This is a genomic window from Pseudomonas sp. MEJ108 (genome assembly GCF_030208985.1).
Lineage (GTDB): Bacteria > Pseudomonadota > Gammaproteobacteria > Pseudomonadales > Pseudomonadaceae > Aquipseudomonas > Aquipseudomonas fragariae.
Genome location: NZ_JARVSW010000050.1, coordinates 1 through 57,671, shown reverse-complemented (window position 1 = coordinate 57,671; position 57,671 = coordinate 1). Strand labels below are relative to the sequence as shown.

Sequence of the window (57,671 nt, the reverse complement as noted above, 5' to 3'; positions counted from 1 at the left end):
GTTCGACTTCAATCCCGAGAAGGTGCTGGATGGCTTGCTGCCCGCGATGGGGCATGCGTTCTTTTCCCTGAGCGTCGGTGTGGGCTCGATCATGGTCTACGGCGCGTACATGACCAAAGGCGCGTCGATCAGCAGCACGGTCGTCGGCATCGCGTTGCTCGATACCTTCGTTTCGCTGTTGGCCGGCCTTGCGCTGTTCCCCATCGTGTTCGCAGCAGGCCTGAACCCCAGCGAGGGGCCGGGCCTGATGTTCGTCACGTTGCCGTATGCATTCGGCAACGTCGCGTTCGGCCAGTTGATGGGCATCGTGTTCTTCGTATTGGTGGCCGTTGCAGCCTGGAGTTCGGCAATTTCGTTACTTGAGCCGATGGTCGCCTATCTGGTCGAGCGCACCCGTATTCGTCGCGCCTGGGTGACGTTCTGGCTGGCCTTTACCTGCTGGTTTGTCGGGCTGGGCACGGTGTTCTCGTTCAATATCTGGCAAAAAGCCAAGTTTTTCGTGAACGATGGAGGCGCATTCCACCTCTATCAATGGGGCGCATCGACTGGCCTGGACTTCTTCGGAGTCATTGATTTCTTCACTTCGCGGATCATGTTGCCGCTGGGTGGGTTGTGTTTTGTAGTATTCGCTGGTTGGGTGATGAGCCGTGAGACGGTGCGCGACGAATTGTCGATTCGCAGTCCGCTGCTCTTCAACCTGACGTACTTTTTGATGCGCTACGTGGCGCCGCTCGGCATTCTTGTGGTGTTTGCCGCTCAGCTCTGGAAATGACGCTCACATGACTACGCATATACAACGCTCTGCTTTACTGCCGTACCCGGCCGGGTTCCTTTATGACCTGGTCAATGATGTGGCTCGTTATCCCGAGTTTCTGCCGTGGTGTTCGTCCGCTACCGTGGTTGAAGCCAGTGAGGCGCAGATGCGCGCCAGCCTGGAGATCGCCAAGGGGGGGCTGAGCCAGAAGTTCATGACGCGCAACACGCTGGTTCCCGGCGAGTCGATCGTGATGGACCTGGTCGAAGGTCCGTTCGAACAGTTCCACGGTGTCTGGACATTCAAGCCGCTGGGCGAGAAAGCCTGCAAGATCAGTCTGGATCTGTCCTTCGATTATGCCGGCACCATCGTTCGCGCCACGCTGGGGCCGCTGTTCAATCAGGCAGCCAACACGCTGGTGGATGCGTTCTGCCAGCGAGCGAAAGAGCTGCATGGCTGACGCATCGATTCAGATAGAGGTGGTCTACGCCTCTGTACAGCGCCAGGTATTGAAGACAGTCGATGTACCGACCGGTTCTTCGGTGCGTCAGGCGCTGGCACTCAGCGGCATCGACAAGGAGTTTCCCGAACTGGATCTGAGCCAGTGCGCCGTGGGTATTTTCGGCAAGGTGGTGACTGATCCTGCTGCGCGGGTGCTGGAGGCGGGGGAGCGGATAGAGATTTATCGTCTGCTGGTGGCCGACCCCATGGAGATCAGGCGTCTGCGTGCCGCCAGGGCGCGTGAGAAAAGAGGGCTTCCCGGCTGAACGCAGGCTGAATGGAAAGCACAAAAAGCCCGGCATGCCGGGCTTTTTGTTGGACGCTTTGGACTACCGGGAGTTGGTGTCCAGCGGTTCCTGAGTCGGGACCGGTACGGTCTCGACGCTGTCCACGTCTTTCTGGATTTTATCCAGCAACGAACCTGGCTTGGCCGGCTCTTCAGGCTGCTGCACTGGCTGGTTCTCTGCCGGGACAGTGGTGTTGCTGTCCTTGCCGAGAATGGCTTCATCGCGGCTGACGCCGGGCATGAAGTCACCAGACAGGCTCACGAGCTGGTCATTACCGTTGAATATGAGGCTGACACGCTCCTGCTGGCGTTCACCGCCACCTGGCTGCAGGCTGTACAGGTAATCCCACCGATCGGAGTGGAAAGTGTCGGTCAGCAGGGGGTTGCCCATGATAAACCGTACTTGCCGCCGGGTCATTCCGGGGCGTAACTGGTCTATCATGTCCTGCGTGACGACATTACCCTGCTGGATGTCGATTTTGTAAACCCCGGGGAATGAACAACCGGCGAGTGCGAGCAGTCCCACGAAGGTGAAACTGGTTAGCAAGAGCTTGGTGTTTTGCATCGGTGGGCGACTTCCACTATCTTGGCTGGGACAACGTAAACTCCGATCATACCTGCATTAAGAGAAGCTGCGAAGCAGCGTCTGCGAGAAAGCTGACCATGGTTGAAAATAGCGAACTACGTAAAGTAGGACTCAAGGTAACCCTACCGCGGGTCAAAATACTGCAAATGCTCGATTCTGCAGAGCAACGCCACATGAGTGCCGAGGATGTCTACAAGGCTCTCATGGAGGCTAGCGAGGACGTCGGTCTGGCCACGGTTTACCGTGTTCTGACTCAGTTCGAGTCCGCTGGGCTGGTGGTGCGCCACAATTTCGACGGCGGTCATGCTGTGTTCGAGCTGGCTGATGGCGGCCACCACGACCACATGGTCAATGTGGAATCGGGTGAGGTGATCGAATTCTTCGACGAAGAAATCGAGAAGCTTCAAAAAGCCATTGTCGAGAGACACGGCTTTGACCTGGTGGACCACAATCTGGTGCTTTACGTCCGCAACAAGAAGGCGTAATCAGCAACAGGGGCGACCGCGGTCGCCTTTGTGCGTTCTATAGCTCAGCTTTTCGCCGTAACGACCATCTTTTTGGCGTGCGCCAGAGATTCCTTGGTCAGATCGATGCCGCCCAGCATTCGGGCGACTTCCTCTATACGTTCAATCTTGCTGAGCTTGGACACCGCTGTGCGCGTTGCGTCGTTGTCGCGCACCTTGTGCACGAACAGGTGCTGATGGCCCTGCGCCGCGACCTGCGGCAGGTGAGTGACGGTCATGACCTGGCCGCGCTCGCCCAGGCGACGCAGCAGTTGCCCTACGATCTCGGCGGTCGGTCCGCCAATCCCCACATCCACTTCATCGAATACCAGCGTCGGCACCCGCGAAGTTTGTGCGGTGATGACCTGGATCGCCAGGCTGATGCGCGACAGCTCACCCCCCGACGCGACTTTTGCCAGCGCTTTCAGTGGTTGGCCGGGGTTGGCGCTGACCAGTAGCTCCACCTGCTCCAGGCCGTGAGGCGAGGGTTCAACGCTGGCATTGGCTTTGAGGTCGATCTGGAAACGGCCGCCGGGCATGCCAAGGCGATGAATTTCCTGTTCCACAGCGCTGGCCAGTTTCGTCGCCGAATTGTGGCGCAGGTCGCTCAGCTCACGGGCTTTATCCTGATAGTGCCGGGCGAATGCCTGCACTTCATGCTCCAGGCGTTCGATGGATTCGTCGTTGGCATTCAGCGTTTCTATTTCATCCAGCAGCTTTTGTTGCAGTGTCGCCACTTCGCCTGGCTGGATGCGGTGCTTGCGCGCCAGTGTGTAAATGGCATCGAGACGTTCTTCAAGCTGTTGCAGGCGGGCAGGGTCGGCATCGAAGTGATCCAAAAAGCGATTCAGCTCGCCTACCGCTTCTTCTACCTGTATCTGCGCGCTGGACAGCAGCCCTGTGGCCTCGCTCAGGGCGGACGGGGAATGGTCGACGCTGCCAAGACGATGCAGGCTGGCGGTCAGGGCATTGAGCACGTTGCCGGAATCGCTTTCGCTGCACTGCTCGACCACTTGTCGGCAAATGCTCAGCAGGCTTTCGGCGTTGGTCAGGTCCTTGTGTTCCTGTTCGAGCTGTTCAAGCTCGTTTTCGCCCAGGCTCAGGCTTTCCAGCTCTTCGAGCTGATAGCTCAGTAACTGATGCCGTGCGCGTTGCTCGTCACCCGAATTGGAAAGACGCTCGAGCTCCTGCCGCGTCTGCCGCCAGCGCTGCGCGGCGAGATGGACCTGACGGGCCAGATCGGTTGCACCCGCGTATTCGTCGAGCAGGCGCCGATGGGTATCGGTCTTGAGCAGCGACTGGTGCTCATGCTGGCTGTGAATATCGATGAGCAGTTCGCCCAGCGCCTTCAGGTCGCCCTGAGGGCAGGGTGAGCCATTGATATAGGAGCGTGACCGACCTTCGGCAGTGATGACCCGGCGCAGGATGCAGGGGCCGTCGTTGTCCAGGTCGCGCTCTTTGAGCCAGGTCTGTGCCTCGGGAATGTCGCCCAGGTCGAACGTGGCCAGGATGTCGGCCTTGTCGGCGCCGGGCCTGACCACGCCGCTGTCGGCACGGTCGCCCAGGGTCAGGCCCAGGGCGTCGAGCATGATCGACTTGCCAGCGCCGGTTTCGCCGGTGATGACGCTCATGCCTCGATCCAGTTCAAGATCAAGGTGTTCGACAATGGCGTAGTTGTGTACGGAAAGGTGCACCAGCATTGAGCGGCTCCCGGGCTGTTTGTCTGGTTATTTATACAGTGTTTTATTTGTGGCTGACAATGCCCTTGCTTAGCTCGATTTCATCGGTCTGCAGTGGTTTTTAGTCTCTCTTGAGTCGTTTCGCCATTTTTTGTCGGGCTGGAATCCGGATTATTTGTCAGGGAATGCGTATCTCGATCGCACGAAACCCTTGAAGCCGGAAAATCCGATCCCATATAGGTGGGCAGAAGCGCGAATCGGGATCGCGGACGTTTTTAGAGGAGAACATGTATGGCTGACGAACAGAATCTGGATGCGCAGGCTCAGGATCAGGCTGCCGAGGCGGGCGCGGGTGACGAACTGACAACCCGCGTGCAGGTGCTCGAAGAGCAACTGGCTGCTGCGCAGGACCAATCCCTTCGCGTGGCTGCGGATCTGCAGAATGTCCGCCGCCGTGCCGAACAGGATGTTGAAAAGGCGCACAAGTTTGCGCTGGAGAAATTTGCCGGTGATCTGTTGCCGATCATCGACAGTCTGGAGCGAGGCCTTGATCTGTCCAGTCCGGACGATGAAAGCATTCGCCCGATGCGTGAAGGCATCGAGCTGACCTTGAAGATGTTCCAGGACACCCTCAAGCGTTATCAGCTGGAAGCCATCGATCCGCACGGTCAACCGTTCAGTGCCGACCAGCACCAGGCGATGGCCATGCAGGAAAGTGCCGACGTTGAGCCCAACACGGTGCTCAAGGTATTTCAGAAGGGTTATCAGCTTAATGGTCGCCTGTTGCGCCCGGCCATGGTCGTGGTCAGCAAGGCACCATCGCCTGCAACGCCGTCAATCAACGAGCAGGCTTGAAATCAGCTGTAAGGCCCCCATTTAAAGGTCAAGCGTTTAAGAGCTACCGCACGGTGTAAACGCACTGGCGGCAACCAAATCCAAGTTTTGCAAGTTTCGGGAGAGTCAAAGATGGGCAGAATTATCGGTATCGACCTGGGGACTACCAACTCCTGCGTCTCCATTCTGGAAAACGGTAACGTCAAGGTTATCGAGAACGCCGAAGGTACACGTACTACACCTTCGATCATTGCTTACGCAAATGATGGCGAGATTCTGGTCGGCCAGTCCGCGAAGCGTCAGGCGGTCACCAACCCGCACAACACGCTGTACGCGGTTAAGCGTCTGATCGGTCGCAAGTTCGAAGAGGATGTCGTTCAGAAAGACATCCAGATGGTCCCTTACAAGATCGTCAAGGCTGACAACGGTGATGCCTGGGTTGAAGTGAATGGCCAGAAAATGGCGCCTCCTCAGATTTCCGCTGAAATCCTGAAGAAAATGAAAAAGACTGCCGAAGACTATCTCGGTGAAGCGGTTACCGAAGCGGTCATCACCGTTCCGGCCTACTTCAACGACAGTCAGCGTCAGGCTACCAAGGACGCTGGCCGTATTGCCGGTCTGGACGTCAAGCGCATCATCAACGAACCTACCGCAGCCGCGCTGGCTTACGGGATGGACAAGGCCAAGGGCGACCACACTGTCATCGTGTATGACCTGGGTGGCGGTACCTTCGACGTCTCGGTCATCGAGATCGCTGAAGTCGATGGCGAGCACCAGTTCGAAGTGTTGGCCACCAACGGCGACACGTTCCTGGGCGGTGAAGACTTCGACATTCGTCTGATCGACTACTTCGTCGACGAATTCAAGAAAGAAAGCGGCATGAACCTCAAGGGTGATCCGCTGGCCATGCAGCGTCTGAAAGAAGCTGCCGAAAAAGCCAAGATCGAGCTGTCTTCCAGCACCCAGACCGAAGTCAACCTGCCGTACATCACTGCAGACGCAACCGGTCCGAAGCACCTGGTAGTGAAGATTTCCCGCTCCAAACTGGAATCGCTGGTTGAAGACCTGGTTCAGCGCACCATCGCTCCTTGCGAAATGGCGCTGAAAGATGCTGGCATCGACAGGAGCAAGATCAACGACGTGATTCTGGTCGGTGGTCAGACACGTATGCCGCTGGTTCAGAAGCTGGTGACCGAGTTCTTCGGCAAAGAAGCACGCAAAGACGTCAACCCTGACGAAGCCGTTGCCATGGGTGCTGCCATTCAGGGCGCAGTCTTGGCGGGTGATGTCAAAGACGTTCTGCTGCTGGACGTCAGCCCGCTGACTCTGGGTATCGAAACCATGGGCGGCGTGATGACTGCGCTGATCGAGAAAAACACCACGATTCCTACCAAGAAATCCCAGGTGTTCTCGACTGCCGATGACAACCAGAACGCGGTAACCATTCACGTCCTGCAGGGTGAGCGTAAGCAAGCCGCTCAGAACAAGTCTCTGGGCAAGTTCGACCTGGCCGAGATTCCACCTGCTCCACGTGGCGTGCCACAGATCGAAGTGACCTTCGACATCGACGCAAACGGTATTCTGCACGTTGGCGCGAAAGACAAGGCCACCGGCAAGCAGCAGTCCATCGTGATCAAGGCCAACTCCGGTCTGTCCGAGGAAGAAATTCAGCAGATGGTTCGCGATGCTGAAGTCAACTCCGAAGAAGATCGCAAGTTCGAAGAGCTGGCCTCTGCCCGTAACCAGGGTGATGCGCTGGTCCACTCGACTCGCAAGATGATCGCTGACGCGGGTGACAAGGTCACTGCTGAAGAGAAGACTGCGGTAGAAGCTGCGCTGGTTGCTCTGGAAGCCGCTATCAAGGGCGACGACAAGGCTGCCATTGAAGCCAAGGTCGAAGAGCTGTCGAAGGTTTCCGCGCCAATCGCTCAGAAGATGTATGCCGAGCAGGCTGAAAACCCGGACGCTGCGGCCAAGCCAGCTGAAGAAACTGCCAAGGCTGACGATGTTGTCGACGCCGAGTTTGAAGAAGTAAAAGACCACAAGTAAGCGCAGGCTCACTTGAAAGCCGGTTGACCTCTTTCGAGCGCTGACTGGTAGGATGTCGCCGCGCGGGAGCTTGCTCCCGCGTTGGCGTGTCTGGAACAGGCAAAAATTTCGGCGTGTGGAGTTGCTCCGCACGCCACGTGGCAAGATCGCGACGCTCCTGCGTGGCGAATCATTCTGCCGCTTTCTCGGCCGGATGCATCTGGCTGCTGAACGAAGACCAGGATCGTTGAATCGACGTGAGTTGGGTCCGGGCCTGTATGGGGCTCAACGAGTTTGGTGCGGCTCAGGAGAGCCTTCGCCGAACGTCCTCAAGAGTGCGGAAGAATTATGGCAAAGCGTGATTATTACGAAGTGTTGGGAGTGGAGCGAGGCTCCAGCGAGGCGGACCTGAAGAAGGCTTATCGCCGTCTGGCGATGAAGCATCACCCTGACCGCAACCCTGATGACAAAGCATCGGAAGAGCTGTTCAAAGAGGCCAACGAAGCCTACGAAGTGCTTTCCGACGCCAGCAAACGCGCGGCCTACGATCAGTATGGCCATGCCGGTGTCGACCCGAGCATGGGTGGCGGCGGTGGTTTTGGTGGCGGTGCCGGTGGCGCCAACTTCTCCGATATCTTCGGCGATGTGTTCAGCGACTTCTTTGGCGGCGGCCGTGCCGGTGGCGGCGGTGGTCGTGGCGGCGCTCAGCGTGGCAGCGACCTGCGCTATACGCTGGAGCTGAATCTGGAAGAGGCGGTTCGCGGTACTAACGTGAATATCCGCGTTCCGACGCTGGTCAACTGCAAACCATGCGACGGCAGCGGCGCCAAGAAAGGTTCTTCGCCGGTCACATGCCCTACGTGCGGCGGCATTGGTCAGGTGCGCATGCAGCAGGGGTTCTTCTCTGTGCAGCAAACCTGTCCGCGCTGCCACGGCCACGGCAAGATCATCTCTGACCCGTGCGATTCCTGCCACGGCGAAGGCCGCGTCGAAGAGTCCAAGACGCTTTCCGTCAAAGTGCCGCCAGGTGTCGATACCGGTGACCGCATTCGTCTGTCTGGCGAAGGCGAGGCGGGTACCCAGGGTGGCCCGACCGGCGACCTGTATGTCGTGATCAATGTGCGCGAGCACGCGATCTTCCAGCGGGACGGCAAGCACCTGTTCTGCGAAGTGCCTATCAGCTTTACCGATGCAGCGCTGGGCGGCGAGCTTGAGGTGCCGACGCTCGACGGTCGCGTCAAACTGAAAATCCCCGAAGGTACCCAGACCGGCAAGCAGTTCCGCTTGCGTGGCAAGGGCGTCGCTCCAGTGCGTGGCGGTGGTGCCGGTGACTTGATGTGCCGTGTTGCCGTCGAAACCCCGGTCAACCTGAGCAAGCGTCAGCGCGAGCTGCTTGAAGAGTTCCGCACCTCGCTTGAAAACGACGAGTCCCACTCTCCGAAAGCCAGTGGCTGGTTTGAGGGTGTGAAGCGTTTCTTCGGCGATCTGTAAGGCTATCAACGGGAGCAGGGCATGCGACGTATTGCTGTAGTAGGCGCCGCCGGGCGTATGGGCAAGACCTTGATCGAGGCGGTTCAGCAGGCGCCAGGCGCCGGGTTGACCGCCGCTATCGATCGTCCTGACAGCACGCTGGTGGGGGCTGATGCGGGCGAACTGGCTGCGCTGGGCCGTATCGGTGTGCCGCTGTCGGGCGATCTGGCAAAGGTGGCGGACGAGTTCGACGTTCTGATCGACTTTACCCACCCGTCGGTGACGCTGAAAAATCTGGCGTTCTGTCGCAAGGCAGGCAAGGCGATGATTATTGGCACCACTGGTTTCAGCGCGGAAGAAAAGCAGCGCCTGGAAGAGGCGGGCAAAGACATTCCTATCGTCTTTGCTGCCAATTTCAGTGTCGGTGTGAATCTGTGTCTGAAGCTGCTCGACACCGCTGCGCGCGTTCTGGGTGATGAGGTCGATATCGAAATCACCGAGGCGCACCACCGGCACAAGGTTGATGCGCCGTCCGGCACCGCCTTGCGCATGGGTGAAGTGGTTGCCAATGCGCTGGGTCGCGATCTGGAAAAAGTCGCGGTCTACGGTCGTGAAGGTCAGACCGGTGCGCGTGATCGTCAGACCATCGGGTTTGCTACCCTTCGTGCCGGTGACATAGTGGGTGATCACACCGTGCTGTTCGCCGCGGACGGTGAGCGGGTCGAGATCACGCACAAGGCGTCCAGTCGCATGACCTTTGCCAAGGGTGCTGTGCGGGCTGCAATGTGGCTCGACGGCAAGGCACCAGGGCTTTACGACATGCAGGATGTGTTGGGTCTGCATTGATTTCATACAGGGCCATTCGTGGCCCTGTCGCATTTCCCCGCATTTCAGGCTCATTGGTGGTAGACCAAAATGGGCCTTTTCTGTAAGCTACAGCTTTAGTGTGTCCACTAAAAGCGCGCAGATGATTCCATAAGAAAGCGGGGTGACGTAACTACGTCATTCCGCTTTTTTGCAGCCTGCGATCGCCCTTTCAGGTTTTATTTACGGGAGGTCTTCTTGACTAAGCCAGCCATACTCGCCCTTGCTGATGGCAGCATTTTTCGCGGCGAAGCCATTGGAGCCGACGGTCAGACCGTTGGTGAGGTGGTGTTCAACACCGCAATGACAGGCTATCAGGAAATTCTTACCGATCCTTCCTACGCCCAGCAGATCGTTACCCTGACTTACCCGCATATCGGCAACACCGGCACCACCCCTGAAGACGCAGAGTCGGATCGCGTCTGGTCCGCCGGCCTGGTCATTCGCGACCTGCCTCTGGTAGCCAGCAACTGGCGTAACAAGCTGTCCCTCGGTGATTACCTGAAAGCCAACAACGTCGTTGCCATCGCTGGCATCGATACGCGTCGCCTGACCCGCATCCTGCGTGAGAAAGGCGCCCAGAACGGCTGCATCCTGGCCGGCGATAACATCACCGAAGAGGCAGCCATCGCCGCTGCCCGCGGCTTCCCGGGCCTCAAGGGCATGGACCTGGCCAAGGAAGTCTGCACCAAGGACACCTACGAGTGGCGTTCCAGCGTCTGGGATCTGAAAACCGACAGCCATCCTGAAATCGCCGCGTCCGGGCTGCCTTATCATGTGGTCGCCTACGATTATGGCGTCAAGGTCAACATTCTGCGCATGCTGGTCGAGCGCGGTTGCCGGGTAACCGTGGTGCCGGCGCAAACGCCTGCCAGTGAAGTGCTCGCCTACAAGCCGGACGGCGTTTTCCTGTCCAACGGCCCAGGTGACCCGGAGCCGTGCGATTACGCCATCAAGGCGATCAGGGAAGTGCTGGAAACCGACATTCCGGTGTTCGGCATCTGCCTTGGCCACCAGTTGCTGGCACTGGCCGCGGGTGCCAAGACCGTGAAGATGGGCCACGGCCACCACGGTGCCAACCACCCGGTCCAGGATCTGGACACCGGTGTGGTCATGATCACCAGCCAGAACCACGGTTTTGCGGTGGATGAGGCAACCCTGCCGAGCAACGTTCGCGCCATTCACAAGTCGCTGTTCGACGGCACCCTGCAGGGTATCGAACTGACCGACAAGAGCGCATTCAGCTTCCAGGGTCACCCTGAAGCGAGTCCGGGCCCGAACGACGTCGCGCCTTTGTTCGATCGCTTTATCGAAGCCATGGCCAAGCGCCGCTGACCGGTTGCCTTGAGACTGTAATACGCAGGTGCCCAGGGCGGCCCCGGACTCAGTGTCCGGTCGCTGCCGCCCAGGCCACCTCAGACAAATGTTCAAGACGGCTTGCCGACTGACCTGCGGATTTGAGTGACAACCCATGCCAAAACGTACAGATATTAAAAGCATCCTGATTCTCGGCGCCGGCCCCATCGTGATCGGCCAGGCCTGTGAATTCGACTACTCCGGCGCCCAGGCCTGCAAGGCTCTGCGTGAGGAGGGTTACCGCGTCATCCTGGTGAACTCCAACCCGGCCACCATCATGACCGACCCGGCCATGGCCGACGCCACCTACATCGAGCCGATCAAGTGGCAGACCGTTGCCAAGATCATCGAAAAAGAACGTCCGGACGCACTGCTGCCAACCATGGGCGGCCAGACCGCTCTGAACTGCGCACTGGATCTTGAGCGCGAAGGCGTTCTGGAGAAGTTCGGTGTCGAAATGATCGGCGCCAACGCTGACACCATTGACAAGGCAGAAGACCGTTCGCGCTTCGACAAGGCGATGAAGTCCATCGGCCTGGCGTGCCCGCGCTCCGGCATCGCGCACAGCATGGAAGAAGCCAACGCGGTTCTTGAAAAGCTCGGCTTCCCTTGCATCATCCGTCCGTCGTTCACCATGGGTGGCACCGGCGGCGGTATCGCTTACAACCGTGAAGAGTTCGAAGAAATCTGCGCCCGTGGTCTGGACCTGTCGCCGACCAAGGAACTGCTGATCGACGAATCGCTGATCGGCTGGAAAGAGTACGAAATGGAAGTTGTCCGCGACAAAAAGGACAACTGCATCATCGTCTGCTCGATCGAAAACTTCGACCCGATGGGCGTGCACACCGGTGACTCGATCACCGTTGCGCCGGCACAGACCCTGACCGACAAGGAATACCAGATCCTGCGTAATGCCTCGCTGGCAGTGCTGCGCGAGATCGGCGTTGAAACCGGTGGCTCCAACGTTCAGTTCGGCATCTGCCCGAACACCGGCCGCATGGTCGTGATCGAGATGAACCCGCGTGTATCGCGCTCCTCGGCGCTGGCCTCCAAGGCGACCGGCTTCCCGATCGCTCGCGTTGCCGCCAAGCTGGCAGTCGGCTACACCCTCGACGAGCTGTCGAACGAAATCACTGGCGGCAAGACCCCGGCATCGTTCGAACCGTCAATCGACTACGTCGTCACCAAGCTGCCGCGCTTTGCCTTCGAGAAATTCGCCAAGGCCGATGCGCGTCTGACCACTCAGATGAAGTCGGTCGGTGAAGTCATGGCCATCGGTCGTACCTTCCAGGAATCCCTGCAGAAAGCCCTGCGCGGCCTGGAAGTCGGTGTGTGCGGTCTTGATCCGAAGCTGGACCTGAGTCATCCGGAAAGCATGAGCACGCTCAAGCGCGAGCTGACCGTGCCGGGCGCCGAGCGTATCTGGTACGTCGCCGATGCCTTCCGCGCCGGCATGACGGTCGAAGAAATCTTCGCCATGAACATGATCGACCCATGGTTCCTGGTGCAGATCGAAGACCTGATCAAGGACGAAGAGAAGATCAAGACTCTGGGGCTGTCGGCGATCGACCGCGACGTCATGTTCCGTCTCAAGCGCAAGGGCTTCTCCGACGCGCGTCTGGCCAAGCTGCTGGGCGTTACCGAGAAGAACCTGCGCACGCACCGTCACAAGCTCGAAGTGTTCCCGGTCTACAAGCGCGTCGACACCTGCGCAGCCGAGTTCGCAACCGACACCGCGTACCTGTACTCGACCTACGAGGAAGAGTGCGAAGCCAACCCTTCGACGCGTGACAAGATCATGATCCTCGGTGGTGGGCCGAACCGCATCGGCCAGGGTATCGAGTTCGATTACTGCTGCGTACACGCTGCGCTGGCACTGCGTGAAGACGGTTACGAGACCATCATGGTCAACTGCAACCCGGAAACCGTGTCCACTGACTACGACACCTCGGACCGTCTGTACTTCGAGCCTGTCACTCTGGAAGACGTGCTGGAAATCGTCCGTGTCGAGAAGCCGAAAGGTGTGATCGTCCAGTACGGTGGCCAGACACCTCTGAAACTGGCGCGTGCTCTTGAAGCCGCCGGCGTACCGATCATCGGCACCAGCCCTGATGCCATCGACCGTGCCGAAGACCGCGAGCGCTTCCAGCACATGGTCGAGCGTCTGAACCTGCGTCAGCCGCCAAACGCCACTGTGCGCAGCGAAGACGAAGCGATTCGTGCCGCAGCGAAGATCGGTTATCCACTGGTGGTGCGTCCGTCCTATGTACTGGGTGGCCGTGCGATGGAAATCGTTTACCAGGAAGACGAGCTCAAGCGTTACCTGCGCGAAGCGGTTCAGGTGTCCAACGACAGCCCGGTGCTGCTCGACCACTTCCTGAACTGCGCAATCGAGATGGACGTCGATGCGGTCTGCGACGGTACTGACGTGGTGATCGGTGCGATCATGCAGCACATCGAGCAGGCGGGCGTTCACTCCGGTGACTCCGCGTGCTCGCTGCCGCCGTACTCGCTGCCGGCTCACATCCAGGACGAAATGCGCGAGCAGGTCAAGAAGATGGCACTGGAGCTGGGCGTTGTCGGCCTGATGAACGTACAGCTGGCGCTTCAGGGTGAAGACATCTACGTCATTGAAGTCAACCCGCGTGCATCGCGTACCGTGCCGTTCGTTTCCAAGTGCATCGGTGTTTCCCTGGCAATGATCGCTGCCCGCGTGATGGCAGGCAAAACCCTGAAAGAGCTGAATTTCACCAAGGAAATCATTCCGAACTTCTACAGCGTGAAAGAGGCAGTGTTCCCGTTTGCCAAATTCCCTGGTGTTGACCCGATCCTCGGCCCGGAAATGAAATCGACCGGTGAAGTGATGGGTGTGGGTGATACCTTCGGCGAAGCGTTTGCCAAGGCCCAGATGGGCGCAAGCGAAGTGCTGCCGACTGGCGGTACCGCGTTCATCAGCGTACGTGACGATGACAAGCCCCTGGTTGAAGCGGTCGCTCGTGACCTCATCAATCTCGGCTTCGAGATCGTTGCCACCGCAGGCACTGCCAAGCTGATTGAAGCGGCGGGCCTGAAAGTGCGTCGCGTCAACAAGGTGACCGAAGGCCGTCCGCATGTGGTCGACATGATCAAGAATGACGAAGTCACTCTGATCATCAACACCACTGAAGGTCGCCAGTCGATCGCGGATTCCTACTCCATCCGTCGCAACGCCCTGCAGCACAAGATTTACTGCACCACTACCATTGCAGCAGGCGAAGCGATCTGTGAAGCGCTCAAGTTCGGTCCGGAGAAGACCGTACGTCGCTTGCAGGATCTCCATGCAGGATTGAAGGCATGATCAAATACCCAATGACCGTCCAGGGCGCTCGCGCCCTGGAAGAAGAACTGACCCACCTGACCAAGGTGGTCCGTCCCAAGTTGAGCCAGGACATCGGTACTGCGCGCGAACTGGGCGACCTCAAGGAAAACGCCGAATACCATGCTGCCCGCGAGCAGCAGGGGATGGTCGAGGCGCGTATTCGTGATATCGAAGGCCGCATGCAGAACGCTGTGATCATCGACGTCACGACGATTCCGCACACCGGCAAGGTGATTTTCGGCACGACAGTCGAAATCGCCAACGTCGAGACTGACGAAAGTGTGGTCTATCAGATCGTGGGTGAGGACGAAGCGGATATCAAGAAAGGCAAGATTTCAGTGGGTTCGCCCATTGCCCGTGCCTTGATTGCCAAGGAAGAGGGTGACGTCGTCGTGGTGAAAACGCCCAGCGGCGTTATCGAGTACGAAATCATCGAAGTGCGTCATATCTGATGCTGGCGCCCGTTTTTACGGGCGCTTTCGGCGGCAAAAAAGAGTCAGGGCGCGCTTTTGGCGGCCCTGACTTCTGTTTTTATCCGTGCGCGCGGTGGACGTTGGACAGTTGCTTGTTTACCTTTGGGTTCTTGCGATAGATCAACGCCATTTTGCCGATGACCTGAACCAGGTCGGCAGAACCGGCCTTGCACAATTCTGCGATGGCGCCGAGACGGCTTTCGCGGTCGAGGATGTTGAGCTTGATCTTGATCAGCTCATGATCGCTCAGTGCGCGTTCAAGCTCTGCAAGTACACCTTCAGTCAAACCATTGTCAGCCACGATCAATACCGGTTTCAGATGGTGGCCAATGGATTTGTATTGTTTCTTCTGCTCTGGAGTGAGCGGCATAATCTGACCTCTGCGTCTGATCTTTTAAAAGCGGCGGCCAGTTTACCCGAGCGAGTCCGGGACCGCCCAGTTAATCACGACTCGTTTATTTTTGAGGTGCCCCGTGGCCCGTTCCAAGACAAGCCATAACTGGCTCAAAGAACACTTCGACGACAAGTACGTCAAAATGGCGCAGAAGGACGGCTACCGTTCGCGCGCCAGTTACAAGCTGCTCGAGATCCAGGAAAAGGACAAACTCATCCGTCCGGGCATGACCGTGATCGACCTCGGCGCAGCGCCGGGAGGCTGGTCACAAGTGACCAGTCGTCTGATCGGCGGTCAAGGTCGTCTGATCGCTTCCGACATCCTTGAAATGGACAGCATCCCCGACGTGACCTTCATTCAGGGGGATTTTACCGAGGATGCGATTCTTGAGCAGATCCTCGAGGCAGTCGGTAATACGCAGGTAGACCTTGTGATTTCCGATATGGCCCCCAATATGAGTGGATTGAGCGCTGTAGATATGCCGCGTGCAATGTTTCTCTGCGAATTGGCGCTCGATCTTGCCGGTCGGGTACTGCGTCCCGGTGGCGATTTTCTGATCAAGGTCTTCCAGGGTGAAGGCTTCGATGTCTACCACAAGGACATTCGCAAGCTGTTCGACAAGGTGCAGATGCGCAAACCGTCGTCGTCCCGCGACAGGTCACGCGAGCAATACCTGCTGGCTCGCGGCTTTCGCGGAATTGATGGCGCGGCCAGCATCGAACGTTTTTGACAAGGCGCGATAGCTTTTTTCAAATGGCGTTACCGATGCAGCATGACTGAACATTATGTTGTCAAAGTTTCACAAAGGGTTACAGACGGTGTCTGCCGCATCTGTAGGTTCTGTAGTAAGTTAGGCCGGTGAATATCATGCGAGGCACGCTTGCTGCGTGGAGCTTGCTTCAGAGGGTAGCTAATTGAACGATATGGCAAAGAATTTGATCCTGTGGTTGATCATCGCGGCTGTCCTTGTGACGGTGATGAACAACTTCTCCAGCCCGAACGAGCCGCAGAACCTCAACTATTCCGAGTTCATCCAGCAGGTCAAGGATGGCAAGGTCGAGAAGGTTTCTGTAGACGGCTACGTCATTACGGGCAAGCGCAGCGATGGCGACACCTTCAAGACCATCCGCCCGAACATCCCGGACAATGGCCTGATCGGTGATCTGGTCAGCAATAACGTCGTGATCGAAGGCAAGCAGCCTGAGCAGCAGAGCATCTGGACCCAGTTGCTGGTGGCCAGCTTCCCGATACTGGTGATCATCGCGGTGTTCATGTTCTTCATGCGCCAGATGCAGGGCGGGGCGGGCGGCAAGGGCGGCCCGATGAGCTTCGGCAAGAGCAAGGCGCGTCTGTTGTCAGAAGATCAGGTCAAGACGACCCTGGCTGACGTTGCCGGTTGCGACGAAGCCAAGGAAGAAGTGGGCGAGCTGGTCGAATTCCTCCGCGATCCGGGCAAGTTCCAGCGCCTGGGCGGTCGGATTCCGCGCGGCGTGCTGATGGTCGGCCCTCCGGGGACCGGTAAAACGCTGATCGCCAAGGCCATTGCCGGCGAAGCCAAGGTTCCGTTCTTCACGATTTCCGGTTCCGACTTCGTCGAGATGTTCGTGGGTGTTGGTGCGAGCCGCGTTCGCGACATGTTCGAGCAAGCCAAGAAACACGCGCCATGCATCATCTTCATTGACGAAATCGACGCGGTCGGTCGCCATCGTGGCGCCGGCATGGGCGGTGGTCATGACGAGCGTGAGCAGACTCTCAACCAGTTGCTGGTCGAGATGGACGGTTTTGAAATGAATGACGGCATCATTGTCATTGCCGCAACCAACCGCCCTGACGTACTGGACCCGGCGCTGCTGCGTCCAGGTCGTTTCGACCGCCAGGTGGTTGTAGGTCTGCCGGACATTCGTGGCCGCGAGCAGATCCTCAAGGTTCACATGCGCAAGGTGCCAATGGGCGAAGACGTCAACCCGGGCGTTATCGCTCGCGGTACGCCGGGCTTCTCCGGTGCGGACCTGGCCAACCTGGTCAACGAAGCGTCGCTGTTCGCTGCTCGCTCCGGCAAGCGCGTTGTAGAGATGAAAGAGTTCGAACTGGCCAAGGACAAGATCATGATGGGCGCCGAGCGCAAATCGATGGTCATGTCCGATAAGGAAAAGCGCAACACGGCTTACCACGAGGCGGGTCACGCTATCGTTGGGCGTCTGGTGCCAGAGCATGATCCGGTCTACAAGGTTTCCATCATCCCGCGCGGTCGTGCGCTGGGTGTGACGATGTTCCTGCCGGAAGAAGACCGTTACAGCCTGTCCAAGCGTGCGTTGATCAGCCAGATCTGCTCGCTGTACGGTGGTCGTATCGCGGAAGAAATGACTCTGGGTTTCGATGGCGTCACAACCGGTGCCTCCAATGACATCATGCGTGCCAGCCAGATCGCCCGGAACATGGTCACCAAGTGGGGTCTGTCTGAAAAGCTCGGCCCGCTGATGTACTCGGAAGACGAAGATGCAGGTTACCTGGGGCGCGGCGGCAGCCAGAACTCCAGTGTTTCCGGCGATACTGCCAAGCTTATCGACTCCGAAGTGCGCAGCATCATCGATCACTGCTATGGCACCGCCAAGCAGTTGTTGACGGACAATCGCGACAAGCTGGAAGCGATGGCCGACGCGCTGATGAAGTATGAAACCATTGATGCCGACCAGATCGACGACATCATGACCGGTCGTACTCCGCGCGAGCCGCGTGACTGGGGTGGTGGTTCAGGTACCAACGGTACTCCGATCACGCCTGACCCTCGTCCGGAAACTCCGATTGGCGGTCCTGCTGCCGAGCACTAAGGTCTGACATGACATCTGCGCTGTATCCAACCCGGTTGCCTTGCGGCAACCGGGTTCTTGATTTGGCCCATACGCACGTGATGGGCATCCTCAACGCAACCCCTGACTCATTTTCCGACGGCGGCCGCTACAGCCAGCTCGATGCTGCGCTGCGCCATGCCGAGGCAATGGTGCAGGCAGGCGCGACGCTTATCGATATCGGTGGTGAGTCAACGCGGCCGGGTGCGCGTCCAGTTTCTGCATCGGAAGAGGTCGAACGTGTGGCCCCGCTGGTCGAGGTCATCGCGCGCGAGCTGGATGTGATCATCTCGGTGGATACCTCCACGCCTGAGGTCATGCTGGCGACGGCTGGGCTGGGTGCCGGGCTCATCAACGACGTTCGCTCGCTGCAGCGCCCAGGCGCGCTTGAGGCGGCCGCAAGCACCGGTTTGCCGGTCTGTCTCATGCATATGCTGGGCGAGCCCGGAACCATGCAGAATGACCCGCACTACGATGACCTGGTGGGCGAGGTCTGTGCCTTCCTGGCTGAGCGCATGAAGCAGTGCATCGCTGCAGGCATCGGTCAGCAGCAGATCATTCTTGATCCGGGCTTTGGCTTTGCCAAGACACTGGAGCACAATCTGAGCCTGTTCAAGCATATGGAAGCGCTGCATGCGCTCGGCCGGCCTTTGCTGGTGGGTGTTTCGCGCAAGAGCATGATCGGTGCTGTGCTGGGGCGTCCCGTCGACCAGCGTCTGTCCGGCGGGCTCGCCCTGGCGGTTCTGGCGATGGCCAAAGGGGCAAGAATTCTACGTGTGCATGATGTCGCCGAAACGGCTGACGTGGTGCGCATGATCGCAGCTGTCGAAGCAGCTGAATAACAACAGTGGGGCATCCATGACTAGCAGAAAATATTTCGGAACCGACGGCATTCGCGGTCGTGTAGGGCAATTCCCGATCACTCCCGAGTTCATGCTGAAACTGGGTTGGGCCGCCGGCATGGCGTTTCGCAAGATGGGCGCCTGCCGGATTCTCGTCGGCAAGGACACGCGCATCTCCGGCTACATGTTCGAGTCCGCCCTGGAGGCCGGCCTTTCTGCTGCGGGTGCCGACGTTCTCTTGCTGGGCCCGATGCCGACACCGGCCATCGCCTACCTGACACGTACCTTCCATGCCGAGGCAGGCATCGTCATCAGCGCCTCGCATAACCCGCACTACGACAACGGCATCAAATTCTTCTCCGGTCAGGGCACCAAGCTACCTGACGAGATCGAAATGATGATCGAAGAGCTGCTCGATGCGCCGATGACCGTGGCCGAGTCCGAGAACCTCGGCAAGGTCTCGCGGATCAACGATGCGGCCGGGCGTTACATCGAATTCTGCAAAAGCAGCGTGCCTACCAGCACTGACTTCGCCGGCCTCAAGGTCGTCATCGACTGTGCCCACGGTGCGACCTACAAGGTGGCGCCCAACGTATTTCGTGAGCTGGGCGCGCAGGTCGTGGTGCTTTCCGCGCAACCTGACGGGCTCAACATCAACAAGGACTGCGGCTCCACGCACATGGAAGCCCTGCAGGCGGCCGTGCTTGCCGAGCATGCGGATATGGGCATCGGTTTCGACGGTGACGGCGACCGCGTGTTGATGGTCGATCACACCGGGACCATCGTCGATGGCGACGAATTGCTCTACATCATCGCCCGCGACCTGCATGAGCGGGGTCGCTTGCAGGGCGGCGTCGTCGGCACATTGATGAGTAACCTGGGGCTTGAACTGGCCCTGGCCGAGCAGGGCATTCCCTTTGTTCGGGCCAATGTCGGTGACCGTTATGTGATCGCCGAACTGCTCGAGCGCAACTGGCAGATTGGCGGTGAAAACTCCGGTCATATAGTCTGTTTCCAGCACGCTACCACCGGTGACGCGATTATCGCCTCATTGCAGGTGATACTGGCCCTGCGTCGCAGTGGTGTAAGCCTGGCCGAAGCGCGTCTGAAATTGCGCAAGTGCCCGCAAATCCTGATCAACGTCCGCTTCGCCGGGTCGGGTGTTGACCCGGTTTCGCATCCGTCGGTCAAGGAAGCCTGCGCCCGTGTCACCGAGCAGATGGCCGGGCGTGGCAGGGTGCTGCTGCGCAAATCGGGTACCGAGCCGTTGGTGCGCGTCATGGTCGAAGGCGAGGACGAAACGCAGGTCAGGGCGTACGCCGAAGAACTCGCAAAACTGGTTACTGAAGTTTGCGCCTGATTTCGGCTTGCCAGTGTCGGAACTGTTGGGTAACATCTGCGCCCACTTTGACCCACGAGGTGTAGCATGCGTCGCCCAATGGTAGCTGGTAACTGGAAAATGCACGGTACCCGCGCCAGCGTCGCTGAGCTGATCGAGGGTTTGTGCAAGCAGTCGTTGCCAGGCAGCGTCGATATCGCCGTGATGCCTGCCAGTCTGTTTACCTGTCAGGTGGTCGATGGGCTCAAGGCCACGTCGATCATCGTCGGTGCGCAGGACGCAGCCATTCAGGCTGAGCAGGGCGCGCTGACGGGTGAAGTTGCATCTAGCCAGCTGGCTGATGCAGGTTGCAAGCTGGTACTTGTCGGTCACTCCGAGCGTCGTCAGTTGATTGGCGAACAGGATGATGTTCTGAACAAAAAGTTTGCGGCAATCCAGGCGAAAGGTCTGACACCTGTGCTTTGCGTAGGTGAAACCCTGGAAGAGCGCAAGGCGGGGCAAACGCTTGAAGTGGTAGGGCGTCAGCTGGACAGTGTTATCGCCGAGTTTGGCGTCAATGCACTGGTCAACGCCGTCATTGCCTACGAGCCGGTCTGGGCCATTGGCACCGGATTGACTGCTTCGCCTCAGGAAGCGCAGGAAGTGCACGCAGCCATCCGTGCGCAACTGGCAAAAGAGAATGCCGAAGTCGCACAAGGCGTGCGACTTCTCTATGGCGGCAGCGTGAAGGCGGCCAATGCGGTCGAGCTCTTCAGCATGCCGGATATCGATGGGGGGCTCATTGGTGGAGCTTCCCTGAATGCAGATGAGTTCGGTGCGATCTGTCGCGCCGCGGGAAACTGAAAAAATGCTGGAAACAGTCGTAATCGTTTTTCACCTGTTGGGCGCTCTGGGCGTTGTCGCTCTGGTATTGCTGCAGCAGGGTAAGGGTGCCGACGCAGGCGCGTCGTTCGGAGCAGGTGCATCAAATACTGTCTTCGGAGGTCAAGGAACCTCTACCTTTCTCAGTAAGTTTACTGCTATACTTGCGGCATGTTTTTTCATAACCAGCTTGGGGTTAGGTTACTTTGCTAAAGAGAAAGCTCAACAGCTGACTCAGGTAGGTTTGCCAGACCCGGCAGTACTGGAAGTGAAGCAAAAGCCGGCAGCAGATGATGTACCGGTTCTCGAAGGGCAAAAGCCAGCCGCTGTTCCAGCTGACGTACCTCAAGCCCCAGAGAAGAAGTAATACAGAATTCGGCGATGTTCGTGAGGTCGCCAAAAAGAGTTGTAATGCCGAGGTGGTGGAATTGGTAGACACGCAACCTTGAGGTGGTTGTGCCCATAGGGTGTAGGGGTTCGAGTCCCCTTCTCGGTACCAATTAACAGGAGAGCCCGCACTAGCGGGCTTTCTTGTAGGTGGATGTTGGATTGACCCAGCAATGGATCGGTCGTATACTTCCGCCCCAGCTTTGTCGCGGGGTGGAGCAGTTTGGTAGCTCGTCGGGCTCATAACCCGAAGGTCGTTGGTTCAAATCCAGCCCCCGCAACCAGTTTTAGCGGAGCCCCTTTTAAGGGGCTTTTTGTTAGCTGGACAGTACATGACGTCGATGTTCAGCGGCGTTTTCAGGGATGGGCTTTTGCCCATTTTTTTATTTCTAAAGCATGCACGAGGGGGTTCAGGTGTCGAGCAAGCTAGAACAGTTGCAGGACTTGTTGGCCCCAGTGGTCGTGGCCCTTGGCTACCAATGCTGGGGAATCGATTTCAGTTCCCAGGGCAAGCATTCGGTGCTGCGCATTTATATCGACAAGGAAGGGGGCGTTCTGGTCGACGACTGTGCAATCGTCAGTCGCCAGATCAGCGGTGTGTTGGACGTAGAAGATCCAATCAGCACCGAGTACACCCTTGAAGTATCTTCTCCTGGCATGGAGCGCCCGCTGTTCACTATTGAGCAGTTTGCTTCGTACGCCGGGGAACAAGTGAAAATAAAGCTGCGTTCACCTTTCGAAGGTCGACGCAACTTTCAAGGCCTTCTCCGCGGGGTGGAGGAGCAGGATGTCGTGGTGCAGGTTGAAGACCATGAGTTCCTGTTGCCGATCGACATGATCGACAAGGCCAACATTATTCCCACGTTTGACTGAGACGTGCCGGTTACTGCGGATCCCGCGGATCCAATGGCTTGCGAAAGGCGAGGCGTACGATGAGCAAAGAAGTACTGCTGGTTGTTGAGTCGGTGTCCAATGAAAAGGGCGTTCCGGCTAGTGTCATTTTTGAAGCGCTGGAGCTGGCTCTGGCCACCGCTACCAAGAAGCGTTTTGAAGATGAAGTAGAACTGCGTGTAGAGATCAATCGCCAGACAGGCAACTACGAGACTTTCCGTCGCTGGACAGTTGTCGAAGACGAAGATCTGGACGATCCTGCTTACGAATTGGCTGTTGATCAGGCCCAGGCGAAAAAGCCGGGTGCTGTTGCAGGCGACCTGATCGAAGAAAAAATCGATTCCATCGAATTCGGTCGTATCGCGGCGCAGACCGCCAAGCAAGTCATTGTGCAGAAAGTTCGCGAAGCCGAGCGTGCTCAGGTAGTCGATGCCTACCGCGAGCGTCTGGGTGAAATCATTTCTGGTACTGTTAAAAAGGTTACACGTGACAATGTCATCGTTGACCTGGGTAACAATGCCGAAGCCTTGCTGGCTCGTGAAGACATCATTTCCCGGGAAACTTTCCGGGTCGGTGTTCGCGTCCGTGCTCTGCTGAAAGAAATTCGCACCGAAAACCGTGGCCCTCAGCTGATCCTGTCGCGTACTGCGCCAGAGATGCTGATCGAGCTTTTCCGCATTGAAGTGCCGGAAATTGCCGAAGGTCTCATCGAGGTGATGGCTGCCTCCCGTGACCCGGGTTCTCGTGCGAAAATCGCTGTTCGCTCCAAGGATAAACGAATCGACCCGCAAGGTGCCTGTATCGGCATGCGCGGTTCGCGAGTTCAGGCTGTTTCCGGCGAGCTGGGTGGCGAGCGTGTGGATATCGTCCTTTGGGACGATAACCCGGCGCAGTTCGTGATCAATGCAATGTCCCCTGCAGAAGTAGCGGCAATCATCGTAGATGAAGACGCGCATGCAATGGATATCGCAGTGGGAGCGGACAACCTGGCCCAGGCTATTGGTCGTGGCGGTCAGAACGTGCGTCTGGCAAGTCAGCTGACTGGCTGGACCCTGAACGTAATGACCGAATCGGACATCCAGGCCAAGCAGCAAGCTGAAACCGGTGACATCCTGCGCAACTTCATCGAAGAGCTCGAAGTCGATGAAGAATTGGCACAGGTGCTGGTTGATGAAGGCTTCACCAGCCTGGAAGAGATTGCCTACGTACCGTTGGAAGAAATGCTCAACATCGACGGCTTTGACGAAGACATCGTCAACGAGCTTCGCGCTCGTGCCAAGGATCGTTTGTTGACTAAAGCCATCGCTACAGAGGAAAAGCTGGCAGACGCCCATCCGGCCGAAGACCTGCTCTCGCTTGAGGGTATGGACAAGGATTTGGCGATGGAACTGGCGGTGCGCGGCGTAATTACCCGCGAAGACCTGGCCGAGCAGTCTATAGATGACCTGCTCGACATCGACGGCATTGACGATGATCGTGCCGGCAAGTTGATCATGGCCGCCCGAGCCCACTGGTTCGAGTAATTGGGCGCGGCCTGAGGAGAGAAGTGCATGACGCAAGTCACGGTGAAAGAACTGGCCAAAGTGGTCGACACACCGGTAGAGCGCCTGTTACAGCAGATGCGTGAGGCAGGTCTGCCGCACACCGCCGCCGAGCAAGTTGTGACCGATAACGAAAAACAAGCCTTGTTGACGCACCTGAAAAGCGGTCACAAGGCCAAGGTGGAAGAGCCTCGCAAGATTACCTTGCAGCGCAAGACCACCAGCACCCTGCGCGTTGCTGGCAGCAAGAGCATCAGCGTTGAAGTGCGCAAGAAGAAAGTCTTTGTGCAGCGTAGCCCGGAAGAGATCGAAGCCGAGCGCAAGCGCGAGATGGATGAACGCCGTGCGGTAGAAAACGCCGCCCGTCAAAAGGCTGAAGAAGAAGCCAAGCGTCGCGCTGAAGAAGATGCGCGCAGCCAGCCTGCTGCCAGCCAGTCGGCTCCGGCTGCTGCCGAGCCTGTTGCCGCCGCCGAGCCTGTGCGCGAAGCAGCGCCAGCCGCTGCTCCGGCACCGGCCAGCGCCGCGCCTTCTGCCGATGCTCGCAAGCGTGACGAACAGCGTCGCCCTGACAAGCCTCGTGCTGACGACCGCAACGCCCGTGGCGGCGACGGCGAGCGTAAAAACGCTCCGCATCGCGCTTCGGTCAAGGAGAAGGCTCCGGCCCCTCGCGTTGCTCCTCGCACTACCGACGAGGAAAGCGACAGCTTCCGTCGTGGTGGTCGTGGCAAGGGTAAGCTGAAGAAGCGTAACGCGCATGGTTTCCAGAGCCCTACCGGCCCGGTCATCCGTGACGTTGCCATTGGCGAGACCATCACTGTCGGCGAATTGTCGGCACAGATGTCGGTCAAGGCCGCTGAAGTCATCAAGTTCATGTTCAAGATGGGCACCCCGGTGACCATCAACCAGGTACTGGATCAGGAAACTGCCCAGTTGATCGCCGAAGAGCTGGGCCACAAGGTCACGCTGGTCAGCGACAACGCCCTGGAAGATTCCCTGGCTGAATCGCTGAAGTTCGAAGGTGAGTCGTTCTCCCGTGCACCGGTTGTGACCGTAATGGGCCACGTCGACCATGGTAAGACCTCGCTGCTCGACTACATCCGTCGTGCCAAGGTTGCAGCTGGCGAAGCCGGCGGCATCACCCAACACATCGGTGCCTACCACGTTGAAACCGAGCGCGGCATGGTCACGTTCCTCGACACCCCGGGTCACGCCGCGTTTACCGCCATGCGTGCTCGTGGTGCCAAGGCAACGGATATCGTGATTCTGGTTGTTGCAGCTGACGATGGCGTGATGCCTCAGACCATCGAAGCTGTTCAGCACGCTGTTGCGGCTGGTGTTCCGCTGGTTGTTGCGGTGAACAAGATCGACAAGCCTGGTGCTGACCTCGATCGTATCCGCAGCGAGCTGTCGGTCCATGGCGTGACGTCCGAAGAGTGGGGCGGTGATACGCCTTTCGTTTCGGTCTCCGCGAAGATGGGTACTGGCGTCGACGAATTGCTGGAAGCTGTTCTGCTGCAGGCCGAAGTTCTGGAACTCAAGGCAACCCCGTCGGCCCCTGGTCGTGGTGTTGTTGTCGAGTCCCGTCTGGACAAGGGTCGTGGCCCGGTCGCTACTGTTCTGGTTCAGGACGGTACGCTGCGTCAGGGCGACATGGTGCTGGTCGGTTCGAACTTCGGCCGCATCCGCGCCATGCTCGACGAGAACGGCAAGCCGGTCAAAGAAGCAGGTCCTTCGATTCCGGTCGAGATCCTGGGTCTTGACGGTACACCGGACGCTGGCGACGAGATGAGCGTGCTGTCGGACGAGAAGAAAGCCCGTGAAGTGGCTCTGTTCCGTCAAGGCAAGTTCCGCGAAGTCAAACTGGCCCGTGCTCACGCTGGCAAGCTGGAAAACATCTTCGAGAACATGGGTCAGGCAGAGAAGAAGACGCTCAATATCGTCCTCAAATCTGACGTACGCGGTTCCCTCGAAGCGTTGAACGGCGCCTTGAACGGCCTGGGTAACGACGAAGTGCAAGTGCGCGTGGTCGGTGGCGGTGTCGGTGGTATCACCGAGAGCGACGCCAACCTGGCACTGGCCTCCAACGCTGTACTGTTCGGCTTCAACGTGCGTGCCGATGCCGGCGCTCGCAAGATCGTCGAGCAGGAAGGTCTGGACATGCGTTACTACAACGTGATCTACGACATCATCGAAGACGTCAAGAAAGCCCTCACCGGCATGCTTGGCAGCGACGTCCGGGAGAATATCCTGGGTATCGCCGAAGTCCGCGATGTGTTCCGCTCGCCGAAATTCGGCGCGATCGCAGGGTGTATGGTTCTGGAAGGCACTGTCTACCGTAACCGTCCGATTCGTGTTCTGCGCGAAGACATCGTTATCTTTGAAGGCGAGCTGGAATCCCTGCGCCGCTTCAAGGACGACGCTGCCGAAGTACGTGCAGGCATGGAATGCGGTATCGGCGTCAAGAGCTACAACGACGTCAAGGTCGGTGACAAGATCGAAGTCTTCGAGAAGGTCCAAGTGGCTCGCAGCCTCTAAATCGCGAGCTTCAGGAGTCATGGTGGGAGCCTCGCATGCAAATGCCCTGCTTTCCCCATGGGCTCTAAACGCAACGCCCGGTCTGGCAATTGTCAGGCCGGGCGTTTGCCGCTTTCAGACTGTCAGGGTTTGGTCCCGGATCAGTAACAGGTAACAAGCATGGCAAAAGAATACAGCCGTACCCAACGTATCGGCGATCAGATGCAGCGCGAACTGGCGCAGCTGATCCGTCGCGAAATCAAGGACCCACGCGTGGGTCTGGTCACCATCACCGCCGTAGACGTCAGCCGTGACGTGGGTCATGCGAAGATTTTCATGACCGTCATGGGCCAGGACAGCGCCGAAGAAATCGCGCAGACCATCAAGGTGCTCAACGCTGCCGCAGGTTTCCTGCGCATGCAGCTGGCCCGTGAAATGAAGCTGCGCAGCGTGCCTCAACTGCATTTCCACTATGACGAAAGCGTCGTGCGTGGCGCGCATCTCTCAGCGCTGATCGAGCGTGCCGTGGCAGAAGACGGTCAGCATCAGGAAGGCCCTGCATCGGCGGATGCAAAGCCTGAAAGTACCGAGGAATAAAGAGTGGCTCAGGTCAAGCGTATACGCCGCAATGTCAGCGGGATCATCCTGCTCGACAAGCCGCTGGGTTTCACTTCCAACGCCGCTCTGCAAAAGGTTCGCTGGCTGCTCAATGCCGAGAAAGCCGGGCACACCGGCAGCCTCGATCCTCTGGCAACGGGCGTTCTGCCATTGTGTTTTGGTGAAGCGACCAAGTTCTCTCAGTACCTGCTCGATTCGGACAAGTCCTATGAGACCCTGGCGCAACTGGGCAAGACCACTACCACTGCCGACTCTGAAGGCGAGGTTTTGCTCACGCGTCCGGTGACCGTTGGTCGCGACGATATCGAAGCGGCTCTGCCGCATTTTCGCGGACAAATCAGCCAGATACCTCCCATGTACTCGGCCCTCAAGCGTGATGGCCAGCCACTTTACAAGCTGGCACGTGCAGGGGAAGTAGTGGAGCGCGAGCCCCGTTCTGTTACTATTGCGCGCCTGGAATTACTTGCTTGCGAAGGTGACACAGCACGTCTGTCCGTCGATTGCAGCAAAGGCACCTATATCCGTACGCTGGTCGAGGATATCGGTGAGAAGCTTGGTTGTGGTGCTTACGTCGCAGAGCTGCGTCGTACCCAGGCCGGGCCTTTCACGCTGGCTCAGACAGTGACGCTGGAAGAGCTCGAGCAGGTGCATGCCGACGGCGGCAATGAAGCGGTTGACCGTTTCCTCATGCCATCGGACAGCGGTCTGCTGGACTGGCCGCTGTTGAAGTTTTCGGAACACAGTTCGTTTTACTGGTTGCATGGTCAGCCAGTACGCGCGCCGGACGCACCGAAATTCGGTATGGTTCGCGTGCAGGATCACGAAGGTCGCTTCATCGGTATCGGTGAAGTCGCCGAAGACGGGCGCATTGCGCCGCGTCGCCTGATTCGGTCAGAGTGACCGAAACCAGTCCAGCCGCCGGCTTGCCGGCGAGTGGGGTGGAACGAGGATGGCTGTCAACAGGCACGGTCATACCTCATTTTTTAATACGAGGATCTGTCCTCGGCCTGTTGGAAACGTTTCTCCGGAAGCGCTTCCTTGCACAAAAGGATTGCCCACATGGCACTCAGCGTTGAAGAAAAAGCTCAGATCGTAACCGACTACCAGCAAGCTGTTGGTGATACTGGTTCGCCAGAAGTGCAAGTTGCACTGCTGACCGCCAACATCAACAAACTGCAAGGCCACTTCAAGGCCAACGGTAAGGACCACCACTCACGTCGTGGTCTGATCCGTATGGTAAACCAGCGTCGCAAGCTGCTGGATTACCTGAAAGGTAAGGACGTTAGCCGTTACAGCGCCCTGATCGGTCGTCTGGGTCTGCGTCGCTAATAACGACGTTGCTAGAGGTTGGTTGTCTGTCACGATCCGTCGGGTTTGCCCGGTGGTTCTGGCAGGCTCCCAGCCTCAAGTTTTATCTGGGCTGTGGAAGGGGCCGATTCCCCACGCTGCCCAAGAATTCGCAAGAAACCAGTTCCCCAAGAGCCACAAAGAAAGGTAGGAAACCGTGAACCCGGTAATCAAAAAGTTTCAGTTCGGTCAATCGACCGTAACCCTCGAGACAGGCCGTATCGCCCGTCAAGCCTCTGGTGCAGTATTGGTCACCGTTGACGACGACGTCAGCGTACTCGTGACTGTGGTCGGCGCCAAACAGGCTGACGCTGGCAAAGGCTTCTTCCCTCTGTCCGTGCACTATCAGGAAAAAACCTACGCTGCCGGCAAGATTCCTGGTGGTTTCTTCAAGCGTGAAGGCCGTCCTTCCGAGAAAGAAACCCTGACTTCGCGCCTGATCGACCGTCCGATCCGCCCGTTGTTTCCAGAAGGCTTCATGAACGAAGTGCAGGTCGTCTGCACCGTCGTCTCCACCAGCAAGAAAATCGATCCGGACATCGCTGCGATGATCGGTACTTCGGCTGCCCTGGCCATCTCCGGTATCCCGTTTGACGGTCCGGTCGGTGCTGCCCGCGTTGCTTTCCACGAAAGCACCGGCTACCTGTTGAACCCGACTTACGAGCAGCTGCAGGCTTCGAGCCTGGACATGGTCGTAGCCGGTACTTCCGAAGCCGTTCTGATGGTCGAGTCGGAAGCCAAAGAGCTGACCGAAGACCAGATGCTGGGCGCCGTGCTGTTCGCGCATGACGAGTTCCAGGTCGTGATCAACGCCATCAAGGAACTGGCTGCCGAAGCCGCCAAGCCTACCTGGGACTGGCAGCCAAAGCCTGAAGCGACTGCACTGCTGGGCGCTATCCGTGCCGAGTTCGGCGACGCGATCTCCCAGGCTTACACCATCACCGTCAAAGCCGACCGCTATGCGCGTCTGGGCGAACTGAAAGATCAGGTCGTTGCCAAGCTCGCTGTCGAAGACGGCAGCCCGTCTGCCAGCGAAGTCAAAGCGGCTTTCGGCGAAATCGAATACCGCACCGTTCGCGAAAACATCGTTAACGGCAAGCCGCGTATCGATGGTCGTGACACGCGCACCGTTCGTCCTCTGAACATCGAAGTCGGCGTTCTGCCGAAGACTCACGGTTCGGCACTGTTCACCCGTGGCGAAACTCAGGCGCTGGTGGTTGCCACGCTGGGTACTGCACGTGACGCACAGCTGCTCGACACCCTCGAAGGCGAGAAAAAAGACCCCTTCATGCTGCACTACAACTTCCCTCCGTTCTCGGTGGGCGAGTGTGGTCGCATGGGCGGCGCAGGTCGTCGTGAAATCGGTCACGGCCGTCTGGCCCGTCGCAGTGTCCAGGCCATGCTGCCAGGCGCTGACGTATTCCCGTACACCATCCGTGTCGTGTCGGAAATCACCGAGTCCAACGGCTCCAGCTCCATGGCTTCGGTCTGCGGTGCTTCCCTGGCTCTGATGGACGCTGGTGTGCCGATGAAGGCACCGGTTGCCGGTATCGCCATGGGTCTGGTCAAGGAAGGCGAGAAGTTCGCCATTCTGACCGACATCCTGGGTGACGAAGACCACCTGGGCGACATGGACTTCAAGGTAGCCGGTACCTCCAAAGGTGTTACCGCGCTGCAGATGGACATCAAGATCAAAGGCATCACCGAAGAAATCATGGAGATCGCCCTGGGCCAGGCCCTGGAAGCTCGCCTGAACATCCTCGGCCAGATGAACCAGATCATCGGTCAGTCGCGTAACGAACTGTCGGCCAACGCTCCGACCATGATCGCGATGAAGATCGACACCGACAAGATCCGTGACGTGATCGGCAAGGGCGGCGCAACCATCCGTGCCATCTGCGAAGAGACCAAGGCTTCGATCGACATCGAAGACGATGGCTCGATCAAGATCTTCGGCGAGTCCAAGGAAGCGGCTGAGGCAGCACGTCAGCGCGTTCTGGGCATCACCGCAGAAGCGGAAATCGGCAAGATCTACGTCGGCAAGGTTGAGCGCATCGTCGATTTCGGCGCATTCGTCAACATCCTGCCGGGCAAGGACGGTCTGGTTCACATCTCTATGCTGAGCGATGCTCGCGTAGAGAAAGTGACCGACATCCTCAAGGAAGGTCAGGAGGTCGAAGTACTGGTACTGGACGTGGACAACCGCGGCCGTATCAAGCTGTCGATCAAGGACGTAGCCGCAGCGAAAGCGTCGGGCGTCTGATTGATCTGAGCGGCATGTGAAAAAGGACTCTTCGGAGTCCTTTTTTTATGAGCGCAATTAAAGGCTTACACATGGAGCATGCAAACTGCTCGGTGCAAACATGCATCTTGCAACCCCGGGTTTGAGCGAACGGGCAATCTGCACGACTCAGCAAAATAGAGAAAAACATAAGCTATTGATTATAAAGGTTATTTTGACTGTCTCATTTTTGGCACACCGCTTGCGATACACCTGTTAACCCTGCCACCACATGCTGGTGCAGATTTTGAGAAAAACAGGAGTTATCGTATGAAGAAGTTTGCTATTGCCGCTGCTACCGCTACTGCCCTGACTCTGACCATGGCCAATGCTGCTTTCGCACAGACCTCGGCCCAAGCGCCAATGGTTCTGGCAGCTAACACCACTACTCAAGAAGTCAAAGAAGACGTGTCCGATTCCTGGATCACCGGCAAAGTCAAAGCTGATCTTGTAACCGAGAAAGGCATCCCTGGCACCGACATCAAGGTTGAGACCAACAAAGGCGTGGTTTCCCTGTCCTCCATGGTAAAAGTTACCGAAGCTCAGAAAAACACCGCCGTCGCTATCACCAAGAAAATCAAAGGTGTTAAAGACGTATCGGCTGCTGGCCTGAAAGCCGAGTAATCGAATACTGCTCATGAACAGCCGCAGTCATTGATTGATGGAAGGTTCATGCGAGGCTACAAGGATGTAGCCATTAAAGGCCCCGACTGAAGAGTCGGGGCCTTTTCTATGGGGTGACGAAACAGATGAAGGGCAGGGAAGCAGGGGATCAGTTGCGGCGTTTGCTCTCGATGCCCACCAGGCGCCCGCCTTCGAAGCGCAGGTACTGATACATGCCGTTATCAGGACCGTATATCCACTCCTCGATCCTCACGGCTTCGGACCTTCGATAATTGCTATTGAAGGTTTCCTGAGTGCCGAGCACCTCCTGGCTGACCGGTTCGCCGCATTTCTGCTGGACTTCGAACGCCCGGTCACCGGTGCTGACCAGTTGGCTGCCGCAACGCAGGGTTGAGCTGGCATATGCCGAGGCGACAACTGACCCGGCCATGGCGGCGAGTGTCAGGTTGATCAGCCGTTTGATTCGGGTGTGTGCCAATGGCTTCATTCGCTGTCGAGGTGCAGAGGGCTGATGACTTTACCATCCGGTTGGGCCTGACCCAGTTGCGCGTCTACGAAGTACACGCGAGCGTCTTCGAGCTTGCCCTTGTCCACCAGGTAATCCTTGATGCTGCTGGCTCTGCTCTGGCCCAGTTCGCGCAGCAGCACCTCATTGCTGCTCCAGAACTTGAGCACCGCGGCACGCATCTGGGCAGCACGTTGCTCCTTGCCCAGACTGGCCCATTCAGCGGGCGGTTGCTGTTTCAGGCGTGTCCTGTAGATACCCTCGAGCATAGGCGCCTTTTCCTCTTCCGGGACTTGTACCAAGCCGGCCCTGGCTGGAACCTTGTCGCCACGTCGCTGGAGGATCTTGTAATACGTGTACTGGTATTCGCGTTCCAGCCTTTGCTGGGCGATCAATGGACCGTCACTGCTGGCGGCGCTGGTGCCTTCGATCTCCAGCTTCAGGTCCGGACGCTCCTTGAGCGCTACCGAGAGCTTGTCCAGGGCCTTTTGCGCCTCTGCCGACAAGTCACTGGTGCCTGGCGCGAAACTTACGCTGCCGAGGTCCTCGGAGCTTCCACCGGCGACCAGCCCGCCGAGCATCTTGAACGGTGCCTGTGCGGCACGCAGCACCAGATTGCGCAGGGTTTGCCAGACAATCGGCATGACGCTGAACTGCGGGTTGTTCAGATCGCCTTCGATAGGCAGCTCAAGGGAAATACGCCCTTTGGTATCCTTGAGCAGCGCGACCGCCAGACGAATAGGCAGGTCCAGCGCATCCGGGCTGTCGACCCGTTCACCCAGTTGCAGCTGCTCCACCAGCACCTTGTTCTGGGCCTTGAGCTGGCCCTTGGTGATCAGGTAGTGCAGGTCGAGATTGAGCCGGCCTTTGCGGATCCGGAAGCCTGCGAACTTGCCGGAGTAGGGAGTCAGGTTGGTCAGCTCGACGCGCTTGAAGCTGGTGGTGATATCCAGGCTGGCCATCGGGTCGAACGGGTTGAGGCTGCCCTTGATGGTCACCGGCGCATAGCGGTCGACCTTGCCCTCGATGTTCACCGGGGCCGGTGTAGGCTTGCGGTTGTCGATGGTGCCGATACGACCGTTGAGCTGTTGCACGGCGGTGGCGAAGTTTGGGGTCAGGGTCATGTCGGCAAAGTTTGCCGAGCCATTGTTGATATTCACTTCACCCACGTAGATCGCCAGCGGGTTTTCCTTCTTGCCTGCGGCTTGGGTTCTGGCTGCCTTTGGCTGGGCGGCGGTCTTGCCAGTAGCTGCGTCGGCTGGCTGCGGGATCAACAGGTCGTCGATGTTAGTGGTCCGGTCCTCATTGATCATGAAGCGCGCGTAAGGCTGATCCATGTTCACTTTGGCAATCGACAAGCCCTTGCCGTGCTGGTAGTCCAGGCCCTCCAGCGCCAGTTGCTGCCACTTCAGGAAGTCGCGCTGTTTGAGCGTATCCAGCGTGTGCAACTGATTGACCTGTGCTTTACCGGTGACGCTGAACGCCAGTGGCTCGGTGCTTTTCAGGTCGACCGCCAGATCGCTGCCGAGCATGCCGCTGCGCAGCTCCAGACGAATGAACGGGCTGATGTAGGCCTGGGCGAGGCGCAGGTCGATGTCGCGGGTGGTTACGTTGAGTCGTGCGCTGACCGGATTGAGGTTCACGTCACCGGCGGCAGTGAGATTGCCCTGTTTGCCCAGCCCGGTATCCAGCTTGAGCGTGAAGGGCGCCTTGTTCAGGCTGTCGAAATTCTGGATGTCCAGATTCAGCGGGCCAACGTCCAGCGCGACCGGCTCTTTAGGCACGCGATCTGCCAGATGGACCATGTAGTTGCGCAATTGCACATCCCGCAACAGGACCTGCCAGGGTTTGCTCTGCGCCACGGGTTGAGCGCTGACTTTGGCTGAGGCCTCGGTGGCAGGCGCCGGCTCGGCGGCTTTTTCGTCCACGGCTGGGGTGTGCGGCGCTGCGGGCTTGCCCGGTTGGCTGGCGAACAGTTTTTGCCAGTCCAGTTGCCCGTCGGCTTCACGCGCGGCCCAGGTTTCCAGTTTCTGGCTGCGGACCTTGCCTACGGTAACCAGCTGCTTTGCCAGGTCGACCGATGTTTCGCTGACGTCCAGGCGTTGCAGGCGTACCAGGGGGCGACCGTCGGGAGCGTTGAGCGCGAACGGCGCAACACTGGCCGAGACGTTGGTCAACTTCAGTTCAGTTTCCCTGGACAGGTTCAATGTGTAGGCCGTGCTGAAATTCAGCACGCCGTCCTCGAGCGCCAGTGGCAAGGCATCGCGCACATAAGGCCACCACAGTTTCATCTTGCTGTCGGTGACTTTCAGCGTGCCCTCGGAGGTGATCGGGATCAGGCTGATACGGCCGACCCAGTCGATCTGCCCACCGTCCGGACCCGCCGCGACCAGGGTCATGTCGGCATTGTCTTCAGGCAGTGTGCTGAGGTTCTTGAGCTCGAAATCCAGCGCGTCGTAGAGAAACTCGATGGGCTGGCTGGGGCGCAGGTCCTGGAAGTGAACGTAGCCTCCCGCCAGTTTGATTTCGTCGATACGCAGCGGGAATGGCTTGCTGGCGGGTTCGTCCTGTGCCGGTTCGCTGGCGGGCAGCTTGAACAGCTGCGCCAGATTGAGCTTGCCCTGTTTATCGAACAGCAGCTCGGTGCGCGGTTTGATCAGCTCGACGCGTTGCAGGTGCAGGGCGCGCGTCCACAGGCTGTTGATTTGCAGATTGGCATAAAGCTTTTCAAACGCCACCTGCTCCTTGCCTGGCGTGCCGATGTTCAGGCCCCAGAGTGTCAGCTCCAGGGTGAAGGGGTTGAATTCCAGGCGTTCGAGCCTGGCCGGCACCGTGGCGTAATTGGCCAGTTGCTGGTTGGCGATCCGCAGAGCGACGCCGGGAAGAATGAAAAACCCCAGCAAACTGTAGAGCGCGATCACAGCCAGCAGGGAGCCGAGTGTGCGTTTCAATCCTCTGGACATGGGCAGCGGCGTCTCTCTCTTTTGGAAGCCCTTGGAGTATGGCATGCCTGTTCGGTTCCCAAGGCACTGCCCTCGCGGCTTGTAGGAATTTTCCGGTTGCGCTTGACGATATCAGGCGCCGAGTCAGAGTTGCAGAATCAGCGTTTTCAGCGGTGGTTGATTATCCTGAGACGGGAAGTCTGCGGCGGGACGCATTTCCTGGCAGTCGCGCACCGGACGCCCGGCCTTGGTGGCACAGCGCAGCACCTGCTCGCGCCAGTCCTGCATGCTGACTTTCGCCAGATTGTTGCAGCAGATCAGCACGCCATCGTCTGCCGTGGTCAACAGCGCAGGTTTGAGCAGGCTCTGATAGTCGCGCAGCAAATCAACGGTGCCGAACGCGCTCTTGGCCCAGGCCGGTGGATCGAGCAGGACCAGATCATATTGGCGCTGTTGCAGTTTCACGTAGCTGGGCAATTGCTGGCTGCGGCGCGCAGCAATGGGCAACCCGGCCAACTGGCGGATCGCCGGAAAATAATCCGACTGGATGAATTGCATGGGGGGCAGTTGCGGGTTGAGCGCACCATTCTCGCGACCCACCGCCAGATTGCCCTCGGCGAAATCGAGATTGCACACTTCACTCGCGCCACCGGCCGCCGCACTCAGGCCGACGCCGCAGGTGTAGGCGAACAGGTTCAGCACGCTTTTGCCGGCGCTGTGCTGCTTGACCCAGCCGCGGGTGTTGCGCAGGTCCAGAAACAACAGCGGGTCCTGGCCTGCATGCCGACCGCGGACCCGGTAATTGAGCCCCCATTCGTGGCCGACATGATCGGCCAGAGCCGCGTCTTCAGCCTTGTACACGGTGTCGTGGCGATCGACGCGCGAGTTGCCTTGCGAGCGATCGTTATAGACCAGCAGGGTGTCCAGGCCCAGGCGCGTGTTGACCCGTTCATGCAGCGCCAGCAGGGCATCGCGATCCAGGCGGGTGTGAAAGCTCTGTACCAGCAATTGCGGGCCGTAGCGGTCGATGGTCAGCCCGCTGGCACCCTCCTGGCTGCCGTGAAACAGTCGATAGCAGTCCGTGCCCTGTCCATGCAATTGGTCAAGCAACGCCTGGCGATTGTCGAGGGCGACGCTGAGCGCCTGATTCAAGGAAGACATGCTGAGCGCCTCGGGCTGGAATAAGGCGCGGGAGTTTACCAGTTACCGGGCGCCGGGGGTTTTTGGCGTCTGCCATGCGCTTGATCTCCTGCGTTGTCATACAGCGCCAATATTCCCCTGCTACGGTGCTTTTTTGCCTGTCAGCGAGGGGATAACCGTGAGCCAGTTCGATCTCAAGCGTCGCCGTGTCATCCAGGCCGTCGGAACGGTAGGTGCCGGTCTGCTGTTACCGGGTGTTGCACCGGCGGTCATCGCCTCGGTGCAGGATCGTCCGAAGATGATGGATGGCGTGCAGTCCGGCGATGTGTTCGGCGACAAGGCAATCGTCTGGAGCCGCAGCGACCGGCCTTCGCGCATGGTCGTCGAGTGGGACACGCGCAGCATGTTCACCCAGCCACGCCGCGTGGTGTCGGCGCTGGCCGATCAGCGTAGCGACTTTACCGCGCGGGTCGAGTTGAGCGGGCTGCCTGTCGATCAGGCGATTTTCTACCGGGTGTCTTTCGAGGATGCGCAGAGCGGTGTCGCCGGTGAGCCGTGGTTCGGTCATTTGCGCAGCACACCGCAGCAGCGCCGCGACATCCGCTTCGTCTGGAGCGGCGACACGGTAGGGCAGGGCTTTGGCATCAACCCCGATATTGGCGGCATGCGTATCTATGAAGCCATGCGTTTGCGCTTGCCGGACTTTTTTATCCACAGCGGTGACACCATCTACGCCGACAGCCCGGTGCCGGAGCAGCTCACCACGGAGGGCGGGCGCGTCTGGCGCAATATCACCACCGAGGCGAAGAGCAAGGTGGCGGAGACCCTCGACGAATACCGGGGCAATTACCGCTACAACCTGATGGATGAAAACCTGCGCCGCTTCAACGCCGAAGTCCCGCAGATCTGGCAGTGGGATGATCACGAAGTGACCAACAACTGGTCACCCAGCAAACAGCTCGATGATCGCTACAAGGTCAAGGACATCGGCCTGCTGTCCTCGCGTGCCCGCCAGGCTTATCTTGAATACGCGCCGCTGCGCTTGCAGGAAGCCGACAACGGCGGGCGCATTTATCGCAAGATCCCCTACGGTCCGATGCTCGACGTCTTCGTCCTCGATATGCGCAGCTACCGCGCCGGCAACGATGCCAACCTGGCCGACAAACCCGGCCCGACCACCGCATTCATGGGCCGTGAGCAACTGGACTGGCTCAAGCGCGAGCTCAATGCATCGCGCGCGCAGTGGAAAGTCATCGCGGCCGACATGCCCATTGGGCTGGGCGTGCCGGATGGCGAGGTCAGCCCCGGCGTACCGCGTTGGGAGGCCATCGCCAACGGCAATGACGGTCCGGCGTTGGGGCGTGAGCTGGAGGTCGCCGAATTGCTGGCGTACCTGCGCGCGCAGAAGATTCGCGATTGCGTCTGGCTGACGGCCGATGTGCATTACTGCGCCGCACATCATTACCAGCCGGATCTGGCCGTGTTTCAGGACTTCGACCCGTTCTGGGAGTTCGTCGCCGGGCCATTGAACGCCGGTAGCTATGGTCCCAACGTGCTGGACAAGACCTTTGGTCCCGAGCTGGTGTTCCAGAAAGCGCCGCCTGCGCAGAACACCTCGCCGTTCGCGGGTTTTCAGTTTTTTGGTGAAGTGAATATCGACGGGCAGACCGGTGAGATGACCGTGGCGCTGCGCGATCTGGACGGGGTCTCGGTCTTCGAGCGCAAGCTCCAGCCTGTGAAGGAAGTCAGCCGCATCGTCTGATGAACAACAGACGCGGCGCGGTGATCAGGGTTTCGGAAATTCCGTGCAACATGCTCGTCCTCGGTGGCCTATCATGAGCTACCTAACGACGGGACCGGATGCGTTGCATGCTGGCTATTTTTCTCGAAACCCTGAACATCACCGCCCCGGTGTTTGCCATGCTGTTTCTGGGCGTGTTCCTCAGGCGTATCGGCGCGATCAATGATGGCTTCATCGTTGCGGCTTCCGGGCTGGTGTTCAACGTCACCATGCCTGCGCTGCTGTTTCTGGGCATTATTCACGCCGACCTGCGCACCGCCCTGCAGCCCAAGCTGCTGATTTTTTTCAGCATCGCTACGCTCCTGAGTTTTGCATTCGCCTGGTGCTGGGCGATCTGGCGTTGCCCGCACGAAGAGCGCGGGATCTACGTCCAGGGCGCGTTTCGTGGCAATAACGGGGTCATCGGTCTGGCCCTGGCGGCCAGCATGTACGGGCCTGATGGCATTTCACTGGGCGCGATTCTCGCCGCGCTGGTCATCGTCTTCTACAACACGTTATCGACGGTGGTATTGGCGGTTTACAGCCCGGTGATCAAGTCCGATCCCTGGAGCATCTTCAAAAGCGTGCTGGCCAACCCGCTGATCATCAGCGTGATCATCGCCTCACCCTTCGCTTACTTTGCCATCGGCCTGCCCAAATGGCTGGAAACCTCCGGCAGCTACCTGGCCCAGATGACCCTGCCGCTGGCACTGATCTGCATCGGTGGCACATTGTCGCTGGCGTCATTGCGCAAGAGTGGGAAACTGGCTGTCAGTGCCAGCGTCATGAAAATGATCACGCTGCCAGTGCTGTGCACGCTGGCCGCCTGGCTGGCCGGTTTTCGCGGCGCTGAACTGGGGATTCTGTTCCTGTATTTCGGCAGCCCGACAGCGGCTGCCAGCTACATCATGGCGCGCACGGCCAACGGCAACTACGAGCTGGCTGCCGCGATCATTGTCATCACCACGCTGGCTGCCGCGGTCACGACCAACGTGGGGATTTTCATCCTGCAATGGGGCGGCTGGATCTAATCCGCTTTGACGTAGCTGTCGATCACTTCCTGCGCCGCACGAAACGCGTCGATGGCCGCTGGCACGCCGGCGTACACCGCGCAGTGCAGCAGCGCTTCGCGAATCTCCTCGACCGTGCAGCCATTGTTCAGTGCGCCACGAACGTGGCCCTTCAGTTCTTGCGGGCATTTCAGGGCGGTGAGGGTGGCCAGGGTGATCAGGCTGCGGGTTTTCAATGGCAGGCCCTCGCGACTCCAGACGCTGCCCCAGGCGTGCTCGTTGACGAAATCCTGCAGTGGCTGGCTGAACTCGGTGGCATTGCCCAGCGCGCGGTCGACGTAGACATCGCCCATCACCTGGCGACGGATCTGTTCGCCGTCACTGATCGTCTTGTCTGTCATGGCCTTGCTCCTTGTATCGATGCGGGTTGGAGGTCAGTGCTGACGTCGCCAGGCGCGAATCGTGCCCCAGACAACCACAGCGCCCAGCACAGGTAACACCAGCGTGAGCATTTTGCTTTCAAGCCGTTCGGCCAGCGCCATACCGGTGCTGATCGACAGGATATGCAGCCCGTAGGTCAGGTACAACGACAGCAGAAACAGGCCTTCCAGACGGTCTATCCGGTATCCGGAATAAAACAGCGGCACACACAGCAGCGACACGCCGAGCATGATCGGCAGGTCGAACACCAGTGCATTTGGCGAGATCGTCAGCGGCACCGGGGCGACCAGTGCGGTCAGCCCCAGCACGCCCAGCAGATTGAACAGGTTGCTGCCGATCACGTTGCCCACGGCAATATCGCGCTCACCACGAAACGCTGCGATCAGCGAGGTCATCAGTGCTGGCAGTGATGTGCCGATGGCAATGATGGTCAGGCCGACGATGCGTTCGGACAGCCCAAGATGGATTGCAATCACCACTGACGCGTCGACCAGCAGGTGTCCGCCAGCGGTCAACAGCAGCAGGCCAGTGGCAAGCATGAGGATACGCGTGAAGGTACGAGGTTTTGCGGTTGTCTCGGCATGTCCGTGACGCGGCGCATGACCGCCCTGACGGATGATGACGATCAGGCAGAACAGCAACCCGGCGAGCAGCAGTGCGCCGTCAAGCTTGCTGAATTCGCCGCTCCACGACAGGCCGATAGCCAGCACGCAGGCACCGATCATCAGCGGAATGTCGACGTGCAACACCTGACGGGCAACGCGTAACGGAATGATCAGCGCGCACAGGCCCAGGATCACCAGTACATTGAAAATGTTACCGCCGATGACACTGCCCACCGCGATGTCGGTGTTATCGGCAAACGCGGCTTGCAGGCTTACTGCCATCTGCGGCGCGCTGGTGCCCATTGCCACGACGGTCAGGCCGACGATCAGTGGCCGGACCTTGAAAATCGCCGCCAGATGCACCGCTGCACGCACTGACAGTTCTGCCCCGATCAGCAGCAATAACAAGCCACTGAGCATCTGGATAAGTGCGGGGGCGGGCAGGGCCGATAGCTGGAGAATACGAGTGTCCTTGTTGGCGGTGATCGGGGGTTGGGTTTAATCCAGGGCCTGCACACGGACTGGCGCTGTCCCGCTGCGCAGCATACCCAGTTGTTCGGCCGCTTCGCGAGAGACATCGATCAGACGACCACGGGTGTGAGGGCCGCGATCGTTGACGCGCACGACTACCGACCTGTCGTTGTCGAGGTTGGTGACCTTGACGCGCGTGCCGAAGGGCAGTTGGCGATGTGCAGCGGTCAGCGCGTTCTGATTGAACGGCTCGCCGCTGGCAGTGCGGTTGCCGTGATGGCGGGCGCCGTAATAGGCGGCGGTGCCGGTCTCGTCATAACCATGGGGGTCGATGATGTGATTGGCGCACCCTGCCAGTAACGTCAGCAGGCTGCAGGTAAAAATAAGGCGGCGCATGGGGTGGGTTCCTGAGTGCCGGAGTAATTGTGGTTGACGCTCGTGCCAATCCTCCATGCTGGCATGCATTTCGTGACGCTCCGCGTCGCAACTCGGTGTTGCAGTGCGTACTCAACAGCGGACGCAGAGCGTCCAGAACTGCATTCCCACGCAGAGCGCTCATCGTTATACACAAGTCATGAAGAGCCCAGAAGGCGGGGTCTTTGACCCTAATCGCGATGTGAATAAAGACCTCTGTGGGAGTGAGCTTGCTCACGAAGACCTTGGTCCAAACGCCCTGTCTCTAGAGGCTGTACCGGCCTATTCGCGAGCAAGCTCGCTCCCACAAGACTCGTGTATAACGCTGATCGCATAGCGTGGGAACGAGAGTGACGAGGATCAGCCCTCCAGCTTGGCCTTCAGCAGTTCGTTGACCTGCTGCGGGTTGGCCTTGCCTTTGGAGGCTTTCATCGCCTGACCGACGAAGAAGCCGAACATCTTGCCGCGCTTGGCTTCATCCGCGGCGCGATACTGTTCGACCTGTTCCGCGTTGGCTGCCAGTACCTCGTCGAGCATCGATTCGATGGCGCCGCTGTCGGTGACCTGCTTCAGGCCGCGCTTTTCGATGACTTCATCGGCGCTGCCTTCACCATTGGCCATCGCCTCGAAGACCATTTTTGCGATCTTGCCGGAAATGGTGTTGTCGGTGATGCGCTTGAGCATGCCGCCCAACTGCTCGGCACTGACCGGCGACTGGTCGATTTCCAGGCCCTGCTTGTTGAGCAGGCTGCCCAGCTCGACCATGACCCAGTTGGCTGCCAGCTTGGCGTCACCGCTGATGCTCACCACCTGTTCGAAGTAATCAGCCTGCTCGCGGCTAGAAGCCAGTACGCTGGCGTCGTAGGTCGACAGACCGAACTGGCTCTGGAAGCGTTCGCGTTTCTGCGGTGGCAGCTCCGGCAAGGTGGCGCGGGTTTCTTCGAGGAACGAGTCCTCGATGATCACCGGCAACAGATCCGGGTCGGGGAAGTAACGGTAGTCGTTGGCTTCCTCCTTGCTGCGCATGGCGCGGGTTTCGTTGGTGTTCGGGTCATACAGGCGTGTCTGCTGGATAACCTTGCCACCGTCTTCGATCAGGTCGATCTGGCGCTGAATCTCGCTGTTGATCGCTTTTTCGATGAAGCGGAACGAGTTGACGTTCTTGATCTCGCAACGCGTGCCGAACTCGACCTGACCCTTGGGGCGAATCGATACGTTGCAGTCGCAGCGCAGCGAACCTTCGGCCATGTTGCCGTCACAGATGCCCAGGTAGCGGACAATCGCATGGATGGCCTTGACGTAAGCCACGGCTTCCTTGGCGTTGCGCATGTCCGGCTCGGAAACGATCTCCAGCAGCGGGGTGCCGGCACGGTTCAGGTCGATACCGGTCATGCCCTGGAAGTCTTCGTGCAGGCTCTTGCCCGCGTCCTCTTCCAGGTGCGCACGGGTGATGCCGATGCGCTTGACGGTGCCGTCTTCAAGGGGGATGTCCAGGTGGCCCTTGCCGACAATCGGCAGCTCCATCTGGCTGATCTGATAGCCCTTGGGCAGGTCCGGGTAGAAGTAGTTCTTGCGGGCAAACACGTTGTGCTGGCCGATTTCGGCGTTGACGGCCAGGCCGAACTTGACGGCCATGCGCACGGCTTCCTTGTTCAGCACCGGCAATACGCCGGGCATGCCCAGGTCGACGAGGCTGGCCTGCGTGTTGGGCTCGGAGCCGAACGTGGTCGCGCTACCGGAAAAAATCTTTGATTGGGTCGAAAGCTGGGTATGAATCTCCAGCCCGATGACGACTTCCCATTGCATGTGTTTCTCCTCAGAAGCCTTCAGGTGCGCGAGTGTGCCAGTCGGTGACTTGCTGATACTGATGCGCCACATTCAAGAGGCGGCCTTCCTGGAAATACGGAGCGAGCAGCTGCACGCCGACCGGCAGGCCGTCGACGAAGCCCGCAGGCATGGACAAGCCGGGCAGGCCCGCCAGGTTGGCGGTGATGGTGTAGAAGTCTTCCAGGTATTCGGCAATCGGGTCGTGGGTCTTGGCGCCGATTTTCCAGGCCGGGTTGGGCGTGGTCGGGCCGAGAATCACGTCGACATCGGCGAACGCGCTCATGAAATCGTTCTTGATCAGGCGACGGATTTTCTGCGCCTGCAGGTAGTAGGCGTCGTAGTAACCCGCCGACAGCGCGTAGGCGCCGACCATGATGCGTCGCTGCACTTCCGGGCCGAAGCCTTCGGCGCGCGAGCGCTTGTACAGGTCGGTCAGGTCTTTCGGGTCTTCGCAGCGGTAGCCGAAACGCACACCGTCGAAACGCGACAGGTTGGACGAGGCTTCAGCCGGGGCGATGACGTAGTAGGCCGGGATCGCGTGTTGCAGGTTCGGCAGGCTGACTTCCTTGACGATCGCGCCGAGTTTTTCCAGCTCCTTGACGCTTTCATGCACCAGTTGCGCGATGCGCGGGTCCAGGCCTGCGCTGAAATACTCTTTCGGCACACCGATACGCAGGCCCTTGAGCGGGGTATTGAGGCTGGCGGAGTAGTCCGGAACCGGTTCGTCGATGCTGGTGGAGTCCTGCGGGTCGAAACCGGCCATGCCTTGCAGCAGCAGCGCACAGTCTTCGGCCGTGCGTGCCATCGGCCCCGCCTGATCGAGGCTGGACGCGTAGGCAATCATGCCCCAGCGCGATACGCGGCCGTAGGTCGGCTTGAGGCCCGTGAGGTTGGTCAGTGCTGCAGGCTGGCGAATCGAGCCGCCGGTGTCGGTGCCGGTCGCGGCAGGCAACAGGCGTGCAGCGACCGCGGCAGCCGAACCACCCGAAGAACCGCCAGGGACGCATTCCAGGTTCCACGGGTTTTTCACCGCGCCGTAATGGCTGGATTCGTTGGCCGAACCCATGGCGAATTCGTCCATGTTGGTCTTGCCCAGCGTCACTGTACCGGCCGATGCCAGACGCGACACGACCGTGGCGTCGTAGGGTGCCTTGAAATTGTCGAGCATCAGCGAGCCGCAACTGGTGCGGATGCCCTGGGTGCAGAACAGGTCCTTGTGGGCCAGCGGAGCACCGAGCAGCGGGCCGTTTTCACCGGCGGCACGGCGCGCGTCTGCCGCCTGCGCCTGGGTGATGGCCAGGTCTTCGGTGAGGCTGATGAAGCTGTTGAGCTGCGGGTCGAGCGTCGCGATGCGCGACAGCAGAACACGAGTCAGCTCTTCGGAAGAAAACTTTTTATCGGCGAGTCCGCGGGCGATCTCGGCCAGAGTCATTTGGTGCATGCAGGCGCTTTCCCTTACTCGATGACTTTCGGAACCAGATAGAGGCCGTCTTGGACCGCTGGTGCGATGGCTTGGTAAGTGTCACGGCGATTTCGCTCGGTGACGGCGTCTTCGCGCAGGCGCTGGGTGGCTTCCAGCGGGTGAGCCAGCGGCTCGATGCCAGCGGTGTCGACCGCTTGCATCTGATCGACCAGCCCAAGAATGCTGTTCAGTGCTTCGGTGGTACGCGGGATATCGGCGTCATTGAGACCCAGTCGGGCCAGATGAGCGATCTTTTCCACGTCGGAGCGTTCAAGCGCCATGGGGTATCTCCAGTGGAATGCTTATGGATTTGCTTTGTTGCCAATTGCGGAACACTATCGCGTTATTACTGTCTCAAGCCGCTAACGTCGAGGGTGGTGTTCGGAAAACCGCCAATTTAGCATATTGGCTCCTTGCCCAAAATCCCTGTCGTTGTTAGAGTTTGCCGCACTTTTTTTACCACGCGTTCCCTAGGGTCCCTTTCCCATGTTCAAGAAACTGCGTGGCATGTTTTCCAGTGATCTATCCATCGACCTGGGCACTGCCAACACCCTTATTTACGTGCGTGAGCGCGGTATCGTTCTGAATGAACCCTCTGTCGTTGCCATTCGTACTCACGGCAACCAGAAGAGTGTCGTGGCCGTCGGTACCGAAGCCAAGCGCATGCTGGGCCGTACTCCAGGCAACATCGCAGCCATTCGTCCAATGAAAGACGGCGTTATCGCCGACTTCAGCGTCTGCGAAAAAATGTTGCAGTACTTCATCAACAAGGTTCATGAAAACAGCTTTCTGCAGCCCAGCCCTCGTGTGCTGATCTGCGTTCCGTGCAAATCCACCCAGGTTGAGCGTCGCGCGATTCGCGAGTCGGCCCTGGGTGCAGGCGCACGCGAAGTCTTCCTGATCGAAGAGCCAATGGCCGCTGCAATCGGTGCCGGTCTGCCGGTGGAAGAAGCTCGCGGTTCGATGGTTGTCGACATCGGCGGCGGCACCACCGAAATTGCCCTGATCTCCCTGAACGGTGTGGTGTATGCCGAATCCGTCCGGGTTGGCGGTGACCGTTTCGACGAAGCGATCATCACCTACGTGCGCCGCAACTACGGCAGCCTGATCGGCGAATCGACTGCCGAGCGCATCAAGCAGGAAATCGGTACTGCCTATCCGGGCGGTGAAGTACGTGAAGTCGACGTGCGTGGCCGCAACCTGGCTGAAGGCGTTCCACGTGCGTTCACCCTGAACTCCAACGAAGTGCTCGAGGCACTGCAGGAGTCGCTGGCGACCATCGTTCAGGCGGTCAAGAGCGCTCTGGAGCAATCGCCTCCGGAACTGGCCTCGGACATCGCCGAGCGTGGTCTGGTCCTGACCGGTGGTGGTGCGCTGCTGCGTGATCTGGACAAGTTGCTGGCTCAGGAAACCGGTCTGCCGGTGATCGTCGCCGAAGACCCGCTGACCTGTGTAGCGCGTGGCGGTGGCCGTGCGCTGGAAATGATGGATAAGCACACCATGGATCTGCTCTCCAGCGAATAATTCGCCGGGGTGCCTTTCACGGAGTCTTTTGTATGCAGGTGGCGGATATGCTACCTGTATGCTTCAGGCTGACGCCGAAACAGGGTGCCTATCTCTTTCATTTGTCCAGGCCGGTTACATACCGCATGAATAATTGCCAATCGAAGTTCGATCCAACGATCGCATGCCCCGGAGGAGCGGCCTATTAAACCGCTTTTCTCAAAAGGCCCGTCGCTGGGTGTACGTCTGCTGGTGCTGGCCGTTCTGTCGGTTGCGTTGATGGTTGTCGACGCCCGCTTTACGATCCTCAAGCCCGTGCGCAGCCAGATGTCGATGGTGCTCATGCAGTCCTACTGGATCGTCGACCTGCCGCAGCGTCTGTATCAAGGCGTCGCCAGTCAGTTCGGCAGCCGCACAGAGCTGATCGCCGAAAACGAAAAACTCAAGACCGAAGCCCTGCTCCTGCAAGGTCGCCTGCAAAAGCTGGCGGCACTGACCGAGCAGAACGTTCGGCTGCGTGAGTTGCTGAACTCCTCGGCGCTGGTCAACGAAAAGGTCGAGGTCGCCGAGCTGATCGGCATGGACCCGAACCCCTTCACCCATCGCATCATCATCAACAAGGGCGAACGCGACGGCGTGGTGCTCGGCCAGCCTGTGCTCGATGCGCGCGGCCTGATGGGGCAGGTGGTCGAGTTGATGCCCTATACCTCACGCGTCTTGTTGCTGACTGACACCACCCACAGCATCCCGGTGCAGGTCAACCGCAACGGTTTGCGTGCCATCGCCAGCGGCACCGGTAACCCGGAACGTCTGGAGCTTCGGCATGTGGCGGACACCGCAGACATCAAGGAAGGCGACCTGCTGGTCAGTTCGGGCCTTGGACAGCGTTTCCCGGCCGGTTACCCGGTGGCGACGGTCAAGGAAGTGATTCACGACTCCGGCCAGCCGTTTGCGATCGTTCGTGCAGTGCCGACCGCTGCGCTGAATCGCAGTCGCTATCTGTTGCTGGTGTTCTCCGACGGGCGCTCGCCGGAAGAGCGCGCTGCCGATGCCGCGCAAGCACAGGAATCCCTCGACAAGGGCGTCGAGCCCTCCGTGATGGCGACACTGCCGCCGCCGACACCCGCCTTCCCGATGTGGCCGCAGGCCGTCGTTCCGGTCTTTCCGGGCAGTACGCTGACGCACAAGCCTGCAGCGCAATCGGCAACACCTGCACCTGCACCTGCACCGGCGGCCACGCCCGCGACACCGGCAAGGCCTGCTGCCCGGCCTGCGGCGTCACAGCCGCCTGCTTCACGACCTTCCACTGCCCGGGAGCCTATCGATGGTTAGTCATGTTTCCGGGCGCAATGGCTGGGTGGTCTGGCTGACGTTTGCGATCGGTCTGCTGCTGAGCGTTTCGCCGCTGCCGCAATTCATGGAAATCTTCCGGCCACTGTGGCTGGCCCTGCTGCTGACCTTCTGGGTCCTGGCGCTGCCGCACAAATACGGCATGACCACCGCGTGGATACTGGGCCTGATGGAGGATGTGCTGTACGGCACATTGCTCGGCCAGAATGCCCTGATCCTCAGCCTGATTACCTTTCTGGTGATGTCCCTGCAGCAGCGCCTGCGCATGTTTCCCATGTGGCAGCAGTGCCTGGTGCTATTGGTGGTATTCGGTCTGGCGCAGCTTGCGCAACTCTGGCTGAGCGCGCTCACCGGCAACCGTCAGCCAACGCTGGCGCTGGTGCTGCCCGCGTTGGTCAGTGCTCTGTTGTGGCCCTGGATCAGTTATGGCCTGCGTGGATTGCGCAAACGTTTGAAAATCAATTAAGCGCAAGGTGAGCGCGACGCCCCGTTGCGTTGTTCGCGCTCACCCGCACAGACACGGAGATGTCCTTATGCCCTCGCTTTATCTGGCTTCTGGCTCGCCGCGCCGCCGCGAACTTCTGACTCAGATCGGTGTGCCCTTTACCGTACTGAGCGCTCAGATCGACGAAACCCCCTTTGACCATGAAACCCCGGCTGCCTATGTCGAGCGTCTTGCGCTGGGCAAGGCTCAGGCCGGGCTGTCCCTGCTGCCAGCCGCACAACAGGCCTGCGTGATAGGGGCCGACACGGCGGTGGTGCTCGATGGACGCATTCTCGGCAAGCCGGTCGATGAAGCGGATGCCCAGGCCATGCTCATGGCCCTGTCCGGGCGCGAGCATCAAGTGCTGACGGCTGTCGCGCTCAGTGATCGGCAACGCAGCGAAACCCGTATTGTTACCAGTCGTGTGCGCTTTCGCCCGATTCAAATCCATGAAGCCCAGGCCTACTGGACCAGTGGCGAGCCCGCCGACAAGGCCGGCGGCTATGCCATTCAGGGGTTGGCAGCGATTTTCGTCGAGGGCCTGCAAGGCAGCTATTCTGGGGTGGTGGGTCTGCCCCTGTGCGAAACCGCAGAACTGCTTGGCCATTTCGGCATACCCTGCTGGCAATGCCTGGAAGGTGACAAGTCATGAGTGAAGAGATTCTGATCAACATCACGCCGATGGAATCGCGCGTGGCAGTGGTGGAAAACGGGGTTCTGCAAGAGGTGCACGTCGAGCGCACCCAGCGTCGCGGCATCGTCGGCAATATCTACAAAGGCAAGGTTGTGCGGGTGCTTCCCGGCATGCAGGCGGCGTTCATCGACATTGGTCTGGATCGCGCGGCGTTCATTCATGCATCGGAAATATCCATGCGTGAAGGGCCGGCGGTCGAGAGCATTGCGTCGCTGGTACATGATGGCCAGAGCCTTGTCGTGCAAGTCACCAAAGACCCGATCGGCAGCAAGGGCGCACGGCTGACCACGCAACTCTCCATTCCGTCGCGTTATCTGGTGTACATGCCGCGCACGGCGCATGTGGGCATCTCGCTGAAAATCGAGGACGAAGCCGAGCGCGAACGACTCAAGAAAGTGGTCAGTGATTGTGTTGCCCAGGAAGGTATCAAGGAAGCCGGAGGTTTCATTCTGCGCACCGCTGCCGAAGGCGCCGGGGCTGATGAAATCCTCATGGACATCCGTTATCTGCGCAGGCTCTGGGACCAGATCGGCGAGCAGATCAAGACGGTCAGCCCGCCCACGGTGATTTACGAAGACCTGGGCCTGGCGCTGCGCACCTTGCGCGATCTGGTCAGCCCGCGCATCGAGAAGATCCGTATCGACTCGCGGGAAACTTTTCAGAAAACCACCCAGTTCGTCGCCGAGCTGATGCCGGAAATAGCCGACAGGCTCGAGCACTATCCGGGCGAGCGGCCGATCTTCGACCTCTATGGGGTCGAGGACGAAATCCAGAAGGCCCTCGAGCGCAAGGTGCCGCTCAAGTCGGGCGGCTATCTGGTAATCGATCCAGCCGAAGCGATGAGCACCATCGACGTCAACACCGGCGCGTTCGTAGGCCATCGCAACCTCGAAGAAACCATCTTCAAGACCAATCTGGAAGCTGCCACGGCCATCGCCCGGCAGCTGCGCCTGCGTAATCTGGGCGGCATCATCATCATCGATTTCATCGACATGGAAGACGGTGAACACCAGCGTCAGGTGCTGCGCACGCTGGAGAAACAGCTGGAACGCGATCACGCCAAGACCAACATCATCGGCATCACCGAACTGGGTCTGGTGCAGATGACCCGCAAGCGCACCCGCGAAAGTCTCGAACAGGTGCTGTGCGAACCGTGTCATTGCTGCGCCGGGCGGGGCAAGCTGAAGACCCCCGAGACCATCTGCTATGAAATCTTCCGGGAAATCCTGCGCGAGGCCAGGGCCTATCAGGCAGTCGGCTATCGCGTTCTGGCCAATCAGCGCGTGGTGGATCGTCTGCTCGACGAGGAGTCCGGCAACGTGGCTGAACTGGAGAGCTTTATTGGCCGCACTATCCGTTTTCAGGTAGAAACCATGTACTCGCAGGAACAATACGACGTGGTGCTGCTCTGAGGGTGCTGATCGTTTGAAATCTATGACAAGTGCCCTACGGGTTTCTGGCAGGTATGCCGTTTTATCGAGAATGATGCGTGGCGAATGAGCAAAACCTGTACCTGACCGCACCTGCGCATCCGAGCCTGACTCCGTTCGCCGATTCTGCTCTTTGCACCCCGCAGTGGAGGACCTCCTGAGATGGGACGTCTTCCTCGCCTCGTTGCAACCCTGACCCGCTGGGGGCTGAGCCTGTGCGCACTGATTCTGGTGCTTGCGGCGCTGTACGTGAGCCTCGGCCGTCAGTTGACGCCGTTGGTTGCCGAATACCGTGTCGATGTGGAAACCCGTGCCAGCAGCGCGCTGGGCATACCGCTGAGCATCGGCAGTCTGGAAGGTAGCTGGAGCCGCTTTGCCCCGGTACTGCTGGCCCACGACGTGATGGTCGGCGAGGGTGCCAGTGCTCTGCGTCTGGATCGCGTAAGGGTGGTTCCCGACCTTTGGGAAAGCCTGCTGGCGCGTGACGTGCGCATCGCTCATCTTGAAGTGGACGGCCTGCAGTTCAGCCTCAGGCAGGACAAGGACGGCGCGTGGTCGATTCAGGGCTTGCCGGTGCACAACGACAGCCCGTTCGATCCCGAGCAGGCGCTCAAGCAGATGCAGATGGTCGCGCATGTGTCGTTGCTCGACAGCCAGGTCACGGTGCAACCGTTTGACGCTGCGCCGCTGACCCTCACCTATGTAAACCTCAGCCTGGACACCGGCAGCTATGCCCAGCGACTTGACGCACGCCTGACTCTGCCGGATGGTCAGCCGGTCGCGCTGAACGTGCGCTCGCGCATCCAGGCCAGTCAGTGGAAGGACGGCGAGGCCGATATCTACGCCAGCCTGCCGCAAAGCGACTGGGCCAGGTGGCTGCCGAAAAGCCTTACGCGCGAATGGACGCTGGCGAAGCTGCAGGCCGGCGGCGAGGTCTGGTTGAGTTGGGGCAAGGGCACCGTGCAAAGCGCGACCACGCGCCTCAATGCACCACAGGTCAAAGGCGTTTATGCCGGTCGCAAACCGTCGACGATCAATAACCTTGCGCTGAACGCATGGTTTGCACGCACTGAAACAGGTTTCGACCTGAACCTCGATTCACTGGCGATGAGCCTTGGCGACGCGCGTTGGGAAAGCCGTGTGCAACTGACGCAAACCGCCGCGACGCCTGACAGCGAAGAGCTCTGGCACGTGCAGGCGGATCGTCTGGACCTGACCCCCGTCACGCCGCTGATCGACTCGCTCGCGCCCCTGCCTGACAAGGCCATGGCAGTGGTCGACGGCCTCAAGGTGACAGGCGGGCTGCGTAACGTACTGCTCGACTACCGGCCACAGGCAATCGGTGACCAGCGCCTGAGCTTTGCCGCCAATCTGGACAAGGTCGGTTTCAACGCGTATCGCGGGGCGCCGGCGGCCGGAAACGTCACCGGTGCCATCAGCGGTGATCTGGGGCAGGGCGAGCTGCGCCTCGACACCGATGACTTCATGCTGCACCTGGACCCGATCTTCGCCAAACCCTGGCGTTACCGGAAGGCCAATGCCCGTCTGACCTGGAAACTGGATGACCAGGCGTTCACGCTGATTGCCCCGTACATCAAGGTGCTCGGCGACGAAGGCAAAATTGCGGCGGACTTTCTGATCAAGATTCATCTCAATCATGATCAGGAAGACTACATGGACCTGCGGGTCGGTATGGTCGACGGCGACGGCCGTTACACCAGCAAGTACCTGCCGACCGCGCTCAGTCCGGAGCTTGATCACTGGTTGCGCACCGCCGTGGTCAGTGGCGCGGTCAAGCAGGGTTTCTTCCAGTATCAAGGGTCGCTGAACAAGAACTCGCCCGATACGGCGCGTGTCATCAGCCTGTTCTTCGACGTCAGCAACGCAACGCTGGCGTTCCAGCCGGGCTGGCCGTCGCTGACCGGAGTGGATGGCAAGGTCTACGTCGAAAACAGCGGTGTACGTGTCAAGGCGAGCAAAGGCCAGTTGCTGGATACCAAGGTCAGCAACGTGCTGGTCAATATTCCCCATGTGCCGTCAGGTCAGGACAGTCACCTGCTGGTGGACGGTAATTTCTCCGGAAACCTGATCGACGGCCTGAAGATTCTCCAGCAGGCGCCCATCGGTACGGGCAGCACGTTTGCCGGATGGCAGGGCGAGGGCCCGCTGGACGGTAAGCTAAAGCTGGATATCCCGCTGGCCAAGGGCGTCGAGCCAAAGGTCGTGGTGGACTTCAGCACCGACAATGCGCGCTTGAAACTGGCCGACCCGGTGCTGGAGCTGACTCGCCTGAAAGGCGACTTCCGTTTTGACAGCTCCAGCGGGCTGAGTGGCAAGGGCATCAAGGCCCAGGCATTCGATCGCCCTGTGACCGCAGAGATCGCCGCCGAGGGCAAGCCTGGTGACAACGTGACGCGCATTATGGCGAACGGACAAATCACCGTGAAGCGGCTCACCGACTGGCTGAACGTGACCCAACCGCTGCCGGTCTCCGGCGACTTGCCGTATCAGTTGCAGCTGATTCTGGACAGCAAGGACAGCCCGCTGGTAATCAACTCCACGCTCAAGGGCGTGGCGATCGATTTGCCCGCACCGTTTGGCAAGACCGCCGAGCAGGAGCGTCCCAGCGAATTCCGCATGACCCTGCAAGGCGCGGAGCGCAGGCTCGGCGCGGCCTATAACGATCAGGCCAACTTTGCGTTCGCAGCACCGAATGGCAAGTTTGCCGAAGGTCGTGGCGAGCTTTATCTGGGGCGCGGCGGGGCGATCGTGCCGGACGCCAAGGGCTTGCGGATCCGTGGGGAGTTGTCCGAACTGGACATCGCGCCCTGGCAGGAACTGGCCGCTCGCTACACCGGGAATGATCCGGGCGGCAACGCAAAACAACTGCTTAACAGCGTTGATCTGCAGATCGGCAAGCTGACCGCGATGGGCACCACACTCAATGACGTGCGTGTCCAGTTGCAGCGCAACTCGGCAGCCTGGGCCCTGTCGCTGGACAGCGCAATGGCCAAAGGCACGGCAACGCTGCCCGACGCCAAGTCTGCACCGATCGGCGTCAACATGCTCTACGTTCGACTGCCTGCATCAGATCCGACAGCGACCGTTGTGGAAAACGCGCCTGATCCTCTGGCGGATATCGACCCGCACAATATCCCTGCGCTGGACGTGAAGATCTCCCAGCTGTTTCAGGGCGATCAGTTGCTCGGGGCCTGGGCATTGAAAACCCGGCCGACGCCTGCCGGCATGCGCATGTCGGACATGAGCCTGGGGCTCAAAGGTATTCTGCTGGAGGGTGACGCTACCTGGGAGGGTACGCCCGGGGCCAGCAGCAGTTCGTTCAAAGGCCGTCTGGCGGGCAAGAACCTCGCGGATGTGCTCAAGGCGTGGAACTTCGCACCCACTGTTACCAGTGAACGCTTCGAGATGAACGTGGACGGGCGCTGGCCGGGTTCGCCTGCCTGGGTTGGTCTGAAGCGCTATTCCGGCAGTCTGGATGCCACGTTGAACAGAGGCCAGTTCGTCGAAGTCGAGGGCGGTGCTCAGGCATTGCGGGTGTTCGGGCTGTTGAATTTCAACTCCATCGGCCGGCGTCTGCGTCTGGACTTCTCCGACCTATTGGGCAAAGGCCTGAGCTACGACCGGGTCAAAGGGCTGTTGGTCGCCAGCGACGGTGTCTATGTGACGCGCAACCCGATCACCCTGACCGGGCCGTCGAGCAATCTGGAGCTCAACGGTACGCTGGACATGGTCCGCGATCGTGTCGATGCGAAGCTGCTGGTGACCTTGCCGGTCACCAATAACCTGCCTATTGCTGCACTGATTGTCGGCGCGCCGGCCATTGGCGGGGCGCTGTTTCTGGTCGACAAGCTGCTGGGCGACCGGGTTGCGCGTTTCGCCAGCGTGCAATACAAGGTCGAAGGGCCCTGGAAAGAGCCGAAGATCACCTTCGACAAGCCATTTGAAAAGCCCCAATAGCGTCTCATGGAGTACAGTGGTGGCCATCTCATTCAGGAGCGGGTTGCCATGTCCTTCGCGGTGATTCAGATGGTCAGCCAAAGCGATGTCCTGGCCAATCTGGCCAGCGCCCGACGTCTGCTGGAACAGGCTGCCGACGGTGGCGCGCGGCTGGCGGTACTGCCCGAAAACTTCGTCGCGATGGGGCGCCGTGACGTCGCCGATATCGGGCGTGCCGAGGCTCAGGGGCACGGACCGATCCTGCCATGGTTGAAACTGGCCGCTCGCGACCTCAAGTTATGGATTGTTACCGGAACCTTGCCACTGCCGCCGGATGAGCGGCCGGATGGCAAGGTGACGGCGTGTTCGCTGTTGATCGATGAGCACGGTGAGCAGGTGGCCCGTTATGACAAACTGCATCTGTTCGATGTGGATGTCGCTGACAACCGTGGCCGCTATCGTGAATCGGATGACTATGCTCATGGGAGCAGGGTGGTGGTGGCCGACACGCCGGTGGGGCGTCTGGGGCTGACCGTCTGTTATGACCTGCGCTTTCCCGAACTGTACACCGCGCTGCGTGAAGCCGGTGCTGAACTGATTACCGCGCCGTCAGCGTTCACTGCGGTAACGGGGGCCGCGCACTGGGACATTCTGATCCGCGCGCGTGCCATCGAAACCCAGTGTTACGTGCTGGCGGCGGCACAGGGCGGGGTCCATCCGGGACCTCGCGAGACTTACGGACACGCGGCCATCGTTGATCCATGGGGCCGCGTACTGGCCGAGCAGGCACAGGGTGAAGCGGTACTGCTGGGCACACGTGACAGTGAAGAACAGGCGTCCATACGGGCGCGGATGCCGGTGTCCAGTCACCGGCGCTTTTTTTCGCAGGACGCCATGCGGCCTGCTTCGGAGTGAATATGAGTGATCTGTCCTCAGTCAGCGAACACCTTCTGGCACCCGGCGGCCTGAACCTCGACAGCCTGCAGTCCGTGCTGGGCGATCTGGCCGGACCAGGCATCGACGCGGCCGATCTGTATTTTCAGGGCATGATCTCCGAGTCCTGGTCGCTCGAAGACGGGATCGTCAAGGAAGGCAGTTTCAATCTCGATCAAGGCGTGGGCGTGCGTGCCCAGTCGGGTGAGAAAACCGGCTTTGCGTACAGCAACGCGATCACCGCCGAGGCCCTGCGCACCGCCGCACAGGCCGCGCGCTCTATTTCCCGCGCAGGCCAGAATGGTCGCGTGCAGGCTTTCACCTCGCAGGACGTGGCACAGTTGTATGCCCCGGATAACCCGCTGGAAGTACTGAGCCGCGCCGAGAAAGTCGAGTTGCTCAAGCGCATCGACGTCGCAACGCGCGCGCTGGACTCGCGTATCCAGCAGGTTTCGGTGAGCATGGCCGGTGTCTGGGAGCGCATCCTGGTGGCCGCCGCGGATGGCAGCCTGGCCGCCGATGTGCGCCCGCTGGTGCGTTTCAACGTCAGTGTCATCGTCGAGCAGAATGGCCGTCGCGAGCGGGGCGGGCATGGCGGCGGCGGGCGTACCGATTACCGTTATTTCCTGACCGACGATCGCGCCATGGGCTACGCCCGTGAGGCCCTGCGTCAGGCACTGGTCAACCTGGAAGCGATTCCTGCACCGGCAGGCACCTTGCCGGTGGTACTCGGCTCTGGCTGGTCCGGTGTGCTGCTGCACGAAGCGGTCGGTCACGGCCTTGAGGGTGACTTCAACCGCAAGGGCAGCTCGGCCTACAGCGGGCGCATGGGCGAGATGGTTGCGTCGAAACTCTGCACCATCGTCGACGACGGCACCCTGGCGGGGCGTCGTGGCTCGCTGAGCGTGGATGACGAAGGCACACCAACCGAATGCACTACGCTGATCGAGAACGGCGTACTCAAGGGCTACATGCAGGACAAGCTCAATGCACGCCTGATGGGCGTGGCCCGCACCGGCAACGGCCGTCGCGAGTCCTATGCCCACCTGCCGATGCCGCGCATGACCAACACCTACATGCTGGGCGGGCAGAGCGATCCACAGGAAATCATCGCTTCAGTGAAGCGCGGCATCTACTGCGCCAACCTGGGCGGTGGTCAGGTGGATATCACCAGCGGCAAGTTCGTGTTTTCGACCAGTGAGGCCTATTTGATCGAAGATGGCAAGATCACTGCGCCGGTCAAAGGCGCGACCTTGATCGGTAACGGGCCGGAAGCCATGAGCAGGGTATCGATGGTGGGTAACGATCTGTCGCTGGACAGTGGCGTCGGCACATGCGGGAAGGATGGCCAGTCGCTGCCGGTCGGTGTTGGTCAGCCTACGCTGAAAATCGACGCGATTACCGTGGGTGGCACCGGTAGCTGAAGGTGAGTCGGGGCCGGCTGCTTGCTGCCGCCGGCCCCGAGGGCGAAGTCAACGCAGACCGCGTTGAAGTTCGTCCAGCTCACGGATGTATTTGAAGATTTTGCGGCTGGTGGCCGGCGGTTTGTTGCGTGCAACTTCGTGTTGCGCCTGACGGATCAGCGAACGCAGCTGCTGACGGTCGGCATCGGGGTATTCGACAACGAATTTCTCGAGGTCGGCGTCATCGCCCGCGATCAGGCGGTCACGCCAGCGCTCCAGATTGTGGAAACGTTCATTGTATTGGCGAGTGGAGGCATCGAGTTGGTCCAGCAACACCAGAATGGCTTCCTGGTCCTGATCGCGCATCAGCTTGCCGATGAACAGAATGTGCCGCTTTCGCGCGATGTTCGCCGTGTGCTTGGGCGCTTCGGCCAGGGCCTTGCGCAAAGCGTCGGTCAGCGGCAGCTTGGCCAGCACATCGGCTTTGAGTGTTGTCAGTCGCTCGCCGAGGTCGACCAGAGCATGCAGCTCTCGTTTGACCTGGGTTTTGCTTTTCTCCCCGTCGAGGGAGTCGTCGTAAGAATCAACCATGGGGGCAGTCCGCAAAGAAACGCCGCCATGATAACCAGTCGTGGGCCGCTTGTCCGGCCCGGTCGGTACTCGGCCTGTGCTGAAAGAAGAATTTGATGGAGAAAGTCATGAGTGCAACCCAAAGCGTCGGCCCACAAGCCTTGCCCGAGCTGCAGGAACAGGTCGAGCAGATCATTGCCGAAGCCCGGCGTCAGGGCGCCAGCGCCTGCGAAGTCGCAGTCTCGGTGGACCAGGGGCTGTCGACCTCGGTCCGTCAGCGTGAAGTTGAAACCGTCGAGTTCAACCGCGATCAGGGCTTTGGTATCACCCTGTATGTCGGGCAGCGCAAGGGCTCGGCCAGCACGTCGGCAACCGGTGCCGATGCCATTCGTGAAACGGTCGCCGCTGCACTGGCGATTGCCGAATACACCTCCGAAGATGACAGCTCCGGGCTGGCTGACGCTGCGCTGATGGCCAAAGAGGTTATGGATTTTGACCTTTATCACACCTGGGACATCACGCCCGAGCAGGCCATCGAGAAAGCGCTGCTCTGCGAAGCGGCGGCCTTCGATGCCGACAGCCGCATCAAGAATGCCGACGGCACTACGCTCAATACCCATCAGGGCTGCCGTGTGTACGGCAACAGCAATGGCTTCATCGGTGGCTATGCGTCAACGCGGCACAGCCTCAGCTGTGTGATGATCGCCGAGGGCGAAGGTCAGATGCAGCGCGATTACTGGTATGACGTCAACCGCCAGGGCGAGCTGCTGGCCGATGCGCAGAGCATTGGTCGCAAGGCGGCGTTGCGTGCAGCGAGCCGTCTGGGCGCGCGTCCTGTGCCGACCTGTGAAGTGCCGGTGCTGTTTGCTGCAGAGCTGGCAGGCGGCCTGTTCGGCAGCTTTCTCGGCGCCATTTCCGGGGGTACCCTGTATCGCAAGTCGTCGTTCCTCGAAGGCGCGCTGGGTCAGCGCCTGTTCCCTGAGTGGATGACCATTGATGAGCGCCCGCACCTCAGGCATGCGATGGGCAGCTCGGCGTTCGACAGCGATGGTCTGGCGACCTTCGCCAAACCGTTCGTGGCAGGTGGCGATCTGGTTTCCTATGTGCTGAGCACGTATTCCGGCCGCAAGCTGGGCATGCCGAGCACCGCCAACGCGGGCGGTGTGCACAACCTGTTCGTTAGCCATGGCTCGGACGACCAGGCTGCGCTGATCCGGCGCATGGGACGTGGCCTGCTGGTGACCGAATTGATGGGCAGCGGTCTGAACATGGTCACCGGCGACTATTCACGCGGCGCGGCAGGCTTCTGGGTCGAGAACGGCGAGATTCAGTTCCCGGTTCAGGAAGTGACCATTGCCGGCAACATGCGCGACATGTTCAAGCAGATCGTCGCCGTTGGCAGCGATCTTGAGCTGCGCAGCAACATCCGCACCGGCTCGGTACTGATCGAGCGCATGATGGTGGCGGGGAGCTGACAGATCCCCGATTCAGGCTATCGTTCCTCACGCTCCCGCGTGTGAATGCAGTTCACGACGCTCTGCGTCGTCAAGAGGACGCAGAGCGTCCGGAAAGG

49 protein-coding genes and 2 tRNA genes (1 of these 51 running past the window's edge) are annotated in these 57,671 nt (G+C 59.6%); 38 read left to right on the top strand and 13 right to left on the bottom strand.

All coding sequences use genetic code 11. From position 1 onward, the window contains the following. The 3 genes in view from QRN50_RS21235 to QRN50_RS21225 are tightly spaced (at most 7 nt apart) and all read left to right on the top strand, a layout consistent with a single transcriptional unit that may run on beyond the window. Positions 1-772: the 3' portion of a sodium-dependent transporter gene (locus tag QRN50_RS21235; protein WP_024639748.1), read on the top strand. Its footprint begins 632 nt before the window's first position; the window shows 772 of its 1,404 coding nt (coding positions 633-1,404); its start codon lies beyond the left edge, outside the window; its stop codon occupies positions 770-772. A gap of 7 nt (positions 773-779) precedes the next feature. Then, complete coding sequence (locus tag QRN50_RS21230; protein WP_003400153.1) at positions 780-1,214, top strand: type II toxin-antitoxin system RatA family toxin; 435 nt, start codon at positions 780-782, stop codon at positions 1,212-1,214. After that, complete coding sequence (locus tag QRN50_RS21225) at positions 1,207-1,521, top strand: RnfH family protein (protein WP_011268885.1); 315 nt, start codon at positions 1,207-1,209, stop codon at positions 1,519-1,521. Before QRN50_RS21230 ends, QRN50_RS21225 begins: the two co-directional genes overlap by 8 nt. A gap of 63 nt (positions 1,522-1,584) precedes the next feature. Here the strand turns inward: QRN50_RS21225 and QRN50_RS21220 are convergent, their stop codons facing one another. Then, positions 1,585-2,106, bottom strand: coding sequence for an outer membrane protein assembly factor BamE (locus QRN50_RS21220; protein WP_003400155.1), 522 nt, complete (start codon positions 2,104-2,106; stop codon positions 1,585-1,587). Between the two features lie 98 nt (positions 2,107-2,204). On the opposite strand from QRN50_RS21220, the gene fur reads away from it, so the two are divergent. Beyond that, a complete protein-coding gene (fur, locus tag QRN50_RS21215) occupies positions 2,205-2,612 on the top strand; it encodes a ferric iron uptake transcriptional regulator (RefSeq protein ID WP_003400156.1) in 408 nt (135 codons plus the stop codon). Between the two features lie 44 nt (positions 2,613-2,656). Here fur and recN read toward each other — a convergent pair whose 3' ends face one another. Beyond that, a complete protein-coding gene (gene recN / locus QRN50_RS21210) occupies positions 2,657-4,330 on the bottom strand; it encodes a DNA repair protein RecN (protein ID WP_024639747.1) in 1,674 nt (557 codons plus the stop codon). 270 nt (positions 4,331-4,600) lie between these two features. Between recN and grpE the strand changes: the two genes are divergently transcribed. From grpE to greA, 7 genes are all read left to right on the top strand, one after another. Beyond that, complete coding sequence (grpE, locus tag QRN50_RS21205; protein ID WP_003313642.1) at positions 4,601-5,164, top strand: nucleotide exchange factor GrpE; 564 nt, start codon at positions 4,601-4,603, stop codon at positions 5,162-5,164. Positions 5,165-5,275: 111 nt separating this feature from the next. After that, the gene (gene dnaK / locus QRN50_RS21200) at positions 5,276-7,192 is read left to right on the top strand and encodes a molecular chaperone DnaK (protein ID WP_003400158.1); all 1,917 of its coding nucleotides are present in this window, start codon (positions 5,276-5,278) and stop codon (positions 7,190-7,192) included. A gap of 327 nt (positions 7,193-7,519) precedes the next feature. Beyond that, positions 7,520-8,662 (top strand): molecular chaperone DnaJ, encoded by a 1,143-nt coding sequence (gene dnaJ / locus QRN50_RS21195; RefSeq protein WP_003395180.1) that lies wholly within the window; start codon positions 7,520-7,522, stop codon positions 8,660-8,662. Between the two features lie 21 nt (positions 8,663-8,683). Then, the gene (dapB, locus tag QRN50_RS21190; RefSeq protein ID WP_003400159.1) at positions 8,684-9,487 is read left to right on the top strand and encodes a 4-hydroxy-tetrahydrodipicolinate reductase; all 804 of its coding nucleotides are present in this window, start codon (positions 8,684-8,686) and stop codon (positions 9,485-9,487) included. A 216-nt stretch (positions 9,488-9,703) separates the two neighbouring features. Then, positions 9,704-10,840, top strand: a complete 1,137-nt coding sequence (gene carA, locus QRN50_RS21185) for a glutamine-hydrolyzing carbamoyl-phosphate synthase small subunit (protein ID WP_058822048.1) — start codon at positions 9,704-9,706, stop codon at positions 10,838-10,840. A gap of 136 nt (positions 10,841-10,976) precedes the next feature. After that, positions 10,977-14,198 carry a carbamoyl-phosphate synthase large subunit gene (carB, locus tag QRN50_RS21180; RefSeq protein ID WP_003340565.1) on the top strand — a complete coding sequence of 1,074 codons (3,222 nt, stop codon included), beginning with the start codon at positions 10,977-10,979 and terminating at the stop codon, positions 14,196-14,198. Next, entirely contained in the window at positions 14,195-14,671 is a 477-nt protein-coding gene (greA, locus tag QRN50_RS21175; RefSeq protein ID WP_003400161.1) for a transcription elongation factor GreA, read from the top strand. Before carB ends, greA begins: the two co-directional genes overlap by 4 nt. 79 nt (positions 14,672-14,750) lie before the next feature. Here the strand turns inward: greA and QRN50_RS21170 are convergent, their stop codons facing one another. Beyond that, positions 14,751-15,062, bottom strand: coding sequence for a YhbY family RNA-binding protein (locus QRN50_RS21170; protein WP_003340569.1), 312 nt, complete (start codon positions 15,060-15,062; stop codon positions 14,751-14,753). 103 nt (positions 15,063-15,165) lie between these two features. Here QRN50_RS21170 and rlmE point away from each other — a divergent pair, with 103 nt between their 5' ends. From rlmE to QRN50_RS21090, 16 genes are all read left to right on the top strand, one after another. Then, on the top strand, positions 15,166-15,816 hold the full coding sequence (gene rlmE, locus QRN50_RS21165) for a 23S rRNA (uridine(2552)-2'-O)-methyltransferase RlmE (RefSeq protein WP_003313635.1): 651 nt from the start codon (positions 15,166-15,168) through the stop codon (positions 15,814-15,816). Positions 15,817-16,009: 193 nt separating this feature from the next. Beyond that, positions 16,010-17,914, top strand: coding sequence for an ATP-dependent zinc metalloprotease FtsH (gene ftsH, locus QRN50_RS21160; RefSeq protein WP_003313633.1), 1,905 nt, complete (start codon positions 16,010-16,012; stop codon positions 17,912-17,914). An 8-nt stretch (positions 17,915-17,922) separates the two neighbouring features. Next, positions 17,923-18,774: a dihydropteroate synthase gene (folP, locus tag QRN50_RS21155; RefSeq protein ID WP_011268884.1), complete on the top strand. Its 852-nt coding sequence runs from the start codon at positions 17,923-17,925 to the stop codon at positions 18,772-18,774. Between the two features lie 16 nt (positions 18,775-18,790). After that, positions 18,791-20,134 carry a phosphoglucosamine mutase gene (glmM, locus tag QRN50_RS21150; RefSeq protein WP_011268883.1) on the top strand — a complete coding sequence of 448 codons (1,344 nt, stop codon included), beginning with the start codon at positions 18,791-18,793 and terminating at the stop codon, positions 20,132-20,134. 66 nt (positions 20,135-20,200) lie between these two features. Next, a complete protein-coding gene (gene tpiA, locus QRN50_RS21145) occupies positions 20,201-20,956 on the top strand; it encodes a triose-phosphate isomerase (protein ID WP_011268882.1) in 756 nt (251 codons plus the stop codon). 4 nt (positions 20,957-20,960) lie between these two features. Further along, on the top strand, positions 20,961-21,341 hold the full coding sequence (gene secG, locus QRN50_RS21140; protein ID WP_003313628.1) for a preprotein translocase subunit SecG: 381 nt from the start codon (positions 20,961-20,963) through the stop codon (positions 21,339-21,341). 46 nt (positions 21,342-21,387) lie between these two features. Then, positions 21,388-21,473: transfer RNA gene (locus QRN50_RS21135), tRNA-Leu, on the top strand. A gap of 95 nt (positions 21,474-21,568) precedes the next feature. After that, positions 21,569-21,645, top strand: a tRNA-Met gene (locus tag QRN50_RS21130). Between the two features lie 130 nt (positions 21,646-21,775). Further along, positions 21,776-22,234: a ribosome maturation factor RimP gene (gene rimP / locus QRN50_RS21125; RefSeq protein ID WP_002555126.1), complete on the top strand. Its 459-nt coding sequence runs from the start codon at positions 21,776-21,778 to the stop codon at positions 22,232-22,234. A gap of 59 nt (positions 22,235-22,293) precedes the next feature. Continuing rightward, complete coding sequence (gene nusA, locus QRN50_RS21120; RefSeq protein WP_003340582.1) at positions 22,294-23,775, top strand: transcription termination factor NusA; 1,482 nt, start codon at positions 22,294-22,296, stop codon at positions 23,773-23,775. Between the two features lie 27 nt (positions 23,776-23,802). Further along, a complete protein-coding gene (gene infB / locus QRN50_RS21115) occupies positions 23,803-26,328 on the top strand; it encodes a translation initiation factor IF-2 (protein WP_024639744.1) in 2,526 nt (841 codons plus the stop codon). Positions 26,329-26,487: 159 nt separating this feature from the next. Then, positions 26,488-26,904 (top strand): 30S ribosome-binding factor RbfA, encoded by a 417-nt coding sequence (gene rbfA / locus QRN50_RS21110; RefSeq protein WP_003340588.1) that lies wholly within the window; start codon positions 26,488-26,490, stop codon positions 26,902-26,904. Between the two features lie 3 nt (positions 26,905-26,907). Beyond that, positions 26,908-27,825: a tRNA pseudouridine(55) synthase TruB gene (gene truB, locus QRN50_RS21105; protein WP_003400189.1), complete on the top strand. Its 918-nt coding sequence runs from the start codon at positions 26,908-26,910 to the stop codon at positions 27,823-27,825. Between the two features lie 159 nt (positions 27,826-27,984). Beyond that, positions 27,985-28,254 (top strand): 30S ribosomal protein S15, encoded by a 270-nt coding sequence (gene rpsO, locus QRN50_RS21100; RefSeq protein WP_002555121.1) that lies wholly within the window; start codon positions 27,985-27,987, stop codon positions 28,252-28,254. A 175-nt stretch (positions 28,255-28,429) separates the two neighbouring features. Then, positions 28,430-30,535 carry a polyribonucleotide nucleotidyltransferase gene (gene pnp, locus QRN50_RS21095; RefSeq protein ID WP_024639743.1) on the top strand — a complete coding sequence of 702 codons (2,106 nt, stop codon included), beginning with the start codon at positions 28,430-28,432 and terminating at the stop codon, positions 30,533-30,535. 288 nt (positions 30,536-30,823) lie between these two features. Beyond that, complete coding sequence (locus tag QRN50_RS21090; protein ID WP_024641931.1) at positions 30,824-31,177, top strand: BON domain-containing protein; 354 nt, start codon at positions 30,824-30,826, stop codon at positions 31,175-31,177. A gap of 148 nt (positions 31,178-31,325) precedes the next feature. Here QRN50_RS21090 and QRN50_RS21085 read toward each other — a convergent pair whose 3' ends face one another. From QRN50_RS21085 to QRN50_RS21075, 3 genes are all read right to left on the bottom strand, one after another. Next, the gene (locus QRN50_RS21085; protein ID WP_003340594.1) at positions 31,326-31,664 is read right to left on the bottom strand and encodes a DUF2845 domain-containing protein; all 339 of its coding nucleotides are present in this window, start codon (positions 31,662-31,664) and stop codon (positions 31,326-31,328) included. Continuing rightward, a complete protein-coding gene (locus QRN50_RS21080) occupies positions 31,661-34,645 on the bottom strand; it encodes a DUF748 domain-containing protein (protein ID WP_192873918.1) in 2,985 nt (994 codons plus the stop codon). The genes QRN50_RS21085 and QRN50_RS21080 overlap by 4 nt, the downstream gene beginning before the upstream one ends. A 123-nt stretch (positions 34,646-34,768) precedes the next feature. Then, positions 34,769-35,785 (bottom strand): class I SAM-dependent rRNA methyltransferase, encoded by a 1,017-nt coding sequence (locus tag QRN50_RS21075; protein ID WP_024659420.1) that lies wholly within the window; start codon positions 35,783-35,785, stop codon positions 34,769-34,771. A 157-nt stretch (positions 35,786-35,942) separates the two neighbouring features. Between QRN50_RS21075 and QRN50_RS21070 the strand changes: the two genes are divergently transcribed. Then, positions 35,943-37,526, top strand: coding sequence for an alkaline phosphatase D family protein (locus tag QRN50_RS21070; protein ID WP_003400204.1), 1,584 nt, complete (start codon positions 35,943-35,945; stop codon positions 37,524-37,526). A gap of 107 nt (positions 37,527-37,633) precedes the next feature. Continuing rightward, a complete protein-coding gene (locus QRN50_RS21065) occupies positions 37,634-38,575 on the top strand; it encodes an AEC family transporter (protein WP_024639739.1) in 942 nt (313 codons plus the stop codon). Here the strand turns inward: QRN50_RS21065 and QRN50_RS21060 are convergent. The 6 genes from QRN50_RS21060 to gatC form a co-directional block, all read right to left on the bottom strand. Then, positions 38,572-38,955: a carboxymuconolactone decarboxylase family protein gene (locus tag QRN50_RS21060; protein ID WP_003400208.1), complete on the bottom strand. Its 384-nt coding sequence runs from the start codon at positions 38,953-38,955 to the stop codon at positions 38,572-38,574. The two genes, QRN50_RS21065 and QRN50_RS21060, sit on opposite strands and share 4 nt — an antisense overlap. Before the next feature lie 33 nt (positions 38,956-38,988). Next, on the bottom strand, positions 38,989-40,020 hold the full coding sequence (locus tag QRN50_RS21055) for a calcium/sodium antiporter (RefSeq protein ID WP_024659422.1): 1,032 nt from the start codon (positions 40,018-40,020) through the stop codon (positions 38,989-38,991). 78 nt (positions 40,021-40,098) lie between these two features. After that, a complete protein-coding gene (locus QRN50_RS21050) occupies positions 40,099-40,467 on the bottom strand; it encodes a septal ring lytic transglycosylase RlpA family protein (RefSeq protein WP_024641676.1) in 369 nt (122 codons plus the stop codon). Positions 40,468-40,845: 378 nt separating this feature from the next. Further along, positions 40,846-42,291: an Asp-tRNA(Asn)/Glu-tRNA(Gln) amidotransferase subunit GatB gene (gatB, locus tag QRN50_RS21045; protein WP_003313612.1), complete on the bottom strand. Its 1,446-nt coding sequence runs from the start codon at positions 42,289-42,291 to the stop codon at positions 40,846-40,848. A gap of 10 nt (positions 42,292-42,301) precedes the next feature. Continuing rightward, a complete protein-coding gene (gene gatA / locus QRN50_RS21040; protein WP_024651007.1) occupies positions 42,302-43,753 on the bottom strand; it encodes an Asp-tRNA(Asn)/Glu-tRNA(Gln) amidotransferase subunit GatA in 1,452 nt (483 codons plus the stop codon). A 14-nt stretch (positions 43,754-43,767) separates the two neighbouring features. After that, on the bottom strand, positions 43,768-44,055 hold the full coding sequence (gene gatC, locus QRN50_RS21035; protein ID WP_003400217.1) for an Asp-tRNA(Asn)/Glu-tRNA(Gln) amidotransferase subunit GatC: 288 nt from the start codon (positions 44,053-44,055) through the stop codon (positions 43,768-43,770). A 205-nt stretch (positions 44,056-44,260) separates the two neighbouring features. Between gatC and mreB the strand changes: the two genes are divergently transcribed. The 8 genes from mreB (at position 44,261) to tldD (ending at position 55,549) form a co-directional block, all read left to right on the top strand. Continuing rightward, positions 44,261-45,298, top strand: a complete 1,038-nt coding sequence (mreB, locus tag QRN50_RS21030) for a rod shape-determining protein MreB (protein ID WP_002555108.1) — start codon at positions 44,261-44,263, stop codon at positions 45,296-45,298. A gap of 231 nt (positions 45,299-45,529) precedes the next feature. After that, positions 45,530-46,609, top strand: a complete 1,080-nt coding sequence (gene mreC / locus QRN50_RS21025) for a rod shape-determining protein MreC (RefSeq protein WP_024651008.1) — start codon at positions 45,530-45,532, stop codon at positions 46,607-46,609. Then, the gene (gene mreD, locus QRN50_RS21020; protein WP_003364106.1) at positions 46,602-47,093 is read left to right on the top strand and encodes a rod shape-determining protein MreD; all 492 of its coding nucleotides are present in this window, start codon (positions 46,602-46,604) and stop codon (positions 47,091-47,093) included. The genes mreC and mreD overlap by 8 nt, the downstream gene beginning before the upstream one ends. Positions 47,094-47,160: 67 nt before the next feature. Continuing rightward, the gene (locus QRN50_RS21015; protein ID WP_096127366.1) at positions 47,161-47,763 is read left to right on the top strand and encodes a Maf family protein; all 603 of its coding nucleotides are present in this window, start codon (positions 47,161-47,163) and stop codon (positions 47,761-47,763) included. Next, on the top strand, positions 47,760-49,217 hold the full coding sequence (gene rng, locus QRN50_RS21010) for a ribonuclease G (RefSeq protein ID WP_003364105.1): 1,458 nt from the start codon (positions 47,760-47,762) through the stop codon (positions 49,215-49,217). The genes QRN50_RS21015 and rng overlap by 4 nt, the downstream gene beginning before the upstream one ends. 180 nt (positions 49,218-49,397) lie before the next feature. Next, positions 49,398-53,213 carry a YhdP family protein gene (locus QRN50_RS21005; protein WP_096127365.1) on the top strand — a complete coding sequence of 1,272 codons (3,816 nt, stop codon included), beginning with the start codon at positions 49,398-49,400 and terminating at the stop codon, positions 53,211-53,213. A gap of 48 nt (positions 53,214-53,261) precedes the next feature. Further along, complete coding sequence (locus tag QRN50_RS21000; RefSeq protein ID WP_024651012.1) at positions 53,262-54,107, top strand: carbon-nitrogen hydrolase family protein; 846 nt, start codon at positions 53,262-53,264, stop codon at positions 54,105-54,107. A gap of 2 nt (positions 54,108-54,109) precedes the next feature. After that, complete coding sequence (tldD, locus tag QRN50_RS20995; protein ID WP_003400228.1) at positions 54,110-55,549, top strand: metalloprotease TldD; 1,440 nt, start codon at positions 54,110-54,112, stop codon at positions 55,547-55,549. A 48-nt stretch (positions 55,550-55,597) separates the two neighbouring features. Here tldD and yjgA read toward each other — a convergent pair whose 3' ends face one another. Further along, complete coding sequence (gene yjgA, locus QRN50_RS20990; protein ID WP_003364101.1) at positions 55,598-56,119, bottom strand: ribosome biogenesis factor YjgA; 522 nt, start codon at positions 56,117-56,119, stop codon at positions 55,598-55,600. Positions 56,120-56,226: 107 nt separating this feature from the next. Here yjgA and pmbA point away from each other — a divergent pair, with 107 nt between their 5' ends. Beyond that, positions 56,227-57,573, top strand: a complete 1,347-nt coding sequence (gene pmbA, locus QRN50_RS20985; protein WP_096127374.1) for a metalloprotease PmbA — start codon at positions 56,227-56,229, stop codon at positions 57,571-57,573. Positions 57,574-57,671: the final 98 nt, after the last annotated feature.

Excerpts from the sequence above, each read along its gene's own strand:
- QRN50_RS21230 (WP_003400153.1), top strand. The coding sequence starts at position 780 with ATGACTACGCATATACAACGCTCTGCTTTACTGCCGTACCCGGCCGGG.
- QRN50_RS21225 (WP_011268885.1), top strand. The coding sequence starts at position 1,207 with ATGGCTGACGCATCGATTCAGATAGAGGTGGTCTACGCCTCTGTACAG.
- QRN50_RS21220 (WP_003400155.1), bottom strand. The coding sequence starts at position 2,106 with ATGCAAAACACCAAGCTCTTGCTAACCAGTTTCACCTTCGTGGGACTG.
- fur (WP_003400156.1), top strand. The coding sequence starts at position 2,205 with ATGGTTGAAAATAGCGAACTACGTAAAGTAGGACTCAAGGTAACCCTA.
- recN (WP_024639747.1), bottom strand. The coding sequence starts at position 4,330 with ATGCTGGTGCACCTTTCCGTACACAACTACGCCATTGTCGAACACCTT.
- grpE (WP_003313642.1), top strand. The coding sequence starts at position 4,601 with ATGGCTGACGAACAGAATCTGGATGCGCAGGCTCAGGATCAGGCTGCC.
- dnaK (WP_003400158.1), top strand. The coding sequence starts at position 5,276 with ATGGGCAGAATTATCGGTATCGACCTGGGGACTACCAACTCCTGCGTC.
- dnaJ (WP_003395180.1), top strand. The coding sequence starts at position 7,520 with ATGGCAAAGCGTGATTATTACGAAGTGTTGGGAGTGGAGCGAGGCTCC.
- dapB (WP_003400159.1), top strand. The coding sequence starts at position 8,684 with ATGCGACGTATTGCTGTAGTAGGCGCCGCCGGGCGTATGGGCAAGACC.
- carB (WP_003340565.1), top strand. The coding sequence starts at position 10,977 with ATGCCAAAACGTACAGATATTAAAAGCATCCTGATTCTCGGCGCCGGC.
- greA (WP_003400161.1), top strand. The coding sequence starts at position 14,195 with ATGATCAAATACCCAATGACCGTCCAGGGCGCTCGCGCCCTGGAAGAA.
- QRN50_RS21170 (WP_003340569.1), bottom strand. The coding sequence starts at position 15,062 with ATGCCGCTCACTCCAGAGCAGAAGAAACAATACAAATCCATTGGCCAC.
- ftsH (WP_003313633.1), top strand. The coding sequence starts at position 16,010 with ATGGCAAAGAATTTGATCCTGTGGTTGATCATCGCGGCTGTCCTTGTG.
- folP (WP_011268884.1), top strand. The coding sequence starts at position 17,923 with ATGACATCTGCGCTGTATCCAACCCGGTTGCCTTGCGGCAACCGGGTT.
- glmM (WP_011268883.1), top strand. The coding sequence starts at position 18,791 with ATGACTAGCAGAAAATATTTCGGAACCGACGGCATTCGCGGTCGTGTA.
- tpiA (WP_011268882.1), top strand. The coding sequence starts at position 20,201 with ATGCGTCGCCCAATGGTAGCTGGTAACTGGAAAATGCACGGTACCCGC.
- secG (WP_003313628.1), top strand. The coding sequence starts at position 20,961 with ATGCTGGAAACAGTCGTAATCGTTTTTCACCTGTTGGGCGCTCTGGGC.
- nusA (WP_003340582.1), top strand. The coding sequence starts at position 22,294 with ATGAGCAAAGAAGTACTGCTGGTTGTTGAGTCGGTGTCCAATGAAAAG.
- infB (WP_024639744.1), top strand. The coding sequence starts at position 23,803 with ATGACGCAAGTCACGGTGAAAGAACTGGCCAAAGTGGTCGACACACCG.
- rbfA (WP_003340588.1), top strand. The coding sequence starts at position 26,488 with ATGGCAAAAGAATACAGCCGTACCCAACGTATCGGCGATCAGATGCAG.
- rpsO (WP_002555121.1), top strand. The coding sequence starts at position 27,985 with ATGGCACTCAGCGTTGAAGAAAAAGCTCAGATCGTAACCGACTACCAG.
- QRN50_RS21090 (WP_024641931.1), top strand. The coding sequence starts at position 30,824 with ATGAAGAAGTTTGCTATTGCCGCTGCTACCGCTACTGCCCTGACTCTG.
- QRN50_RS21085 (WP_003340594.1), bottom strand. The coding sequence starts at position 31,664 with ATGAAGCCATTGGCACACACCCGAATCAAACGGCTGATCAACCTGACA.
- QRN50_RS21080 (WP_192873918.1), bottom strand. The coding sequence starts at position 34,645 with ATGTCCAGAGGATTGAAACGCACACTCGGCTCCCTGCTGGCTGTGATC.
- QRN50_RS21075 (WP_024659420.1), bottom strand. The coding sequence starts at position 35,785 with ATGTCTTCCTTGAATCAGGCGCTCAGCGTCGCCCTCGACAATCGCCAG.
- QRN50_RS21065 (WP_024639739.1), top strand. The coding sequence starts at position 37,634 with ATGCTGGCTATTTTTCTCGAAACCCTGAACATCACCGCCCCGGTGTTT.
- QRN50_RS21060 (WP_003400208.1), bottom strand. The coding sequence starts at position 38,955 with ATGACAGACAAGACGATCAGTGACGGCGAACAGATCCGTCGCCAGGTG.
- QRN50_RS21055 (WP_024659422.1), bottom strand. The coding sequence starts at position 40,020 with ATGCTCAGTGGCTTGTTATTGCTGCTGATCGGGGCAGAACTGTCAGTG.
- QRN50_RS21050 (WP_024641676.1), bottom strand. The coding sequence starts at position 40,467 with ATGCGCCGCCTTATTTTTACCTGCAGCCTGCTGACGTTACTGGCAGGG.
- gatB (WP_003313612.1), bottom strand. The coding sequence starts at position 42,291 with ATGCAATGGGAAGTCGTCATCGGGCTGGAGATTCATACCCAGCTTTCG.
- gatA (WP_024651007.1), bottom strand. The coding sequence starts at position 43,753 with ATGCACCAAATGACTCTGGCCGAGATCGCCCGCGGACTCGCCGATAAA.
- gatC (WP_003400217.1), bottom strand. The coding sequence starts at position 44,055 with ATGGCGCTTGAACGCTCCGACGTGGAAAAGATCGCTCATCTGGCCCGA.
- mreB (WP_002555108.1), top strand. The coding sequence starts at position 44,261 with ATGTTCAAGAAACTGCGTGGCATGTTTTCCAGTGATCTATCCATCGAC.
- mreD (WP_003364106.1), top strand. The coding sequence starts at position 46,602 with ATGGTTAGTCATGTTTCCGGGCGCAATGGCTGGGTGGTCTGGCTGACG.
- QRN50_RS21015 (WP_096127366.1), top strand. The coding sequence starts at position 47,161 with ATGCCCTCGCTTTATCTGGCTTCTGGCTCGCCGCGCCGCCGCGAACTT.
- rng (WP_003364105.1), top strand. The coding sequence starts at position 47,760 with ATGAGTGAAGAGATTCTGATCAACATCACGCCGATGGAATCGCGCGTG.
- QRN50_RS21005 (WP_096127365.1), top strand. The coding sequence starts at position 49,398 with ATGGGACGTCTTCCTCGCCTCGTTGCAACCCTGACCCGCTGGGGGCTG.
- QRN50_RS21000 (WP_024651012.1), top strand. The coding sequence starts at position 53,262 with ATGTCCTTCGCGGTGATTCAGATGGTCAGCCAAAGCGATGTCCTGGCC.
- tldD (WP_003400228.1), top strand. The coding sequence starts at position 54,110 with ATGAGTGATCTGTCCTCAGTCAGCGAACACCTTCTGGCACCCGGCGGC.
- yjgA (WP_003364101.1), bottom strand. The coding sequence starts at position 56,119 with ATGGTTGATTCTTACGACGACTCCCTCGACGGGGAGAAAAGCAAAACC.
- pmbA (WP_096127374.1), top strand. The coding sequence starts at position 56,227 with ATGAGTGCAACCCAAAGCGTCGGCCCACAAGCCTTGCCCGAGCTGCAG.